Annotated in this window: 54 protein-coding genes and 1 pseudogene (2 of these 55 only partly in view); 40 read left to right on the top strand and 15 right to left on the bottom strand. The window is 39.9% G+C overall.

The genetic code is table 11. The features are described from left to right. Positions 1–356, bottom strand: the 5' portion of a protein-coding gene (locus FHR29_RS06615) for a hypothetical protein (RefSeq protein WP_183913227.1). The gene continues 214 nt to the left of window position 1, outside the view; 356 of the gene's 570 nt are visible here — the first part of the coding sequence; it begins with the start codon at positions 354–356; the stop codon falls past the left edge of the window. A gap of 504 nt (positions 357–860) precedes the next feature. Here FHR29_RS06615 and FHR29_RS06610 point away from each other — a divergent pair. The 15 genes from FHR29_RS06610 (at position 861) to FHR29_RS06540 (ending at position 16,980) form a co-directional block, all read left to right on the top strand. Beyond that, positions 861–1,790: a hypothetical protein gene (locus FHR29_RS06610; protein WP_183913225.1), complete on the top strand. Its 930-nt coding sequence runs from the start codon at positions 861–863 to the stop codon at positions 1,788–1,790. Between the two features lie 30 nt (positions 1,791–1,820). Then, positions 1,821–2,828, top strand: coding sequence for a hypothetical protein (locus tag FHR29_RS06605; RefSeq protein ID WP_183913223.1), 1,008 nt, complete (start codon positions 1,821–1,823; stop codon positions 2,826–2,828). A 4-nt stretch (positions 2,829–2,832) separates the two neighbouring features. After that, positions 2,833–3,546, top strand: a complete 714-nt coding sequence (locus FHR29_RS06600) for a LytTR family DNA-binding domain-containing protein (protein ID WP_183913221.1) — start codon at positions 2,833–2,835, stop codon at positions 3,544–3,546. A gap of 33 nt (positions 3,547–3,579) precedes the next feature. Further along, positions 3,580–3,891, top strand: coding sequence for a MerR family transcriptional regulator (locus FHR29_RS06595; protein ID WP_183913219.1), 312 nt, complete (start codon positions 3,580–3,582; stop codon positions 3,889–3,891). A gap of 471 nt (positions 3,892–4,362) precedes the next feature. After that, on the top strand, positions 4,363–5,007 hold the full coding sequence (locus FHR29_RS06590; RefSeq protein WP_183913217.1) for a DUF6266 family protein: 645 nt from the start codon (positions 4,363–4,365) through the stop codon (positions 5,005–5,007). Positions 5,008–5,065: 58 nt separating this feature from the next. Further along, entirely contained in the window at positions 5,066–5,599 is a 534-nt protein-coding gene (locus tag FHR29_RS06585; protein ID WP_183913215.1) for a DUF6266 family protein, read from the top strand. After that, the gene (locus FHR29_RS06580) at positions 5,596–6,000 is read left to right on the top strand and encodes a DUF5675 family protein (RefSeq protein ID WP_183913213.1); all 405 of its coding nucleotides are present in this window, start codon (positions 5,596–5,598) and stop codon (positions 5,998–6,000) included. Before FHR29_RS06585 ends, FHR29_RS06580 begins: the two co-directional genes overlap by 4 nt. Positions 6,001–6,445: 445 nt before the next feature. Then, positions 6,446–6,667 (top strand): hypothetical protein, encoded by a 222-nt coding sequence (locus tag FHR29_RS06575; RefSeq protein ID WP_183913211.1) that lies wholly within the window; start codon positions 6,446–6,448, stop codon positions 6,665–6,667. Next, a complete protein-coding gene (locus FHR29_RS06570; RefSeq protein ID WP_183913209.1) occupies positions 6,654–6,818 on the top strand; it encodes a hypothetical protein in 165 nt (54 codons plus the stop codon). Before FHR29_RS06575 ends, FHR29_RS06570 begins: the two co-directional genes overlap by 14 nt. Before the next feature lie 219 nt (positions 6,819–7,037). Next, a complete protein-coding gene (locus FHR29_RS06565) occupies positions 7,038–7,757 on the top strand; it encodes a DUF1080 domain-containing protein (RefSeq protein ID WP_221197812.1) in 720 nt (239 codons plus the stop codon). Positions 7,758–8,080: 323 nt separating this feature from the next. Next, positions 8,081–8,941, top strand: coding sequence for a polysaccharide deacetylase family protein (locus tag FHR29_RS06560; protein ID WP_183913207.1), 861 nt, complete (start codon positions 8,081–8,083; stop codon positions 8,939–8,941). Positions 8,942–9,450: 509 nt separating this feature from the next. Further along, positions 9,451–10,029 (top strand): Crp/Fnr family transcriptional regulator, encoded by a 579-nt coding sequence (locus FHR29_RS06555; RefSeq protein WP_183913205.1) that lies wholly within the window; start codon positions 9,451–9,453, stop codon positions 10,027–10,029. Positions 10,030–10,206: 177 nt separating this feature from the next. After that, positions 10,207–10,617 carry a response regulator gene (locus tag FHR29_RS06550; protein WP_183913203.1) on the top strand — a complete coding sequence of 137 codons (411 nt, stop codon included), beginning with the start codon at positions 10,207–10,209 and terminating at the stop codon, positions 10,615–10,617. A gap of 489 nt (positions 10,618–11,106) precedes the next feature. Further along, positions 11,107–14,346: a PAS domain S-box protein gene (locus tag FHR29_RS06545; protein WP_183913201.1), complete on the top strand. Its 3,240-nt coding sequence runs from the start codon at positions 11,107–11,109 to the stop codon at positions 14,344–14,346. Between the two features lie 129 nt (positions 14,347–14,475). Continuing rightward, positions 14,476–16,980 carry a cation-translocating P-type ATPase gene (locus FHR29_RS06540; protein ID WP_183913199.1) on the top strand — a complete coding sequence of 835 codons (2,505 nt, stop codon included), beginning with the start codon at positions 14,476–14,478 and terminating at the stop codon, positions 16,978–16,980. A 370-nt stretch (positions 16,981–17,350) separates the two neighbouring features. Here the strand turns inward: FHR29_RS06540 and FHR29_RS06535 are convergent. The 3 genes and pseudogenes from FHR29_RS06535 to FHR29_RS06525 all read right to left on the bottom strand — a co-directional run. Continuing rightward, positions 17,351–17,626 (bottom strand): annotated as a pseudogene (locus tag FHR29_RS06535) (DUF1003 domain-containing protein); the annotation flags it as partial. A gap of 21 nt (positions 17,627–17,647) precedes the next feature. Beyond that, the gene (locus FHR29_RS06530; RefSeq protein WP_183913197.1) at positions 17,648–17,992 is read right to left on the bottom strand and encodes a cupin domain-containing protein; all 345 of its coding nucleotides are present in this window, start codon (positions 17,990–17,992) and stop codon (positions 17,648–17,650) included. A gap of 188 nt (positions 17,993–18,180) precedes the next feature. Continuing rightward, positions 18,181–18,741, bottom strand: a complete 561-nt coding sequence (locus FHR29_RS06525; RefSeq protein ID WP_183913195.1) for an AraC family transcriptional regulator — start codon at positions 18,739–18,741, stop codon at positions 18,181–18,183. A gap of 374 nt (positions 18,742–19,115) precedes the next feature. Between FHR29_RS06525 and FHR29_RS06520 the strand changes: the two genes are divergently transcribed. Together FHR29_RS06520 and FHR29_RS06515 are read left to right on the top strand one after the other, a co-directional pair. Next, the gene (locus FHR29_RS06520) at positions 19,116–19,781 is read left to right on the top strand and encodes a BON domain-containing protein (RefSeq protein ID WP_183913193.1); all 666 of its coding nucleotides are present in this window, start codon (positions 19,116–19,118) and stop codon (positions 19,779–19,781) included. Positions 19,782–19,969: 188 nt separating this feature from the next. After that, positions 19,970–21,352 (top strand): NAD-dependent succinate-semialdehyde dehydrogenase, encoded by a 1,383-nt coding sequence (locus FHR29_RS06515; RefSeq protein ID WP_183913191.1) that lies wholly within the window; start codon positions 19,970–19,972, stop codon positions 21,350–21,352. A 52-nt stretch (positions 21,353–21,404) separates the two neighbouring features. Here FHR29_RS06515 and FHR29_RS06510 read toward each other — a convergent pair whose 3' ends face one another. Next, positions 21,405–22,301 (bottom strand): AraC family transcriptional regulator, encoded by an 897-nt coding sequence (locus tag FHR29_RS06510; protein ID WP_183913189.1) that lies wholly within the window; start codon positions 22,299–22,301, stop codon positions 21,405–21,407. 239 nt (positions 22,302–22,540) lie between these two features. Here FHR29_RS06510 and FHR29_RS06505 point away from each other — a divergent pair, with 239 nt between their 5' ends. The 3 genes from FHR29_RS06505 to FHR29_RS06495 all read left to right on the top strand — a co-directional run bounded on the left by FHR29_RS06505 (position 22,541) and on the right by FHR29_RS06495 (position 25,372). Continuing rightward, positions 22,541–23,605: a carboxymuconolactone decarboxylase family protein gene (locus tag FHR29_RS06505; protein ID WP_183913186.1), complete on the top strand. Its 1,065-nt coding sequence runs from the start codon at positions 22,541–22,543 to the stop codon at positions 23,603–23,605. A gap of 75 nt (positions 23,606–23,680) precedes the next feature. Continuing rightward, on the top strand, positions 23,681–24,592 hold the full coding sequence (locus FHR29_RS06500) for an MBL fold metallo-hydrolase (protein WP_221197811.1): 912 nt from the start codon (positions 23,681–23,683) through the stop codon (positions 24,590–24,592). A 312-nt stretch (positions 24,593–24,904) separates the two neighbouring features. Further along, positions 24,905–25,372, top strand: a complete 468-nt coding sequence (locus tag FHR29_RS06495) for a PA2169 family four-helix-bundle protein (RefSeq protein WP_183913184.1) — start codon at positions 24,905–24,907, stop codon at positions 25,370–25,372. 130 nt (positions 25,373–25,502) lie between these two features. Here the strand turns inward: FHR29_RS06495 and FHR29_RS06490 are convergent, their stop codons facing one another. Continuing rightward, positions 25,503–25,976 carry an ankyrin repeat domain-containing protein gene (locus FHR29_RS06490; RefSeq protein ID WP_183913182.1) on the bottom strand — a complete coding sequence of 158 codons (474 nt, stop codon included), beginning with the start codon at positions 25,974–25,976 and terminating at the stop codon, positions 25,503–25,505. A gap of 408 nt (positions 25,977–26,384) precedes the next feature. Here FHR29_RS06490 and FHR29_RS06485 point away from each other — a divergent pair, with 408 nt between their 5' ends. Beyond that, complete coding sequence (locus FHR29_RS06485) at positions 26,385–26,852, top strand: PA2169 family four-helix-bundle protein (protein ID WP_132839969.1); 468 nt, start codon at positions 26,385–26,387, stop codon at positions 26,850–26,852. 321 nt (positions 26,853–27,173) lie between these two features. On the opposite strand, the gene FHR29_RS06480 is transcribed toward FHR29_RS06485, so the two are convergent. Both FHR29_RS06480 and FHR29_RS06475 read right to left on the bottom strand, forming a co-directional pair. Beyond that, positions 27,174–28,184: an aldo/keto reductase gene (locus tag FHR29_RS06480; RefSeq protein ID WP_221197810.1), complete on the bottom strand. Its 1,011-nt coding sequence runs from the start codon at positions 28,182–28,184 to the stop codon at positions 27,174–27,176. A 217-nt stretch (positions 28,185–28,401) separates the two neighbouring features. Continuing rightward, on the bottom strand, positions 28,402–28,575 hold the full coding sequence (locus FHR29_RS06475) for an SDR family oxidoreductase (RefSeq protein ID WP_183913178.1): 174 nt from the start codon (positions 28,573–28,575) through the stop codon (positions 28,402–28,404). A gap of 319 nt (positions 28,576–28,894) precedes the next feature. On the opposite strand from FHR29_RS06475, the gene FHR29_RS06470 reads away from it, so the two are divergent. Then, positions 28,895–29,791: an AraC family transcriptional regulator gene (locus FHR29_RS06470; protein WP_183913176.1), complete on the top strand. Its 897-nt coding sequence runs from the start codon at positions 28,895–28,897 to the stop codon at positions 29,789–29,791. A gap of 77 nt (positions 29,792–29,868) precedes the next feature. Here FHR29_RS06470 and FHR29_RS06465 read toward each other — a convergent pair whose 3' ends face one another. Beyond that, a complete protein-coding gene (locus tag FHR29_RS06465) occupies positions 29,869–30,789 on the bottom strand; it encodes a hypothetical protein (protein WP_260291922.1) in 921 nt (306 codons plus the stop codon). Between the two features lie 694 nt (positions 30,790–31,483). Here FHR29_RS06465 and FHR29_RS06460 point away from each other — a divergent pair. Then, on the top strand, positions 31,484–32,341 hold the full coding sequence (locus FHR29_RS06460) for a bestrophin family protein (RefSeq protein ID WP_260291921.1): 858 nt from the start codon (positions 31,484–31,486) through the stop codon (positions 32,339–32,341). A gap of 169 nt (positions 32,342–32,510) precedes the next feature. Here the strand turns inward: FHR29_RS06460 and FHR29_RS06455 are convergent, their stop codons facing one another. Together FHR29_RS06455 and FHR29_RS06450 are read right to left on the bottom strand one after the other, a co-directional pair. Further along, positions 32,511–32,987: a PA2169 family four-helix-bundle protein gene (locus FHR29_RS06455; protein ID WP_021191750.1), complete on the bottom strand. Its 477-nt coding sequence runs from the start codon at positions 32,985–32,987 to the stop codon at positions 32,511–32,513. 109 nt (positions 32,988–33,096) lie between these two features. Further along, on the bottom strand, positions 33,097–33,606 hold the full coding sequence (locus FHR29_RS06450; protein ID WP_183913173.1) for a DinB family protein: 510 nt from the start codon (positions 33,604–33,606) through the stop codon (positions 33,097–33,099). 253 nt (positions 33,607–33,859) lie between these two features. Between FHR29_RS06450 and xth the strand changes: the two genes are divergently transcribed. The 12 genes from xth (at position 33,860) to moaCB (ending at position 46,548) form a co-directional block, all read left to right on the top strand. Beyond that, on the top strand, positions 33,860–34,636 hold the full coding sequence (gene xth / locus FHR29_RS06445) for an exodeoxyribonuclease III (protein WP_221197808.1): 777 nt from the start codon (positions 33,860–33,862) through the stop codon (positions 34,634–34,636). Positions 34,637–35,217: 581 nt separating this feature from the next. After that, positions 35,218–35,811, top strand: coding sequence for a (2Fe-2S)-binding protein (locus tag FHR29_RS06440; protein WP_183913171.1), 594 nt, complete (start codon positions 35,218–35,220; stop codon positions 35,809–35,811). Beyond that, positions 35,808–36,785, top strand: a complete 978-nt coding sequence (locus tag FHR29_RS06435; protein ID WP_183913169.1) for a xanthine dehydrogenase family protein subunit M — start codon at positions 35,808–35,810, stop codon at positions 36,783–36,785. Before FHR29_RS06440 ends, FHR29_RS06435 begins: the two co-directional genes overlap by 4 nt. A gap of 61 nt (positions 36,786–36,846) precedes the next feature. After that, positions 36,847–39,054 (top strand): xanthine dehydrogenase family protein molybdopterin-binding subunit, encoded by a 2,208-nt coding sequence (locus tag FHR29_RS06430; protein ID WP_183913167.1) that lies wholly within the window; start codon positions 36,847–36,849, stop codon positions 39,052–39,054. 78 nt (positions 39,055–39,132) lie between these two features. Then, positions 39,133–40,263, top strand: coding sequence for an XdhC family protein (locus FHR29_RS06425; RefSeq protein WP_183913165.1), 1,131 nt, complete (start codon positions 39,133–39,135; stop codon positions 40,261–40,263). Between the two features lie 8 nt (positions 40,264–40,271). Further along, on the top strand, positions 40,272–41,252 hold the full coding sequence (gene moaA, locus FHR29_RS06420) for a GTP 3',8-cyclase MoaA (RefSeq protein WP_183913163.1): 981 nt from the start codon (positions 40,272–40,274) through the stop codon (positions 41,250–41,252). Further along, complete coding sequence (glp, locus tag FHR29_RS06415) at positions 41,252–43,015, top strand: gephyrin-like molybdotransferase Glp (RefSeq protein WP_183913160.1); 1,764 nt, start codon at positions 41,252–41,254, stop codon at positions 43,013–43,015. Before moaA ends, glp begins: the two co-directional genes overlap by 1 nt. A gap of 6 nt (positions 43,016–43,021) precedes the next feature. Beyond that, positions 43,022–43,756: a sulfite exporter TauE/SafE family protein gene (locus FHR29_RS06410; RefSeq protein WP_021191760.1), complete on the top strand. Its 735-nt coding sequence runs from the start codon at positions 43,022–43,024 to the stop codon at positions 43,754–43,756. A gap of 117 nt (positions 43,757–43,873) precedes the next feature. Next, on the top strand, positions 43,874–44,104 hold the full coding sequence (locus FHR29_RS06405; RefSeq protein ID WP_132768037.1) for a MoaD/ThiS family protein: 231 nt from the start codon (positions 43,874–43,876) through the stop codon (positions 44,102–44,104). A gap of 1 nt (position 44,105) precedes the next feature. After that, a complete protein-coding gene (locus tag FHR29_RS06400) occupies positions 44,106–45,203 on the top strand; it encodes a HesA/MoeB/ThiF family protein (protein WP_183913158.1) in 1,098 nt (365 codons plus the stop codon). Next, complete coding sequence (locus FHR29_RS06395) at positions 45,204–45,632, top strand: molybdenum cofactor biosynthesis protein MoaE (RefSeq protein WP_183913156.1); 429 nt, start codon at positions 45,204–45,206, stop codon at positions 45,630–45,632. Between the two features lies 1 nt (position 45,633). Then, positions 45,634–46,548, top strand: a complete 915-nt coding sequence (moaCB, locus tag FHR29_RS06390) for a bifunctional molybdenum cofactor biosynthesis protein MoaC/MoaB (RefSeq protein WP_260291920.1) — start codon at positions 45,634–45,636, stop codon at positions 46,546–46,548. Positions 46,549–46,556: 8 nt separating this feature from the next. Here the strand turns inward: moaCB and FHR29_RS06385 are convergent, their stop codons facing one another. Continuing rightward, positions 46,557–47,693 carry a cysteine desulfurase family protein gene (locus tag FHR29_RS06385; protein WP_183913155.1) on the bottom strand — a complete coding sequence of 379 codons (1,137 nt, stop codon included), beginning with the start codon at positions 47,691–47,693 and terminating at the stop codon, positions 46,557–46,559. Positions 47,694–47,961: 268 nt separating this feature from the next. Between FHR29_RS06385 and FHR29_RS06380 the strand changes: the two genes are divergently transcribed. The 4 genes from FHR29_RS06380 (at position 47,962) to FHR29_RS06365 (ending at position 51,896) form a co-directional block, all read left to right on the top strand. Continuing rightward, positions 47,962–48,420: a (2Fe-2S)-binding protein gene (locus FHR29_RS06380; protein ID WP_132768046.1), complete on the top strand. Its 459-nt coding sequence runs from the start codon at positions 47,962–47,964 to the stop codon at positions 48,418–48,420. A gap of 40 nt (positions 48,421–48,460) precedes the next feature. Further along, on the top strand, positions 48,461–49,102 hold the full coding sequence (locus FHR29_RS06375) for a hypothetical protein (RefSeq protein WP_132768048.1): 642 nt from the start codon (positions 48,461–48,463) through the stop codon (positions 49,100–49,102). Between the two features lie 31 nt (positions 49,103–49,133). Next, on the top strand, positions 49,134–51,356 hold the full coding sequence (locus tag FHR29_RS06370) for a molybdopterin cofactor-binding domain-containing protein (protein WP_183913153.1): 2,223 nt from the start codon (positions 49,134–49,136) through the stop codon (positions 51,354–51,356). 87 nt (positions 51,357–51,443) lie between these two features. Beyond that, positions 51,444–51,896 carry a nuclear transport factor 2 family protein gene (locus tag FHR29_RS06365; protein WP_132768052.1) on the top strand — a complete coding sequence of 151 codons (453 nt, stop codon included), beginning with the start codon at positions 51,444–51,446 and terminating at the stop codon, positions 51,894–51,896. Positions 51,897–51,996: 100 nt separating this feature from the next. On the opposite strand, the gene FHR29_RS06360 is transcribed toward FHR29_RS06365, so the two are convergent. Continuing rightward, positions 51,997–53,790: a glycoside hydrolase family 15 protein gene (locus FHR29_RS06360; protein ID WP_183913152.1), complete on the bottom strand. Its 1,794-nt coding sequence runs from the start codon at positions 53,788–53,790 to the stop codon at positions 51,997–51,999. Then, on the bottom strand, positions 53,768–56,032 hold the full coding sequence (locus tag FHR29_RS06355) for a bifunctional alpha,alpha-trehalose-phosphate synthase (UDP-forming)/trehalose-phosphatase (protein WP_183913150.1): 2,265 nt from the start codon (positions 56,030–56,032) through the stop codon (positions 53,768–53,770). The genes FHR29_RS06360 and FHR29_RS06355 overlap by 23 nt, the downstream gene beginning before the upstream one ends. A 669-nt stretch (positions 56,033–56,701) precedes the next feature. Between FHR29_RS06355 and FHR29_RS06350 the strand changes: the two genes are divergently transcribed. Further along, positions 56,702–57,205 carry a CinA family protein gene (locus FHR29_RS06350; RefSeq protein ID WP_132839953.1) on the top strand — a complete coding sequence of 168 codons (504 nt, stop codon included), beginning with the start codon at positions 56,702–56,704 and terminating at the stop codon, positions 57,203–57,205. A gap of 8 nt (positions 57,206–57,213) precedes the next feature. Here FHR29_RS06350 and FHR29_RS06345 read toward each other — a convergent pair whose 3' ends face one another. Next, positions 57,214–57,671, bottom strand: the 3' portion of a protein-coding gene (locus FHR29_RS06345; protein WP_183913148.1) for an ATP-binding protein. Its footprint extends 1,723 nt past the window's final position; 458 of the gene's 2,181 nt are visible here — the last part of the coding sequence; the start codon falls outside the window, past its right edge; the stop codon is at positions 57,214–57,216.

The raw sequence follows: 57,671 nt of genomic DNA, 5'->3' as shown, positions 1-57,671 counted from the left end.
GGGTTTTTCGCATTTATCGAATATAACTGTTTCCGTGTGGTCATGAAGGTTCTGCAGTCACTTAGTGCAATAAACTGATAATTGTGCCTATGATTGGGTATCATCAGCGATTCGCCACTAACAGCATACCGTACCGGACATGTCTTTTCATACTTTCCAAATATACCCTCTGCAATGAGGTAGAGCTCTCCCCAGTTGTTGGTTAGGTACTCGCCCTTAACAAAGCGGATCTCTTCAAATGCATCCGTTAGTTCAGGGATAGCAGATACCCACTCTGCATGGATGTCTATTAAAAAACTGGCTAAAATCTCTTCTTTACTTTTCTTCATAATTAAGTATTGGCTGATATTGAGCATAAAATAGACCCACAATTTATCAAACGATGTTTGCAAAATCAATTATTGGGAAATAAAGGCATATGTAGGGATGAACGGCTATGAGGTAGGGACGAAACCTAGCGACTATTGATCAGGTTTGGATGAAATGTCATTTTATCCCTCGATAAAGCAATATTTCCCATTTATCTTTTATTTAAAAAGCAAATTTCATATTTGTTCTGCTGGCCAGCAAAAAGGAGCAATAACTGCTATTAAAGGCAACGGGATTGACCTGACCCGGATGGTTATAGGTCGTAAACGAAATAGACGATTATGGAAGTCGAAATTCAAAAAATCGAGCCGGTAGTCTTTGAAGGAAGTTCAATCTTTGAGCTTTTCACTGAAGATACTCCACTAATTGATTTAGACAGCGACAAGTGCTGGCCTTCTTCATTTTAGTCAGGAGAAATGCTTTCCCGAGCCAGAGAGAAGCTGTCTTCTCTCTGGTTCTTTGAATGATGCTATCCATATGCTATAAACGATATGAAAGTACAAGAAAAACAAAATCTCCACCGGTTGATGTGGCTGGCAAATGTCCAGCAGTTTTTTCAGGACAAACCGGTTTCAATCTTATGGGAGCATTATACCACATGGATCAACAACCGAGATAATTTTGAAACACTATACCGTGAATTCCCTTTAAAAAGGCTGTGTGAATTTAATAAGTCCAGCATTGAACTGGTCGATATCACTGGGATCTTGATCACTTTTCACTATGGTCCATACCGCCTGTTACCCAAATTGCTGGTGCAAATGGGTTATCAGGTCACTTTACTGGTATCCGGGGCTGTATTGGAACGAGAACTCAACCATTACAGATCGGAATTGGAAGATGCTGAACTGTTACAAGACCAATTGGAATGTATTGATGCAAACCAAGCAAACTCACTCCGACATATCCTGCGGGCTATTAAAAATAAACGCTTGGTGTTGATGTTCCTGGATGCCGATGAAGGTGTGGGAAAAGAGGAGGAGGGCATCGGTGAACACAAGCTGGCTGTTCCTTTTGGGAGCCACTTCTTTTACTGGCGGACCAATATTTTTAAACTGGCGTGCCGTTTCGGAATTCCTGTCCACTGCACATATATGAAGCGGGCAAATAACCCTGTCCAATGGAAAATAACACCTTTTATGAATATTATAGATACCACGAACGGATCGTCAGAAGAATTGATGATGCGCGCATTTTCTGCTCTACAGATGGCATTTCACCAGATGATGAATCAAGGCTGGATTTATTGGGAAAACTGGGCTTTTATACATCAGTATAATGGGCAGGCCGCTATTGATAAAAAAGGTATTACGGCAAAGGGAAGCTGGCTGGCACCGTTCGAATATAACCGTAAAAAATATTTATTTGACGTAAAGAACAGACAATTTTTTGAAGTAGCTTCTTGTTTTACCGACAGTTAATTATTATGTTTGAGTTAACCTTTTTATAGAATGAATATTCAATCAAACCTAACATCAATCCAGCATAGTCTTTTGAAGCGTATGGCTATCTGTTTGATAATCTTACTACTGGGACTGACGATTGTCAATTTCGGTAAGCTCCATCTTTTTACACCATTGACTTTTACCGTCTATGTATTGCCTTTTATGCTATTCTTTTGCGGGCTGTATATCTGTTACCGAATGGCACTTAAAAAGGGTCGGCTATGGTTTTTATGGTGCTTGTTGCTTTTGCTGTTCGTGGGGATAACGTATAGGTCTGTCAAGTACTATTATTATGACCTTGTACCGCTGTTTTTCGACGGATTTACCAGCGACTGGAAACCAGAACATCGAACCGAGCTACTTTCGCGCATTAGTAGTGGTCTGCTTTTCTTTGTTGTGATCGTGGCTGCCGATTATTTTGCGTGGGCACATTTCTATACGAACGCTCTTTCCAAAAAAGTACAGGCACAGTTGCACAGCATGTCGGACGTCCAATTGCTGTCGGGTCATTTTATGAGACGGCTGTACAATATTGTCCGCATGCAGCGGAAATCTGTTCAGAGCGAAAGCCTGGATTTCTTTCAGTATGTGACCGATAAAATAGCTAAGCCTACAGTACTGGTTCCTTTGAAAGAGGAATGGCATTACTTAATGCTTTTGGTTTCTTATAGCACGGACCGCAGTTTTATTGTCGAAGGTGATGAATTGCTGGATCGGGCGATGTGGAATAGATCTGTTCCAACGCTGTCATTGATGACCTGGATTGAAAATGCCATTGCTTATAGTCCCTGTGATCCGGTTGAACCAATTGTCATCCGTTGGACAAAGGTACAACAGGGGATGCAGCTCCAGATCAAAAATTGTATCGCCTCGGCAGATCTGCAGCATGGGACAGGTAAAGGATTACAACTTGTTAACAGGCTGTATGAGCAGATGAATAACCAGTTTATTGAACTGGAATATGCTCTTGATGATCAAAAATACTTTGTTATTAAACTAACCTTTAAATCTTAATAGAATGGCCAAATATGATGTCATGATTATCGATGATGATTTATTCGATATTCGAAAAGCTGAAAAAGCATTAAGGGGAATTCCGCAGATGGGAGAAGTTAAGAGCTATACGAAAGCCATTGATGGTTTTAATGCAATAATTGACAATCCTCCTGATGTCTTATTGTTGGACGTTGAAATGCCCGACATGTCTGGACTGGACCTTTATCTTACTTTGCCTGTTGATAAAAGACCGCCAGTTATTCTGTACACCAAAACAGAAAAATATAGTTATAAGGGCATTAAAATAGCTGCTGCAGATTATCTGATCAAACCTGTCAGTTTTCCTGATTTATATATTGCCTTTAAGCGCGCCCTGGAGCAGAAAAATATCACGGTTAAGATTGATTTGGAAATAGAACCGAGTGGACAGTGGTTCAAATTTAAAAACACAGACCGTTTTATTAAATTCAGTGATGTGGTCGCGATTGCATCTATCAAAAATTATGTCATCTTTCATTTACGTCAAGCAGAGGAGGACTTTGAGTACCGCCTTACAATGGAACAGGCAGAACAACTTGTGCCAAAGAGAACCTTTGTAAGGGTACACCGCGGTTTTATTGTCAACACTGATTTTACAACAAAGATAGTTGATAAAACGTTCTTACTGCCGGACCGACCGGATCTGCAACTTAAAGTGAGTGATGTGGGACTAAAACGACTGTACAAAATGAATTGATGGGCTTACTTTTATAAACCTAAATATATAACTATGCGTAAAAATCGCTATTTGAGGGGCTTTCTCATAAGCCCAGGGTATTCCTATGCCCAAAAATTAATTTTGTTGGAGCTCCTGGCGACCAAGCGTAAGCTTGCGGCATATCTTGATCTCCGGGAGCAGATGGAAGAGGACAACGTGCTGCTACGCGATGCGGACTATGTCAAATCTTACGTAGGTATTTCGACAGAAACCCTTTATCGACTTCAACGGGACGGGTATATCTGCGTTGCCAAACGCACCCGAAACAAGCGCTATTACCGCGATGTGGATGTGGAGCGTCTGCGGAATAGTTACCGAGGGTAGTTCCGAAGGATCTCCCGATCTTTTGCTCTACTTAACTACATTTTGCAATTCGTCTCTCTTTTTGGGGGACGAATTTTTTGAAAATTGTACACATCTTTCAGCGTGATTTGATTCTTATTTTCTTATAACCAACTTCTGCTTTTACTTCAGTTTTCTTCGACCTGGCTTCGGGATTTCATCGGCGGGCATGCATGAAATCTCGAAGCGCACCCGAGGCCGAGCCGATAAAATGGTGGAATTGGTTAGGAATTAATTACCTGTTGATGTCTCTGTTTTTAATTGAATTTTGCACTTATTTTAACCTCAAGTTTTGTTCAAGTCGGCAACGTATCGGTCAAAAATCCGATGCTGTTCGGTCACGTGTCGGTCTTTCGTTGTGCATCTATTTGTTATTGTTTTTTAGTGTTTTATGTTTGTTATGTCAATCGATAGTACCGGTATAAAACAAGGTTGATTTTAATTAAAAAAAATATGGGAACAATCGTAAATGGAGCAAATGGAGGTTTTAAAGGTAAAGCCGGCTCAGTAATAGGAAGTAGTTGGAAAAGTATCAACTACATTAAGGGACTTTATAAAAAGAGATCAAAGCCCGCTTCGGAACTGCAGATGATGCAACAGGAAAAATTCAGAACATTGATGCGGTTTCTGCTTCCCATCAATATGTTTTTGAAAATTGGTTTTGGACGTAAAAATACGGAACGTTTAACTCCGATCAATGCGGCTTTTCAGTTTAATCTGAAGCAGGCCATTACGGGTACTTATCCGGCTTATGCGTTGGATTACTCGAAGATAAGTATTTCGGATGGCGGATTATATGGCGGTGGCACGGTGTCCGTAGCGCACGCTGCAGGTGAGCTTACTTTTACCTGGGATCCGACTGCCAACGATACTTTTGAGACTTTTGGTGATGATATGGTCTTCGTGCTGGCATATCATCCGGAAAAAGATGAGTTCATGTCTTCACCGGCTCCGAGTACTCGGGCAAGTGGGGAGATCAGCTTTATCGTTTCAGAACACCTCCAGATAGGTATCGTGCATACCTGGATGTTTTTAACCAATCGGTCTAAAACAAGAGTATCAAAAAGTGTATACCTGGGAGAGGTATTACTTAACTAATTAAAACCCGGGGTCAGACTTGTCCGGTCTGACCCTTTTTTATCAGGTATTTAAAAATATGGCAAAAAGAATCGTTAGTCCTGCGCAGGAGAGCGTAAGGACTGCATTTAAAATGGCTGTTGCTTTTTTGACTCCGCTGAAAGGGGTGATCAAAAAAGGTTTTGCCGAAAAGGCTAGACGTAAGAAATCGGTTGCGTCAGCTTTGGCGCTCGGGCATGTGCTGCATTCCGCAATAAAGATTACGAATGGTAAACCTCAGGTTGATCCGGCAGAGGTCATGTTAAGCGACGGTGCACTGGCACCTATTCGGGTAGAGCAGATCGAACGCTCTTCCGATCGTATCGAAGTGCTGCACAATTGGTTTCCTTCAGATTTTAGTGCTGGAGATGACTGCCTTACGCTTTGTGCTTATCAGCTCGAAAAAGGTTATGCTTTTGTGAATCAGCAGATCTGGCACCGACAGGAAGGAAAGATAATCGTTCAGTTACCAAAAGGTTTTCAAGACGACGGCCTATATCTATATCTCATGGCAAGTGACCGTTCGGGAAGCAAATATTCCCGTTCTCAATATTTAGGTTATTCAACAAAATGAAAACAAAACATATCCTGCTGCTTCAACGGATTTATGGAGCTAAAGGAACAAATGGAACTATTACCTATAGAGGTGAGCTTATCTGTCATACCATTGAACTTCCAGATCGCAATAATATCCCCCGCATAAGCTGTATCCCCATAGGTCAATATAAACTGGAGAAGCGGCGTTACCCAAAACATGGCGAGCAGATCGGTATTCCGCATGTACTGGGTCGTGAGGCGATCTTGATCCATGCGGCAAATGATGCTCTTAAAGAGCTCCTAGGGTGTATTGCTCCGGTCACAACATTGACTGGTGAAGGTAAGGGTGATGCCAGCGGAAAAGCTTTGGCGAAATTAAAGGCTTTAGTCTACGAAATGTGGGGTAAAGGAGATGAGGTGTATTTGGTGATTAAATAGTGACGCAGTAACGTAGTGACCAGTGACGGAGTAACGAAGTGAGTTACTTGTTGTTGTGCCTCTGTCGCCGGCACAGGGCGAATTACTTTTTTCGTTAATGATTTGATTTAACGAGGTACTCAAGAGTCTCTTCAAGAGTTTCCTTGATGAAAAAAGTAATCAAAAGCCGACCGGAGGGAGACCATGGATACCGAAAAAATAAACATTAATCCATAACATCAAGGTTGCATTCCTTAATGCTATTTCACCTTAAATAGGCTAAATGAATTTAAACTCGTTTCACTCAGACAGAAATTCATTTTTAACGCCTCTTTTTCGGTGCAATTACGCAGTCGGAACGCTAGACCTTTTGGTTAAGCCTGTGGCTCTCTGGAGTAACCAGTGACGAAGTTATAATTTACTTACTCACTTACTAACTATTTTCTAACCTTCTAACATTAAACAAATGAAAAAAATAATTCAAAAAATAAGTGCGGCGTTGCAAGTGGTCTTGCTGGCGCCGATTAAATTGCCGGGAAAGGCATTAAATATTATTAAATACATTGCTCTGGGTCTTGGTGTGGTGGAGACTGTGCTAGAGGATAAAGACAGAAAAGCAGCGGAGGAATCACCACCAGATCATACGCCAATTAATGAAGAAAAGGAGGTGCGGGATGAAACTCAATGATATCCGTATCGGCACTTTGGGTGGTACATTATGTTCGATATGGGTAAGCTTTTCTCTTGGTGATATCATGCAAACAGCTCTAATGGCTGTTGTTGGGACAGTTGTGAGTTATTGGACTAGCCGGCTCTTGGGAAGAATGAGAAAGAAATGATGATTACAGGAGCATGCTTGTCTGTTGCTTGCTCCTGTAATTATGTTATGAATGAAAAAAACTTATTAAACTAGTTCAAGGTTATTTCTTAAACTAGTTCAAGGGTAGCATTCGTAAGAACTATTTAATTTTGTGGTAGAATAAGCGCAAGAGCACTTCCTACTTTGCGAAGTTATGGAAGTAGCACATTAAAAAGGGAAAGAAAAAAACGTTTCAAATATGATAAAAAATAGAACACAGCAGATTAAAACTCCTATTGTTGAGCGCATGGTATTTGTGCTTATATTAGTTTTTACAGTATTTTCGATGAATAAAGCTACGGCACAGCAGATTAAGCTAGATGAGGATCGTTTAACTGCTGTACAGACGTCTATGTCGATTACGCAAATTAAGGGCAAAAAAGCTGTCCGGGTAGTGAAGTCTGCCGCAGTCAAAGAAGATGATGAAGCGACTTATGTTAAGATCAATGATTTCAATTTTAAAAATGGCGTGATCGAGGTGGATGTGCTGTCACGTTTACTTCCTGATGCACCAGCACACGCCAGAGGTTTTATAGGTCTTGCTTTTCGTATCAATAAAGATGATTCAAAATTTGAAAGCATTTACGTACGCCCTACCAATAGCACAGCAGACGACCAGCTAAGAAGAAACCGCACCATTCAGTATTTTTCTTATCCTAATTTTAAGTTCACACACTCCAGAGCAACCGCTCCGGGACAATATGAGTCTTATGCGCCCATAGCGCTTGATGAATGGATAAAATTAAAGATTGAGGTAAATGGTGATCAAGCCAAATTATTTATCAATGGCTCCAAGCAACCATACTTAATTGTAAACGATCTAAAAATGGGTGCTGATCAATCCGGATCTTTAGGGCTTTTTGTCGATATAGGCACTGAAGGATTTTTCAGGAATCTAAAGGTGAGCCAAACACCATAAATCCTCGTATTTATTGAGCTGTATTTTTATTGTTATTAGATTAATAATAGCAGCAGATTCTTTAGTGTGATCGGTGTCAATTTAACCCCTCAAAATTTTATCATAAAGATTAGCTCAATCATAAATTTATCCATAGTTTGAGCCATTTTTTACAATGCTAAACGATTAATAGGTATGTTATTGATCTCAATAGATTTTTTTCTTACATTGCTTATGAAAATGAAGTTTTTATATTTAAATGTTCTATCTAATTCTAAAGTGTAGAAACTGATGATGAGCAAAAGCTTCATGAATAAATATTGTTAAACATAGAACTGCGGAACATGAACTTAGCTCAAAAACTGGGATATCCTGAAGACAGTAAATTATTAATGATCCATGCTGATGATGCAGGGCTATGCCATTCCGAAAACAGAGCTACTATTCAGGCACTTCAATATGGAATCGTGAATTCCTACAGTATCATGGTACCCTGTCCATGGTTTTATGAAATGGCCAATTTCGCCAAAGAAAATCCTCAATATGACAATGGAATCCATCTTACACTTACATGTGAGTGGGAAAATTATAGATTTGGACCTGTATTACCGATCGATGAGGTACCGTCATTGGTAGATGAAAATGGCTATTTCTACAAAAACAGAAGCAGTCTATTCAATAAGGCTAAACCGGAAGAAGTAGAAAAAGAACTTCGTGCACAAATCGAGAAAGCACTGCGATTTGGGTTGAAGCCCACGCATATTGACTCACATATGTGCAGTGTTGGCGTATCTGCGCAATTTTTGGAGATTTATATTAATTTAGGAAAACAATATGACCTCCCGGTTTTCTTAAATAAGGAATTTACGGCGTCTGTCTGCTTAACATATGAAAAATATAATTTTGAGGATGTATTATTAGCAGATGTTCTTCATATTGGAAATTATACCGCTTTTGAACAAAATAAACTGAAGAGTTATTATGAAAGTGCTTTAGACAATGTAGTATCAGGCTTCAATGTGCTATTAATCCATCCTGCTTTCGATGATAATGAAATGCAGGGTATTACAATCAATCATCCTAATTTTGGTTCACAGTGGCGACAGATCGATTTCGATTACTTTACAAGTGAAGCATGCCGATTAAAGATAGAGGAAAATAAGATCCAATTAATAACCTGGGATCAAATTAGAAACAGCAGATAGTATTTTTATAAAATCAAATTGATGTATCTTGTTTAGGAAGGCCATAATATGGTAATGTCCATTTATGAACATCATTTTTATTTAAGTGTTCAAAATCGCGTATGTTGTATTAAATAGGGTATTGCTTTAATAGTCAGTATTGTTTAGGAAGCGAAAATTATTTCGGTCTATTAAAATAGTAATTTGCTTTCATAAGTTGCTATAGATAATATTGAAATGCTACTAAATGCTGTATTTTAAATAGTACCTTTGTTTACACAATTCTAAGCCACAGTAGGCACTGATACTGATTTATTATTAATCGTCATTTATTTTTAAGGTTACATCCGTGTTGCGATTATTTAATTATAAGTGATTCTAAAGGAATAGTTTTGTCGAAATTCATCCTTTGCCCACATAATAAGTACAGTGCCTCATCTATTGTGTTTTTTTTCAGAGCAATCTTGGTCTGAGTAAATATTTACCTATTTCAAATTTTCAGAACATATTGTACATACTAATACAAAAAGATGATATATCCTTACATTATTGAGAAATTTGCTCATTTTAATCTGAATGACGAGGAGATCTATGAACTTTCCAAAATTCTAAGCTTTAAAGAAATTCAACGTAAAGAAGTTCTTTTTTCTTTCGGAGAACGTGTAAATACTATTGCTCTTTTAGTTAAAGGGGCTATTTATTCCAGCACGCTGGATATTGATGGATCAACGCGCATAACAGGCTTTCACTATCCATCTTCATTAACTGAAATTGTTTTTAATTATGAAGATTATTTACAAAACACATCCTCAACGAAAATTTTTAAGGCCTATGAAGACTCAACACTTCTTCTTTTAGATATTGCATCTGTAAAACGCCTCTATGAAAAATTTCCAAGATTTTATCAATTGGAGCTTATGATTATGGAGCCAAATTTCTTAATGGCCTTAAAAAATTTACGAATACTACAGGCTAAAACTTCACAGGATAAAATAAAGTTGTTAAAAGATCATTTCCCCAATATTTTTCAGTTATTCCCTTACAATTATATCGCATCATACTTAGGGATACATCGCAATACATTCAATAAAGTCATGGCGACACTGTAGATCAATCCCTGAGAAATTTATATAAACATTTTTGATGTGCAGATAATGATTCCTTGTTAATGTTCCTAAGAAAAATATAAATAAATAGTTATTTTATATTACTTTTTTATATTTTAAGGTATATTTTTTGCACATTTTTGGGCATTTTCTATTTTTTGAAGATGTTAATTTAGTGATATGAAAAGCAGTATATTTATAGATGGACAAATAGGAATAAGAATAGTAGACGATTCGGCGATTTATCGAAGGCTATTATCGCTACTTATAGAAAAAGATGACAGGTTTTTGTTACTTGGCGTATTTAATAGCGGATATGATTTAATCTCCAATATGAAAGATACATGCTTTTCGCCGTCTGTCTGTTTGTTGGATATTTTGATGCCAAAATATAATGGTGTGGAAACGTCGCGTTTGCTGCAGATTAATTATCCTAACATAATAAGTTATGGATTAAGTACTTTACATGATGGATTAATGGTACAGCAGATGTATCAGAATGGTGTTAAACAGGTGTTTCAGAAAGGAAATTATCAATTAGCATATTTTCTGGACGTAATATATGACGACTGTTCTAAAATAATGGACTAAAATATAACATCAAACCTATTAAAAACGTAGACAACGAGGTAGATCAAATTAGTAGACCAATATTAAAAATTTTAAAGAACTTGTCATGTAGGACATTTCCCTCATGAAATTACCTATTGATCCTTGATTTTTATTAAAATAATGCAAAGGATATAACATTTGAATATGATATTTGTTATACTATTAAAGCAAGTCATAGTCATGATAATAACCTTAGAGTTAATCGATTTAAAAAGTTAGGAACTATCCGTAAATATTAGTATTTTCAATTATCTTTTTAGGTATTAGCGTGATTTATTTAAGTGAATTTTTGATTACGAAGTCCACCGTATTTTTTAAGCCGTTCAAATAATAATTTCAGAAATTGTCGTAACTGCTAATTCTAGTAAAGAAAGTAAAAGACTTGTATACAAGTAATTGTGATTTGAAATGCAGTTTTAATAACCGAAAACCTTTAGCACTAGTGTTAATGCCTGATAATTAAAGTTTATGAATAAGCGAACAGTAAATATAAATGAGTCGGAGCGATTAGATGCACTACACAAATACGAAATATTAGATACACAGCCAGAAGAAGATTTTGACCGTATTACCAAGATCGCTTCGCTGGTGTGCGGTGTACCTATATCACTGATTTCATTAATTGATGAGGACAGGCAATGGTTTAAATCCCGCGTTGGCCTAGATGTCGCACAAACTTCCCGAAGCTTGGCATTCTGCCAATATGCAATTAAAGATCGTGATTTTATGGAGGTTCCAGATGCTCAACAAGATGAACGATTCAAAAATAATGAGCTTGTAACCTCGAATCCCTACATCAGGTACTATTTAGGATTTCCTTTAATTGATCCGGATGGTTTTGCACTGGGAACGCTTTGTGTGATTGATACCATACCTAAAGACTTAAGTTCAGACCAAAAACAGGTGCTTTCGTTGCTTCGTGATGAGGTCGTGTCCCTGATTATCAATCGAAAAGAAAAAGAAAGATATAAAGAAAGCGAACGGGAATTAAAAGCATTTTTTGATAATTCCCAAAGCCTTATGTGTACGCATGATCTGGAAGGTAATCTGCTTAAAGTTAATAATGCGAGTGCATCTATCTTAGGTTATACGAGAGCTGAAATTGAAAAACTGTCTCTTTATGATATTATTCCGACCAAAGGGCATAAAAATTTAGATGCATATCTCAACCAGCTTGTTAAAACCGGTACGGCAAAAGGAGAGATGCGCACTAAAACAAAGTCGGGTGAATTACGTATCTGGTTATTCAATAACATTCTGCAACCGAATGGTGATAAAAAACCGTATGTGATCGGTAATGCTGTTGATATCACAGAACAGCATTTTCTTGAGAAAGATTTAAAAAATACTCAGGCGATGTTAACGCGGACAGGAAGGGTGGCCCGAATAGGTGGGTGGGAGTATAATCTGCTTGAAAAGCATCTGACCTGGTCTGATATAACAAAGGAAATTCATGGTGTTCCAGCTAATTATCAACCTGATATCGCTCAAGGATTAGATTTTTATAAAGAGGGTGACAGTCGAACAAAAATAAGCCAAGCTATTGACGAGGCTATTACTAAGGGGATCCCTTGGGACCTGGAGCTGGAGATCGTCACGTTTACAGGTGAAGAACTGTGGGTACGGGCACTTGGAAATGCGGAGTTTGATAATGATCAATGTATTCGTTTATATGGTACTTTTCAAGATATTGACAAACGTAAGCGTATTGAAGCTGAATCTTTAAAATCTAAAAAGTTACTGGAGGATGTTCTGCAAGCGACATCTGCTGTAGGTATTATTGCGACAGATAACCATGGATTGATCACCCTGTTTAATAAAGGTGCAGAAAATCTTCTTGGTTACAGCAGTGAGGAAATTATCGGCAAATTTACACCTGCTCTTTTCCATTTAGAAGAAGAGATGATGGTGCGTGCTCATGAACTTACTATTGAATTGGGGCATCCAATAGCAGGATTTCGCATTTTTGTTGAAAAGCCTGAACTTTACGGGGCAGAGCAGAGAGAGTGGACCTACGTAAGAAAAGATGGACAATTATTATATGTTTCGCTTGCGGTTACTGCCATACATGATGTTGAAGAAAATATTATCGGTTATCTGGGTATAGCGACCGATATCAGCAAGATTATACATCAACGTGAAGAATTGGAAAAAGCAAAAGTTCTTGCTGAACAGGGCAGTATTGCGAAATCTGAATTTTTAGCAAATATGAGCCATGAGATCAGGACACCTCTCAATGGAATTATCGGTTTTACAGACTTGATGACCAGAACCACGCTCGATGATACCCAACGAGAATACCTGTCAATTGTAGATCAGTCCGCTACTTTACTGTTGAGTATCATTAATGATATTCTCGATTTTTCAAAAATTGAAGCCGGGAAGCTGGAGCTGGATATTGATAAATGTGATCTTTACGAAGTGCTCACCCAAGTAACTACTTTTTTGAACATTCAGGGACAGGGTAAAAACGTTGAATTTCATTTAAATATCTCGAAGGACGTACCGCAATATATCTGGGTCGATTCCCTTCGTGTTAAGCAGGTATTAATGAACCTACTGAGCAATGCTAAGAAATTTACGGAGAAAGGTGAAATTGAACTACGTGTTGATTTCTTATCTAAGCAAGATGATCTGACCAGCTTGCGCTTCAGTGTGCGGGATACGGGCATTGGTATAAAAGCAGAAAAACAGGAGAAAATATTCGATGCTTTCTCTCAGGAAGATGCATCGACGACAAAACGATATGGTGGTACGGGTCTGGGACTAACTATTTCCAATAAGCTATTGAAGATGATGGGCAGTGGGTTAAAATTGGAGAGTAAATATCTTGTTGGGAGCCGTTTCTATTTTGATCTCAGTGTGCGTTACGATGATGGTGAAGTACGTGAATGGCTAAATCTGCAAAACATTCGAGAGGTATTGATCGTGATCAATGATTCTACCAACCGAACGCTTTTAGCACAGATGCTAAAATTGCAGAAAATTAAAGTTTCTGAAGTGGCTAATGGATTTGAAGTATTGCAGCTGTTAATGAAGGGCAATCAGTACGATGTTATTATTATTGACAATGACCTCCCTATAATGAGCGGTATTGAAACCATTAAAAAGATCCAGGAAAAATTATTTAGTATCGATAACGATCACGCGATCATACCGATATTTGATGCTAACGAGGGAAATATAGATAACATATGTGCATCCTTTGGTATCCGGCATTGGCTTGAACATCCGGTAAAACTTGATGATCTGTATGCCGTTCTTTCAAAAATAGAAGTACAGGAGGCTCAGAGAGATATTGATCCGGTAATTAATGATCGGCGCAATGGAGAAGGCCTTAAAATTCTTGTGTTCGAAGATAATGAATTTAACATACGCTTAGCAACCATTTTGATCCGAAACATCATGCCGGAAATCGAAATTCTGGAAGCTAAAGATGTACTAAAGGGAATTGAGATTTTTAAAGAAATGCATCCAGATCTGGTTCTGATGGATATTCAGATGCCTATTATGAACGGCTATGAAGTCACGGAAGTCATACGCAGGGAAGAGATAGGAGCTAGAACACCTATTATAGCATTAACAGCAGGAAACGTGCTGGGGGAAAAAGAGAAATGTTTAGCGGCAGGAATGGATGATTTTGTCGTTAAGCCAATAATTGAACAGGCATTACGTTCCGTTTTAAACAAATGGCTTCATTTGGAATAGTTCGTTAAGGATACCATATGCTAAATCAAGATATAAAAAGGAAATTGTTCTTCTCAAAACTATTATTTTTTAATTATGTTTTGTTTGAAATAAATGTGTTAACTTTCTGAATATCTAATTGATACCGCTATGGGTTATCCTATTCCTAAAGATCTGAAAGGGCTTACTGAAAATCAAGTGAAGCAGTCTGTTGAAAAGTACGGCTATAATGATCTAAAAACTAAACGCAACAATGGTACATGGCGCTTACTGATCAATATCGTTAAAGAACCGATGTTGATCTTATTGATCATGATTTCTGTCATTTATTTAGTTGTCGGGAACTATGCCGAAGCCTATTTTATGTTTGCTGCGGTAATTTTTGTATCCGGCATTTCTTTTTATCAGGACTCCCGAAGCCGCAATGCGATGCAGGCTCTTGAAAAGTTAAATGAGCCTTTAAGCAAAGTGATTCGAGATGGTCAGATCGTTGCGATCAAAACTCATGAAATAGCTGTCGGCGACCTTTGTCTTACTGAAGAAGGCCAGATCATCAATGCCGATGGCCGTATTGTGCACAGCAATGATTTTTCTGTTAATGAATCTTCTCTTACCGGTGAAAGCCTATCGGTTTTCAAGGATGTGGGTAGTACAGACAATAAGGTGTATAGCGGAACAATCACGGTGTCGGGGCTGGCTGTTTTTGAAGTACAGGAGATAGGCGAGCAGACGAAGTTGGGAAAGATAGGGCACTCGATTGCTTCTATTACAGAGGAAAAATCACCTTTACAGTTACAGATTGAGCGCTTTGTGAAAAAGATGGCACTTGTTGGACTAGTGGTTTTTTTACTGGTATGCCTGGCCAATTATTTTCAGACCAAAAGTTTTGTTGACAGTCTTTTAAATGGTCTTACATTGGCCATGTCGATTCTTCCCGAAGAGATTCCTGTGGCTTTTACGACTTTTATGGCTCTGGGAGCATGGAGACTCATGCGGGACGGTGTTATTATTAAAAAATCGAGCATTGTTGAAACCCTGGGGAGCACCACAGTTATCTGCACGGATAAAACAGGCACGATAACCGAAAATACGATGCATCTGGTTGCTGTTTACAGCGAGACCGGTCAGCTTACGGCTAATGAGCAGGATTACCATATGCCCGAAATTGCAAGTGTGATACAGACAGCTATGTGGGCCAGCGAACCTGTACCTTTCGATCCTATGGAGAAAGAACTCCATCGCCTTTACGAGGAGACTGAAAAAAATGATCGGCGTGCACTGTTTGAATTATTTCATGAGTATCCTTTGGAAGGAAAACCGCCGATGATGACGCATCTATTTAGAAATAATAAGGGTGAGCGTATTATTGCCGCAAAAGGCGCACCCGAAGCTATTCTCGAAGTGAGCCGGCTTGCGGATGAAAAAAAAGAATCATTGCGGGTATTGGTTGAGCAGTTTGGCCAGAAAGGTTATCGGGTATTGGGAGTTGCATCTGCCACTTATGGAAGCGATGAATTTCCCGAAAAACAGCAGGATTTTCCGTTTGATTTTGTAGGCTTTGTTGTTTTTTACGATCCGCCTAAGAAAGGGATAGAAAAGGTATTCCAGCAAATCTATGAAGCCGGGATCAAAGTTAAAATGATTACCGGAGACAACTCCAATACGGCCGGTTCTATCGCAGCACAGGCTGGTATAAAAAATGCATCTGCCCATATAGAAGGTAAAGAATTGATCGTGCTTTCTGAGGAACAGCTGGACAAAAAGGTACAAGAAGTTACCCTCTTCGCCCGCATGTATCCGGAGGCTAAGCTGGCCGTGGTGAAATCGCTTAAGCGCCAAGGTGAAGTGGTGGCGATGTTAGGCGATGGCGTAAATGATGCGCCGGCATTGAAAGCGGCACATATTGGCGTAGCCATGGGGCATAAAGGAACTGAAATAGCAAAGGCAGCCGCTGCGGTCGTTCTTATTGAAGATGATTTCTCTAAATTGGTGCTTGCAATTGCAGCAGGTAGACGCATCTATGCCAATATTAAGAAAGCGATTCAATACATTATTTCTATTCATATTCCCATTATTCTGACGGTATCACTACCGCTCTTTTTGGGTTGGGTATATCCGCAGATTTTCACGCCCATACATGTTATATTCTTGGAGCTGGTAATGGGGCCTACCTGTTCGATTGTCTACGAAAATGAGCCCATGGAAAAAAATGCCATGCAGCGTAAACCACGTCCTATATCGGAGACTTTTTTAAATTGGAAAGAACTGATGATCAGTGTGGTTCAGGGTCTGGTGATTACTGCAGGTGTTCTTTTTATCTATCAATATACCGTGAGACAGGGAGGAGATGAGAAAACGGTTAGGAGTATGGTCTTTACGACATTGATCTTTGCTAATATCCTACTGAGTTTTATCAACCGTTCTTTTTACTACTATATATACGAGACCATTACGTATAAGAATCGTCTTATCTATTACATTACCGGCATTACTTTACTGTTTATGTTGATGATGCTGTATGTTAAACCTGTTTCCGATTTCTTTAGCATGACGGATCTGGGATTTAAGCAATTGATGTTTTGCTTGTCGATAGCAGCAGTTAGTACGCTCTGGATGGATCTTTACAAATGGTGGAAACGATCAAGAAATGAATAGCCATTCCGGCTATTTTTGAAAAGAATGTTGTTTAGTTATTAACTGATATCTGTTCTATTTTGAAAAATACAAGCATGAATGCAGTTGGTACGATGAGCATTAAAAACATCAAAAGGGCCTAATTTTCATTAGACCCTTTATCTTGGCGTTCAACTGCACAGTAATTTTCTGTTTCTGATTGTTTCCTCTTTTTTGTTTCGTCATCCAAATGTTTTTCGGGCAGTTGGATCTATTACTGTACTACGTCATTTATCGTTTTATATTTTCCTGATGAAAATATGATTGTTATCATTTGGTATAGTAAGAACACCGGTCAGATAAAATAGTTCAAAATATTTATTTTTAAATTCAGTTGAGTATAAATATGATTTTAAGATCGACTTTCTTTTTTCTTTAGTTCTTTCATGAGGTCTTCAAGATAGTCAGTTTGCACTTCCTGAATTTCTAGTAACATCTTATTTTGATGAACCAGTAGATGGTCAATTTTATCACTTAATAATTTTATTTCCAATTCTGCTTTCAAATTGATTTTATAGTCATGCTCACCTCTTAGACGGTCTTTCTGTTCTTGCCTGTTTTGACTCATCATAATAATTGGAGCTTGAATGGCAGCTAGACAGGAGAGTAATAAATTGAGTAAAATAAAGGGAAAATGATCATTAACTCCCTATAGTTCATATCCGCTCTTAATTATTGTGGAGATCATTTTAAATTGTTCTTTCGCTATAATTTTATGTTTAGCATGAGCGGGAATGATAATACTTTCGCCAAGTTTCAGCATGTTTATTTTATCATCAATAGTTACTGTTGCTAAACCATCAATAATCTGTATGTAAATATCAAATGCGCAAGTTTCATCCTTCAGCTCGCTCCCGATATCTAAAGCGGTAGCAGTAATGCTACCCGTTGTTTTATTTAAGATGGTGGTGTTTACGATAGCGTTTTTTGCATAGTTAACCATTTCAACGGTTGAATGTACTGCACCTTTGTCTAATTCGATGTTACGCTTCATTTTAATTTTTTATATATATTATTGGGTAATGAAAAGAGTTAAAGAAAAATCAATCTATTTAGTTTTCATATAATTATAAATAAAAGATAGCGATATAAATCAAGACAAAGCTTCTTTAAATTTTGTATCGAGTTATTATACAATTCATTATTTTTATGGTATAATTAGTAGGTTAAATTCGCCGAAATTTATAAATCTTCTAAATTTCTGCGCTGTCTATTGGGCAGGTTTTTGAAAAAAGTGGGCGTAAGTCCTGTAACTTTTTTAAATTGTTTCGATAGATGGGAAACACTGCAGTAATGCATTTTATAAGAGATTTCAGTTAGATTGAGCTCATTATATATAATCAGTTCTTTTATTTTTTCGACTTTGTGAAGTATGATAAAATGCTCTATCGTTATACCTTTTGTTTTTGAAAAGAGCTCAGCTAGATAGTGGTAGTTGTGTTGGAGTTTTTCACTTATAAAATCAGAGAAATTTACATTTGGCAATTCATCTGCATAGTGAATTGTTTCAATAATAATATTAACTATCTTTTCAATAAGGAGGGCTTTTTTATCATCCATTAGTTCCAGTCCTGATAGATGTAAAGCTTCTTTGAGGCTGTTCTGAAGTGTTTTTGAAATAGGTTTTACTAATTTTACTTCGCCTAGATCTATTTGACTGAATTCAATACCTAATTTCTCCAGTTCAGACTTTACCATCATTTTACATCGAAGGCTTACCATATTTTGAATAAATAATTTCATGCCATTCAGGGTCAGGTTAGGAGTGTTTTTTTGAGAAAAGTAATCGTACAAATATGTAAATGGTTATATTTCGTTAATGATTGTGTTTTAGTTCCTTAACGATGCTTTCCGATTTTGAATTAGTGCAGTCTTAAGTAATATCATACTTTTCATTTCAGCAACTCGGCTATCCACTCTATATACAATACATTTTTCTTCATTTTGTTTTAATTACTTGATTGTATACCAGCGGATAAATAAATCTTGAGAAGAAATAAATCAAATTTAACAACCTACCAATTATACCACAAATATTCTTAAATGTACAACTGATATGGGTTTATAAAATAGAACTTTATGCTGATCAATAAGTGAATTATTTTAAAAAATAGCAGATGAAAACAGATGCAGTATTACAGTCCGATGTCCAAAAAGCAATCCGGTGGGAACCGCTGCTGGACGAGGCGGAAATCGGTGTTACGGTCAAGGATGGTGTGGTTACACTTTCAGGCTATGTGGACAGTTATGTAAAAAAAATGGAAGCTGAAAATGCCACTAAGCGTGTTATTGGGGTCCGTGCATTAGCAGAAAATATAAAAGTAAAATTTGCACGCTCTTTCTCAAAAACTGATGGCGAAATTGCGTCTGAGGTACTTCTTGCATTAAAAAGGAACTGGTCCATTCCCAGTGATAACATTACTGTAAAGGTTGAAGATGGCTGGGTTACATTGGACGGGGAACTAAAGTGGAACTATCAGAAGGAAGCTGCGCAACATGCTGTTCATGATCTTGCAGGAGTAAAGGGTGTCGATAATAACATCAGAATCAAATCTAGCAGGCATGATGCAATTGAGAAAAAAGATATTGAACATGCACTTAAAAGAAGCACCATAGACGATAGCAAGATCAAGGTTTCAGTTTCTGATGATGTGGTTACATTAAGTGGGACAGTTGATTCGTGGTATCAAAAAGGAGAGGCTGGTCGCATTACTTGGAACACACCCGGAGTTTGCCATGTAAAGAACGATTTGGATATCGACTACGAAATGGACTTCAGCTAAACATTTATTAAGTAGTAAAAGGGAGTAAAGATATTAATTCTTGCCTGTGATGACAGTCAATTTATAACGGGCACGACTCAAGTGATCGATGGAGGCATGTGCGCGCAGTAATTTAAAGATCTATCTGGATACGCATCAGGTTTGTAGTCCTGTAAAAATAGTTGTAAGAGTTTTAAAAAATAGAGATCATGTCAATTCAAACCATAAATCCTTCCAATAATAAAGTCATAAAAACCTATTATGAAATGAGCGGGATAGCTGTGGAAAAAGCAGTTGAACAAGCAGCACGTACATTTCATGAATGGAAGAAAACGGATTATAACGTCAGAGCACAACTGCTCCATAACGTTGCTGGTCTGCTCCGTAAAAATAAAAAGAAACTTGCAAAATTGATTACTTTGGAGATGGGTAAATTGCTTATTCATGCAGAAGGAGAAATCAAGCTGAGTGCTGAAATTTTTGATTATTATGCTATAAATTCGGCAAATATGCTGGCTGATAAAGTACTGAATCCTGTTCACGGTAAGGCTTTTATAAGAAATAGCCCTATTGGGGTATTGCTAGGTATTCAGCCCTGGAATTTTCCTTTTTATCAAGTAGCTCGATTTGCCGCACCAAATATCATGCTCGGAAATACGCTATTGATAAAACATGCATCTATTGTACCTCAGTGCGCATTGGCTATTCAAGATATATTTATGCAGGCCGGTGCTCCAGATGGATTGTACACTAATCTTTTGATTTCCAAAGAACGGATAGCGGCGTTGGTTGCAGATATAAGAGTCAAAGGAGTATCGCTCACCGGTAGTGAAAAGGCAGGGGCAAGCGTAGCGGTAGAAGCAGGCAAACACATTAAAAAGTCACTACTTGAATTGGGAGGGAGCGATGCATTTATTGTACTTGAAGATGCTGATATTGAAAAAGCTGTGGAATGGGCTGTTGTAGGAAGGATCAATAATAATGGGCAATGTTGTGTGGCGTCCAAGCGGTTTATTGCTGTAGAAAGTATTGCCGATGAATTTTTAGAAAAATTTAAAATTAAAATGGCCGCATTGGTCGTGGGTGATCCGATGGATGTGGACACAAACTTAGGTCCGCTATGCACAGAGGAAGCTGCCGTAAAACTCGTCGATCAGGTAAATAGAGCGGTTGAAGGTGGCGCAAAAGTTCTGTTGGGAGGAAAAAGACCCAATAGAGAAGGAGCTTATATGGAAGCTACTATTCTCACCGATATAGCACCGGGAAACCCGGCTTTTTACGAAGAATTCTTTGGTCCTGTCGCACTTTTCTTTAAAGTAAAGAATGAAGAAGAAGCCATTGCATTAGCAAATGATTCACCTTTTGGCTTAGGAGGTTCTGTATTTACGCAGGATATTGAAAGAGGGAAACGTGTAGCTGATCAGATTGATACCGGCATGGTCTTTATTAATCATCCCACCTGGACACAGGCAGATCTGCCATTTGGTGGAACTAAAGGTTCGGGATATGGTAGAGAAATGGCAGAATTGGGATTACAGGAGTTTGTAAATAAAAAACTGATCAGAATAAGTGAATTGAGTGACCCGTTTTAATGAGTAGTTATAATCTTTAAAATAAGATTCATGCCTTTCGACAAAGCGTTAATCATTCCGAATTCCTGAATTCATGAGGTGTCACACCGGTTTTCTGCTTGAAAAGACGTGTGAAATGTTGCTGATAATTGAATCCTAGTAGATTGGATACTTCACTGATCTTTTTGTCCTTGTCAAAGAGCATAAGTTTGGCCTCACTGATCACTTTGGATTGGATATGATCTAAAGCTGTTCTACCAGTTTCCTTTTTAATCATATCGCCGAAATAATTGGGCGATAGATGCAATTGATCTGCGCAGTAACTAACGGTCGGAATGCCTAATGTTTGCGGTTTTTCGGATCCAAAATATGCATGCAGTAAATTTTCAAATCTGCTGAGTATATCCTTATTTACGTTGGTACGTGTTATAAACTGGCGGTCATAAAAACGCATACAATAGTTAAGAAATAGCTCGATATTAGAGACAATCAGGGTTTTGCTATGTATGTCAATATTCAAATCAATTTCATAGGCTATTTTATCAAAACAATCGTTAACGATTGCCCTTTCCTTTTTTGAAAGGTGCAGGGCTTCATTCACCTCGTAAGAAAAAAAACTATAATTTTTTATCTTCCTGCCAAGATCAGTGTCTGAAATCAGATCTGGATGGAATACCAATGCTTTGCCCTGTGGTTTGATGATTTTACCCTTACTGTCTATACCGTAAACCTGACCGGGTGATATAAAAACTAATGTGCCGTCTTCATAATCATAAGGCTGATTGCCATACTTCATATCGCCACATTTGATGTATTTTAAAAAAATGGCATACACACCCATATACCTCTTGAAATATTGATATGTCGGCATCGTATCGAAATCAACCACACTGACCAAAGGGTGAAGGGTGTCAACTCCCATCGCATCATTGTATTGCTTTACGGTATCAATTCTTTGTATCTCATCCATAATTTTGAAGATTAATGTAAACAAATCTAATAAATCAATAGATAGGATTAAGATCTGATCATGTGAATCGGTAAAACTGGTAAATAAAACCGTGTTTTATATAAAATAGCCAAACATATAATAGGGAACTTTGTGTAGTATATGAAGCCGGTGCACGTATTTTACTGGTGAAGCGTATCTACCGACATTATAAATAAAAGATAAGGATAAGGATCATACAGCTCATAAAAACTAAAATAATGGACAAAAACAAACTGCTAAAATCGGTACTGGTTTCTGTACTCTTAATAACGATATCTATGGTATATGCACAACAAAGCTCGCCTGCCGACAAGGCGCTATCGAGCCATCAACAAGGTTTAGTAAGCATTGCTGCTTTAACAGCAACAGGAAATGTGGAGCAGCTCAAAATAGAACTCAACAAAGGATTAGAGGCTGGTCTTACCCGAAATGAAATCAAAGAGGCATTAGTACAACTTTATGCCTATACTGGTTTTCCCAGAAGTCTGAATGCGATTCAGGCGTTTATGGCTGTAGTTGATGAAAGAAAAGCGAAAGGAATTGAAGATATAGACGGTAAAGAAATTGTTGTAAACAATATAGCAAAAGATAAATATGAACAGGGACGGAAAGTACTGGAAGAATTGACAAAAACAACACAGGCAAAACCTGCCCCGGGCTTTGGGGAATTTGCCCCAAGAATCGATGCGTTTTTAAAAGAACATTTGTTTGCCGATATTTTCGTAAGTGAGGTATTGACTTATCAGCAAAGAGAGCTGGTAACGATTGCTGCACTAGCATCGATGTCCGGAGTGGAAGGTCAGCTACAGGCTCATATCAACATGGGAAAGAATACGGGTATCAGTGACCATCAGTTGGAACAGCTTGCATCACTGATCGAAATGAACGTTAGCACCACACAGGCAAATACCGTAAGAAAACTAATTGAGATCCCTTTGGTTCCGGTAATAAAGCCAGATATGCTAATCCGTATCTCTGAAATTGAGATACATCCTGAATTTTTGGAAGAGTATAAAGCTATATTAAAAGAAGAGGCTTCTGCTTCTGTTGCCATTGAACCCGGTGTGATTGCTATTTTCCCGATGTACCAGCAGGAAGACCAGACACAGGTTCGCATTATTGAAATCTATGCAGATAAACAGGCATATCAGTCACATCTGAAGACACCTCATTTTGAGCATTACAAAACAAGCACATTGCCTATGGTAAAAACGCTAAAGCTCGTTGATATGACAGATGTTGATCAGGATGCTATGATGAGAATCTTTAAAAAATTGAAATAGGATATATAGGATATAGATGTATGCTATAACTATTGATATATGCTATAACTATTATTGAAATTACGAAAATATAATATGATGAAGACAGGTCGATTTAGTTTAATTATTCTTTTTTTACTGTCAGCTTCTTTAGCAGTAAAGGCACAAGATGTCAGCGATAGTTCAAGGCTGAAAAAAGAGCAGGCAAAAGCTCCGGAGACACAATTTTTTGGTAAGGAAGCATTCGATAAAAACAATAAAACAACATTGCGGTGGTTAGGAATGGCGGGATTTTTTATAAATAGCAGAGGGACGACATTCATGATCGATCCGGTGTTAGAAGGGTTTGATATGCCCGTGTTGATTGATTTCCCTATAAAAGCAAAAGATGTACCTTCTTTAGATGCGGTACTTATAACGCATGCAGATGGAGATCATTTTAGCCTTCCTACCATTAATAAGTTGAAAGATGTTACTCAAATTTTTCACTCTACCATCTACGTTGATTCACTGATGCAAAATGAAGGGTATCCTACTAAGGGTCATAACATCGGAGACAGCTTCACTGTTGGACCTGTAAAAATAAGACTAACTGCTGCTGACCATGCGTATCAAAATGAAACCCCCGGGATGAGTACCAGATGGTTTAAAAATGAAGATGCCTGTGGTTTTTGGATAGAAACACCTGATGGTACTTTATGGGCGCCTGGTGACTCTAGACTATTACCTGAACATTTAGAATATCCTGCTTCAGATGCCATTCTGTTTGACTTTTCCGATAGCGAGTGGCATTTTACAATGGAAGGAGCGCTTAAAATTGCAGAAGCTTACCCTCATACTCCTTTATTGCTCAACCATTGGGGATCGGTAGATGCCCCTGATTTTACACCTTTCAACGGAGATCCCAAAGAATTGAAAAAACGGGTGGTCAATCCGGATCGGGTATTTGTTTTAGCTCCCGGAGAACCGTTTAATTTGTCAAAACTTAAAATTGAGGATATCAAATAATAGCATGTAGTGAATGGTGTAGCTACTAACTTACTGGAATAGGGTGGTAAGATTTAATATTTAATTCCCTGATGGTTAATAATGAAAAATAAATTTGGGTCATAGCAAGATATGCTGTGACCCAAATTTGTTTACTCAAATTAGTCTGCATGTTAAGCATACTTTTACCAGTTTTGATTGATATCGACTATGCTTCGCACTGTGGTTAATACGCAACTCCTGTGTAAATACCCTAAATCAATGCTTTACTGAACTATCGATGCATCGACCTGTTCTTTTTCTATAACTGTTTAATCAACTAAAATATTCATTATGGAAAATAACTTAAACAACCCGGATATCATCAACGACTTAATAAAGATTAATAATGACCGCATAGCAGGCTATAAAAGGGCTTTAGATCTTGCTCATGGTTTAGAGCTTGACACCCTGCGCCAGATATTTGCAAATAACATCTTGCAATCTGAAGGCTTTATTGAAGAATTGACACCCTATGTGCTTAGAGAAGGGGAGCAACCTACAGAGGAAACCATGTTAAGTGGTAAGCTGTTTAGAATGTGGATGAGTATTAAGGGAAATATTGTCGGAAACGATAGGCATAGCCTGCTTGAAAGTTGCGAAAAGGGAGAAGATGCGTTTAAAGAAACGTATCAAAAAACCCTTGAAGAGCATGTTAACGATTTATCAATGGATGTCTGTAATAAATTGTTAGCCCAATTGAATAAACAATCTGAATCGCATAAAGAAATTAAAAGTTTGCGCGATAAGGTCCCATCTTAAATGGTAGTATGATAAAAAACGAAACTACATCTTTCTTTACTACAGCGTAAGAGTTGAATAAGCTATTAGATTGCTGTCAATTAAATACCCGGTCTTGCCGGGTATTGTTGTTTTAAATATAAATGCGCTCTTAATCTTGTAATAGCGCTAATGCGGTCTCATTACCTTGTTGGGCAGCCAGATCTGCCACCGATAAGCCTCTGCTGTCCAGAATACTTTTATTGGCACCTCGCTCTAATAAAAGCTGCAGGATGTCGTTTCTTCCAAACATAGCCGCAAACATGAGCGCAGTACCGCCATTTCCATGTTGCTGATCGAGATTAGCGCCATGACTGATCAACAGTTCTGCAATATCTTTATAGCCTTTAAATGACACACCCATCAGTGCACTGTTGCCTCCGTTATCTTGGGCATTGACATGTGCGCCTGATTTCAGTAATAATTGTGCAGCTTCATATTGGTTATTGTAACAGGCAATGATAAGTGGACTAAATCCTTTGTCATCTCGACTATTCAGATTTGCTTTTTGGCGAATGAGTTCTTCCAGTACTTCGATGTTGCCTGCCCGTGCGGCATGAAAAATAATGTGCGCATCCTGTATCATATGATTTTTATTTAAGTCTGTCTTTTTGTTTGAGTTTTACGTCGTATTTGCTTTGTTCAATATAACCCTGCGTCGAAAATGCTACGTTATAGCTTCTTATGGCTATACGTGTGATTTTTTTATCGCAGGGAATACCTAATCCTGTGCATAGCAATAACAATCTAGATTAGATTTAGTTGTCCCTAAAAATTAAATAACAGCATTCTTAAAAGATAGATCTTCATCCCGATGACCTTCTGATCAGGATAGGTTTTGGCATATGTTTTATAAAAAACAGTAACTATACTTTGTAATTGTGATTTATTACCAATTATTCGTGTTAATACTTGAAATCAAAGTAACGGTGAACTCCTGTTCCGATGGGTTGTTATCCTTGTACAAATATTTTATTAAGTAACTCAATGTATTATGGAAAATCATTTGAACAACCCAGAAATTATCAATGACCTGATAAAAATTAATAATGATCGGGTGGAAGGTTATAAAACAGCATTAGATCTTTCGCATACACTAAGTTTGGATAGCTTACAGCAATTATTTGCAAAATATATCTTACAATCACAGCATTTTATTGAAGAGCTGAAACCTTTTGTCGTTTTGGAAGGTGAACAACCGACCGATGCCACTATGCTGAGCGGTAAACTGTTCAGAATGTGGATGAGTGTGAAAGTAACCATTGCAGGTAATGACAGAAAAAGTTTATTAGAAAGTTGTGAAAAGGGCGAGGATGCGTTTAAGGACACGTACAAAAAAATTCTCCAAGAGGATAATGATCAATTGTCTATCGAAGTGAAAAATATACTTTTAAAGCAGTTGGATAAACAGCTGGAGGCACATGATGCCATTAAGATGTTGCGTGACGAGGTAACGTTGTAAATAATGGATGTTTAATCTCGAAACAGTAATCTCCGCTGAATAAGCGATCAGCATTACGATCATAAAAATACCCGGTCATACCGGGTATTTTTTTTATTTTAACGTTTTTCAGCGAAACCTCTGATGATAGCCCTCCATAGGAAAACATCTCTTGCAGCCAGAGAACTTGACTATGCATCCGTGTTGATTTTTCACAAGTATGTCGGTATAGCGTAACTCTGATCTTGCTATGTATTCGTATCGTGACCATAGCAACTTTAGATTTTTGAAAATATCCAGAGTTATATTTTAAGCATAAACCTTTTTGCAATCCTTATGCTGTTAGTTTTGCACCTGTTTTTGCTCCGAAGCAGGGTAGCGGTCACCAATAATAGTAATGTTTGCTACTGTTGTTTCAAGCTCATTCCATTCTTGCTGAGAAAAAGTGAAGTCCAGCGTTCTGATGTTTTCTTCTAGATGTGAAACCTTGGTCGTTCCGGGGATAGGAACAATATATGGGGCTTTCTGCAGCAACCATCCTAAGGCTACTTGTGTAGCGGTGATTCCTCTTGTATGTCCGAATTTGTTGAGTTCCTCCACAATTTTAAGGTTTGACCTGATCGCTTCGGGTGTAAACCGTGGCAGGATATTACGGTTATCGTTGCCTGAATTGAAAGTTGTGTATTCGTTGATTGCGCCTGTCAGAAAACCACGGTTTAAAGGGCTGTATGGAACAAAACCGATTCCCAATTCTTCGCATATAGGCAAGACTTCTTTCTCAACTTCACGCCACATCAAATGGTATTCACTTTGTATGGCTGTAACTGGCTGAACCGCATGTGCTTTGCGGATCGTATCTGCACTAACTTCGCAAAGACCAAAATGTTTTACCTTTCCTTCAGCGATGAGGTCCTTTACCGTTCCTGCTACATCTTCAATAGGTATGTTAGGGTCTAAACGATGTTGGTATAACAATTCGATCACATCAATTTTCAAACGTTTCAGCGATGCTTCCACCATTTCACGGATGCGTTCGGGTTTACTATTTGGCTGCGCAGGCATCTCGTTTATTTTATTTCCGGCATAGTTGAAACCGAATTTTGTGGTAATGGCAATTTTGTCCTTAAACCCGCTCAATGCTTTGCCCGCTAATTCTTCGTTGAAAAAAGGTCCGTAAGTTTCTGCCGTGTCAAATAGGGTAATGCCGCGCTCCACCACTTGATGAGCCAGTTTTATCATTGCTTTTTCATCGGGATGTGGACCACGGTGGTAATTCATTCCCATAACGCCGAAGCCTAATGCTGAAACTTCCATTGCAGCACTTCCTTTTCCTAAAGTACGGCGCTTGGTCATAACGGGCATTGTATTTTCGTATTGATTCTCGTCTGAACTTGTTGTTTTCTGCTCTTCACCTGCACAGCTTGATACTAATACAGTAGGAACGCAGGCAGCCGCTCCGAAAAGGGCGGCACTCTTTAAGAAATCCCGGCGGTTGGACGGGTTGTTGTTCGCGTCATTCTGAAGTTCTGTTTTGTTACTCATATCTTTATTTTTTGTTGCTTAAATACTTTTATTGAATACTGTAACCCCCGTCCACGACCAACGTATGACCTACTATAAGGCTTGCGGCATCACTGCATAGGAATACCACGGCATTTGCAATCTCTTCGGGACGTCCCAAGCGACCGACAGGTATTGCAGCTAACATCACATCCAGTGCTTCCTGCTGACCGCCTGCCATCATTTTTTTTCCATAGGGTATGAATATCACCGGGACAAATGGAATTGACACATATGCCTTGTGCTGCACCAGTAAGGAGAACAACTTTATCTTGCATTAGTTTCATCATCAATTTTTATTAAACAATACGATTAAAATGCTCTTAGGGTTTACCGCTATTTTCGATTACGCTTTTCCTTGTGCAATACAAAGATCTTACCTTATACCTAAATAATACTTATACAAACCACGGATTGTACTACCATTTTCACTGTTTCACACGAAATTGCATCGATGGAAAGAAATATTGGGTAAATTTGTATTGAGTTTTAAATGCAAAAAAATGGATGAAGTTTTAAGAATTGATACGGTAAGCCAGCACGATGCTTTTTATCATAAGGAGAATTTGCATCCGTTGGTAAGTATCATGGATTTTGATGGCAGAGTGCCGGAAATCTATGCTTCTAAGATGAATTTTGGCTTTTATGCAGTGTACCTGAAAGAAGTAATGTGTGGTGATATTAAATATGGTAAAAATACCTACGATTATCAGGACAAGACATTGGTATTTGTCGCTCCTGGGCAAATCATCAATGTGGATATTAACAAAGATTATAAGCCTCAGGGCTACGCTTTGTTATTTCACCCTGATCTGATAAGGGGAACATCTTTGGGTAGGCATATTGCTGATTATACATTCTTTACTTATCAATCAAACGAAGCCTTACACTTGTCTGAGAGGGAAAGAAAAATTGTTTTGGACTGTTTCGATAAAATCAGTTATGAATTGGAGCGTGGTGTGGATAAGCACAGCAAAATGCTGATTGTTGATAATATTGAACTCTTCTTGAACTATTGCATTCGTTTTTTTGACCGTCAGTTCATATCGCGAAATGAAGTCAATACGGACTTACTAGCTCAGTTTGAAAAGTTATTGCACGATTATTATCAATCGGACAAACCGCATACGATAGGTTTGCCGTCTGTTACCTGGTGTGCGGAGCAATTAAACCTTTCTACCAATTATTTCGGTGATCTGATAAAAAAGGAAACAGGTAAAACTGCTTTGGAATATATCCAATCGAAAATTACGGATTTGGCAAAACAAAGAATATTGGATAATCAAAAAAACATTAACGAGATTGCTTACGAACTGGGGTTTAAATATCCGGCACATTTTACAAGGGCTTTTAAAAAGAATACCGGTTATACTCCTAATGAATATAGAATGCTGCATTGACGCATTACGATCATAAAAATACCCGGTCATGCCGGGTATTTTTTTATTTTAACGTTATTAGCAAAAGCTGAATTAAATTATTTCAGGCTTGTTAATGCTTTGGAATTTCTCAATAAAAAAACATATTGAAAATAATCTGTTGTAAAAGTGTCCTTTTGAGGAACAATATTTTCACCAAAAACTCTCGATTTTATACTGATTAGGTGTTGCGATTTTAGAAAGGGTGAGTTCTCTGAATTTAACTTAAATAGCGTAATTGAATTTGGTTTACTCAATTCTTTTAAATCATTGATTCCCTTTACAAGTTGTAATGGACCATCTGCATTACTCCAATCCACTCGTTCATTTTCTGGCGTGGGAAATTGCGGAATTTTAGGAAGGTACATTTCGCTGTCTATGGTATAGCTAACAAAACTCGTGGTTTTTATACCCGATTTTTTTAGTTCAGAAGCGAATGTTTGTTTTCCATTTTCAGTTGTGTTTTGCAATACATGGAAATAACCAAAAAGACCGTAGAATTTTTCATTTTCAAGTTTTAAATGCTTGATGGAATTCTTAAAATTAATGACCATTGCCGAATCTCTAGCTACTTTTGAATGATCATCAACATTCTTGTCAACTCCTATTACTGTAATTCTTGATGAGTCGGTTAGTTGTTGATTATAATCGTAAATAGCATTCCATTTTTCCAAAAGCTCCTGACTTGATTGTTGCGGAATTCTATTACGGATTGCCAATACAACGTCCTTTAAAGTTTCTTGATTTTTTAAGCTATCTGTCAGGAAATTATTCAGTTTTGCAGCTGTTATGCTATCCATTTCTGCAATGTAATATTTAACACCCACTTTTTTATTTAAGAAAAAAAGCAACTCCCTGTCCAATGTCTGATTGTCAGCGTAGCCATGAATTTCTCCCAAAAGGAAAACCTTTGATTGATAAAAATCATCATCAAATAATTTGTCATTAATTGAATTTGTGATTTCCGTACTATTTTTCATCAGATAGCTTATATTATCCTCATTTTTAGATTCTAAAAATAATTTATTGCTGATAAAAAAATATAAGATAAACAGCACGCAAATACTTAAAATAGTAATCGATGTGAATTTAAGGACTTTTAAAAATTTCTTCATGTGTATTTTGGTGATTTTTTGGTTCAAAAGTATTGTCAATGAAACGAATACTCAAAACGAATTACTGATTGTTGTTTAGTCTATAATTGTGATGTGGTTAAAATTACCGCGAACGGTTTAAGGCTTGGGGTTTGTGTTTATTTGTTTCATTTTAGGTTTAATAATTCTATAATTTCTTGCGCTGACAAATGTATGATTTTTGAATTTTCTTCACACACTTCGAGCTCTAAAAAATTATTATCTGTCCAAGGTTTAGCGCTACAAGTTCCATCTTGATATTTGTCTGCAATAATTTTATAAAGATTTTTAACAATACTGTCAGCATAATTTTTCAATCTATTGTCGATTACGTATGATTTAGTTACTGCCGGTTATCGTATAAGACATTATACACAAATATCTAAAAGTTTTACTAAAATGGGAAATCAAATAGTAATCCATATGTCTGTACGCAGATCGCTACAAAATTCAAAAAAAAGTAACCGTGACGGAAACAGATATAAATAAAGTTTGTTAAGCTATTATGATCTTAAACTCTTCTAAAATTCCCTTTCGTTATATGTTTAACAAAGTTAAAAGGGAAGTGGCTTTAGTGGCCATTTTTGGCTTAATATTTAATGGATTGACTTATATTTTGCACGATAAGCTTCCGGATATGCCCTTGGGGGTTCCTGCATTTTTAGGTACCGCAATATCGGTTTTATTGTCTTTTAAAATGAGTCAATCGTACGAAAGATGGTGGGAAGCACGCAAAGTATGGGGCGCTATTGTCAATGACTCCCGGTCGCTCGTTATCCAGATGCATAGCTATCTCGCTCCTGAATATGCAGGGGTGATAAAGGATATTGCTTATAAGCAGATTGCCTGGTGCTATGCATTAGGGGATTCACTTCGCGACCTCAACCCGTTAGCAAGACCATTGGAATTGACGCAGGATGAACTTGATCTATTGCAACAGCATCGCAATGTGCCCTTGGCAATTACCCAGTTGCAGGCGCTTGCTATCAAGGATCTGTCCGAAAAGCAGGCAATTCCTGATTTTTTCCGTGTTCAGTTGGATCAAACCTTGGTCAGGCTGGTGGATGCGATGGGTCGGGCTGAACGGATCAATAATACGGTATTTCCGGTTACTTACCGCCTTTTCCTTCATGGAGCGATCTATCTCTTTCTGATTACCCTTTCGATCGCGATACAGGATGTCAGTCCGATTTTCGAAATTCCGCTATTGGTGCTGATCGCAGCATTGTTCTTCCTGGCAGATAAGACGGCCTATAATCTACAGGATCCTTTTCGCAATCGACAAAGTGATGTGCCCGTAACCGCGATATCCCGTAATATTGAAATCAATATCAAACAATTGCTTGGAGAAGAGCATATTCCTGAGCCCTTGAAGCCAAAGACATTTTTTATACTGTAGTGGTGGGAATAGGAGTTCGAAGATCAGGAAAACAGTTCCTAGGATACGGAGTTAGGAAGATCAATTAAAGTATTGAAAAAAATAGCTATAAAAGCAAGCATCGGTTGGTGCTTGCTTTTTTTTGTGCATTGCCACCTTTCCAAATCATCTTAAAGAATCAATGCCGTAATTACGGACAATCCGCTAAATTTTTGTCCCGCAGGCTTTTTATATGATCATGAGCCTGAAGCTGTAGTATCGCCTGATGCCGAATAAGATGTTCTGCTTCTAATGTCAGCACTTCTTTTTCTTCTAAAGTGTGATGATACACGCGCTTGTAGATGTCTTCTCTTTTTTCGCAGTCGTTTAAGATGCTCTGGATCGTATTCTCCACAAAACTATTCTTCAGATCCAGCCACATGTTGCGTAATTTACTCGATATAGTTGTGCTTAGCTGTGGAAATTCGCTTGCCTCATAAACAAAGGGTTTGAGGTCTGTAATAAATTGTTCAGACTGATCCCGGTATTGCCTAAGGTACTTATCAATATCGTTGTGCGTATCTTTTGGTAACAGTTCAATATATTTGGTATAACCCGCAATTCGGTCATTATTGGCCTCTACTAAATTATTTAACAGATAGGCCTGTTCCTGCAATAAATTTTCCATAGTATATCCGCTTAATCTTTATCTAATAGACAATCTAAAAGGCTTTTAGTTCATAACTTGCACATCAGTTAAATGCTAAATTGCTCAATTTAGTGCTACATAATCTTTGTTACGCCATCTGATTGATCTCACGCATTTTTAAGAATTTAATCGTTATGCCCATCTGCCCGAGATGGTAGAGGTCATGATTGATAAGACCTGTTACCAAATACTTATGATCATGCGGAAATGCATGACCTGCATAAGGGTAAGGTGCAGCTAGAAATACATCGTCTTTCCCCTCTAAGAAATAGATGACGCTTTGCTGTGATGTATAAAATTCTTTTAGCAGGTTATCCCATCCTTTTTTGGCGAGCTCCGAATTGGTTCGCCAATTTGCCGAATCGGTCATTTCAAGTCCACGGGGATTTCCTTGGAGACGGCTGAGGACTTCCTTTCGCCATTCGATCAAATGCGACATCAATTCGGCGATGCTGTGCATGTCCGGAAGCGGACGCTCGAACGCTGTCATTTCATTTACTTCAGTAAGCTTCTTTTCGAAATTTTCATCGATCCATAGATCAGCACTTTCGATATCTCGCAATTGCTGCATCATATTAGTTATCAGTACTTTTTCCATGATTTTCGTTTTAAGTGGTGAAATACTAACTGTTATTACCCTACCTGCATCGGATCTCGACCCTCTAGCAAATATCAGTATTCATCTTATGTAGGCTCCTTTTAAAGCCTTGATATTAAAGAGTACACTAGATAGTCCACTTTTGTTCTCTAACCGGGATAATAATGTTTTTATTTCAATACCGTTGTCGGTCAAACTTTGGTGAGCGGTGTTTGTTTTAATGTGAAGTGATCATAATGATATATGCTAAGTCATGATTAAAATAGCAACCTATAATATCAATGGTATTAATGGCCGTCTACCTGTATTGCTTCGATGGTTAAAGGAGGAATCTCCTGATGTCGTTTGTCTGCAGGAATTAAAGGCTCCACAGGAGCGTTTTCCTATACAGGCTATTACCGACGCTGGTTACAAGGCAATATGGCATGGTGAAAAAAGCTGGAACGGTGTTGCTGTGCTTTCTAAATACGATATCACAGAAGTCTCACGCGTATTGCCTGGAGATGAAGACGATACCCATAGCCGATACCTAGAGGTTATTGTCAATCAGCTCGTGATCTGCTGCTTGTACCTGCCTAATGGGAATCCCTATCCGGGACCAAAGTTCGACTATAAAATGAACTGGATAAAACGGCTAACCAAGCGTACTAAGACCTTGTTAGCGATGGAGATTCCCGTCATCCTTATTGGAGATTTTAATATCATTCCGACGGAGATGGATACATATAAACCGGAAAAATACATCGATAATGCTTTGTTCAGAATTGAAGTCAGGAAGGCATTTGAGCATCTTATAGCTCAAGGATGGCTGGATACTATCCGGAAATTATTTCCGGATCAGAAGGTATATACCTTCTGGGACTACCTGCGGCATGCTTACAGCCGCAATGCCGGTCTTCGTTTGGATCATATTTTACTTAGTCCCTTATTGGAAGATAGACTTTTAGAAGGCGGAATCGACCGGCATGTAAGAAGCTGGGAGAAAACAAGCGACCACGCACCGGTCTGGATATGTTTAAAAGAAAAATAGGGTGAAAGCTATTCGTATTTCACTGAATGAGCTCATGAAAATAGGTAAACCGCAAGAAAAAGGTGGTGATTATAACGGCGCTTTAAAAAGCGATCGGGCAATAATTGGAAAAGTCAAAATAGTACATCTGCAGCTCTCAGTCATAATTTAGCGAAAGCATTGGGTCTCGTCGATGATAATGGTTTTCCTATTTACGAAGAACCGCAAATAATGCGCTGGCGTAAACGTTTAGCGAATTTGGAACGGAAAATAAAATCAGCAAGTGCTCCTCAAAAAAATGAAAGTTCGCTAAAAAAATTAACCTGGCGACTTCGTATCGATGTTATATGAGATCATAAAAAGTCTTTCGCTTAGGATCAGTAATTTTGGTAGCAGAAACAGTAAAATATATACCTCTTAATTGTGCGGTATTCATGAAATTTGAAATACGTATAACAATGTTTTTTCGTTATGCATAACGTTTTGCCCTTAATAAGGGCATATGAAAACTTTTAACGGCTTTAATTTGTTCTAAAGTTATGCTTTGGCTACATTAATTGGGCTTCACTGTTTAATAGTAAAGTCGAAAAAATATTCCAATTATGAAGAAAAACAGTAATTTCAGCAGAAGATTTTTTTTAAAGACCACGGGCGCCCTCACTTTACTGGCGACCCTTCCGGCTTCTTTAAAAGCGGCCTATATACAAGTGAAGCAGTTTATAGTTCCTGCCAAGCGCACAGCTCCTTTGACATTGCAGGTTAATAAAAAGCCCTATACGCTTGATTCGGATACAAGATCCACTTTGCTGGATCTTTTGCGTGAAAACCTTGGCCTTACCGGTACAAAGAAAGGCTGTGATCACGGTCAATGTGGCGCCTGCACGGTCCATGTGGATGGCGTAAGGGTTTTAAGCTGCTTGACTCTTTCTGCCTCTACGGTCGGAAAAGACGTAACCACGATTGAAGGTATTGCCGATGGTGAGCACCTGCATCCAATGCAGGAGGCTTTTATTGCATGTGATGGTTTTCAATGTGGCTATTGTACTCCGGGGCAAATTATGTCGGCTATTGCCTGTGTAAAAGAGGGACATACACAATCCATCGAGGAAATAAAGGAATTTATGAGTGGCAATCTTTGCCGCTGTGGAGCTTATAACGGTATTGTTGAATCTATTCAAAAAGTAGCGCAATCATGAAACCTTTCGAATTTATAAGAGTAACCAATACCAAAACTGCACTTTCTCATAAAAAAGATCATGTGCAGTATATCGCGGGCGGAACAAATCTGGTCGATTTGATGAAAAAGAACGTGCATCTTCCGGATACTGTTGTAGACATTAATAATGCGCTTATTCGTACAATAGATACACATGACAAAAATATTCATATCGGTGCTATGGTTCGCAATACTGAAATTGCGACCGACGCGAAGGTATTAAAGGATTTTCCGTTGCTTGCAAAAGCTGTTTTGGCTGGAGCTTCTCCGCAGATCCGAAATATGGCTTCTACAGGAGGTAATATCTTGCAACGTACCCGTTGTCCATATTTCTACGATACCACTACTGACTGCAATAAGCGTGAACCGGGTACCGGATGCAGTGCATATGCTGGAGAAAATAGGATGAGCGCCATAATTGGTTATAGTAAAGATTGTGTTGCTGTACATCCATCTGATCTCTGTGTCGCATTTGTTGCATTGGATGCTGAAGTACACGTGATTACAAAAGATCAAAAAGAGACTGTTATACCTTTTCAGGAGTTTCATCGTCTTCCGGGAAATGATCCTCATCTGGACAATAATTTACCGGATCATGCTTTAATTTCATTTATTAAAATTCCAGAAAATCCATTTGCGAAACATTGTGCTTATCTTAAGATCAGAGACCGGGCTTCTTATGCCTTTGCTCTGGTTTCGGTAGCCGCTGCACTGCACTTGGACGGTGACCGTATCGTTGAAGCTCGGCTAGCCTCTGGTGGTGTAGCACATAAACCTTGGCGCTGGCTGGAAGCTGAAGAGTTCTTGATCGGTAAAAATGCCACTGCTGCTGTATTTAGCGAGGCCGCCGCCATGATTGTCGCGGATGCGCATCCCTTGGCACAAAATGGTTTTAAAGTAGGCATGCTGAAAGGTGCTGTGGAATCTGCACTGGCACAATGCCTGCTAGCTTAATCTGTAGCAGGGAATAACGTTTTTTAATAAAAAAGAATGGGTTTTTACAAAATAATGTAAAATGAAAGACTTGAATCAACAAAATATACATATACCTGAAGGACGCGTTGAAGCACGGGATAAAGTGACAGGGAAAGGCAAGTATGCCGCCGAATATGCTGTGGATCATATGTGCTATGCTGTTTTAGTGGGAAGCACGGTTCCCAGTGGCAAAATTAAAAATATTGATCTGTCCAAAGCGAAACAAGTTAAATCTGTGCTTGGTTTTGTATCCCATCTGGAAAAACCTGCAGTTCCTGGGTTTGCGACGGAGGCGTTGATGAAAGAATCGCGTTTTGGTCTTCCTGTATTTCATACAGACACCATTTATTTTAAGGGACAGCCGGTTGTATTGGTTATGGCGGAGACACTTGAGGATGCCACTTATGCGGCATCGCTGGTAGAGGTGCAGTATGAAAAGACAAAATTTAATGTTGATTTTGACTCTACCTACGCACAGATCCCACTGCACGAAGCGGGTAAAGAACGCGGAAATCTCGAGAGCTGGCAAGATGCACCTCATGTGGTGGAGGCCGAATATGAAATTAAAACGGAGGTACATCACCCCATGGAAATGCATGCTACGATCGCTGCATGGACTGGTACCGATCATCTCAAACTTTACGACAAGACACAGGGAGTGAATAATGTACAACAGGTGATCGCACCTTTATTTAATCTGAAAAAGGAACAAGTGGAGGTCATGAGCGAATTTGTCGGCGGTGGTTTTGGATCTGGTCTTCGGGTGTGGCCACATGTACTGGCTACCGTTATGGCAGCCAAACAGGTGGGACGTCCCGTGAAATTAATGCTGACAAGACCGCAGATGTTTATCGGTACCGGTTATCGTCCTGCTTCCTGGCAGAAAATTAAGCTTGGAGCAGATGATCAGGGAAAATTTATGGGTATCCATCATCAGGCCCGTAATGAAACATCGTTATATGAACGGTTTTCAGATCAGATCACACGGATAACGCGTCTGATTTATGATTTTGAACATCTTAAGACTGAGGATGCACTAGTGCCGTTAAATATCAATGCAGCGACCTGGATGCGTGGTCCCGGTGATTGTACGGGAGATTTTGCAGTTGAATGTGCCATCGATGAATTGAGCTATAAATTGAATATGGATCCCGTAGCGATCCGAGCAAAAAATATTGCTGTAACGCATCATCCGGATTCTAAATTACCCTGGTCATCAAATTATTTAGTAGATTGTATGAACTTAGGTGCCCAGCGTATCGGTTGGGAAAAGCGGAATCCACAACCTAATAGCATGCAGGATGGCGACTGGTATATTGGCTACGGGATGTCTGTGGGAATGTGGAATGCCGGACGAAATAAAACGAGTGCCGCCATAAAAATGAAAAAAGATGGAAGTCTGATCATTCAGACTGCAATGACCGATATCGGTACAGGAACAGGGACGGGTATGAAAAATATTGCCCATGAGATAACCGGGATTCCGAAAAATAAAATAACAATCGAACTTGGTCATTCAAATCTCCCTCCAGCGCCCAGCCAAGGTGGAAGTACTGGAATGTCTTCTGTAAGCGGGGCTGTTGTGGAAGCAGTCCGTCTGCTGAAAGAAAAGCTGTTAGCCTATGCCGCTAAACAAGACCAAAGGTTCAAGGATGTACAGGAAGATGTCTTAGTGCTGTCTGAAACTGGTTTATCTTTGAAAAATGATACAACTGCAACTATTCCTTTGGATACCTTGTGGAAGCAAAATAACTTAGATGAATTAGTGGTAGAAGCAACCTCAGGTCCCGGTGAAGAGCGTAAGAAATATGCTTTTTGCTCGTCTGCTGCTCATTTTTGTCAAGTAAGGGTCAATGTGAAAACGGGAAAGGTCATGGTGACAAAAATGGTCTGTGTGGCCGATGGAGGTAAAATTGTAAATGAAAAAGCGGCGGCCAACCAGATGTCAGGTGCAGCTGTAGGTGGTATAGGAATGGCACTTATGGAAGAGCGGCTGCTGGACACGCGGATCGGTGGAGCTATTGCTGATGATCTGGCAGGGTATCATTTTCCTGTTAATGCCGATGCACCGATAATTGATGTCAGTTTTATCGGTAAAGCCGATCCCAACATCAATCCGACAGGGGCAAAAGGTTTAGGTGAGGTGGGAATTATCGGTACTGCCGCTGCAATTGCGAATGCGATTTACAATGCCACGGGCAAAAGATTACGCAGTTTACCCATTACTCCTGATAAAATATTAAGTTAATCATAAACATTAGTTTAATTTATTTATTCTGTTGTAGTATAAGTTTTTATATAATTGTTTTAATTTGAATTTTGTTTGATGAGTGAATTAAAAACCATAATTGCCGCATACGATACCGCTGAAGCGCAGGGTTATAAAACTGTGCTGGCCACAGTGGTTAAGGTAGAGGGTTCATCCTACCGGATGCCAGGTGCACGCATGCTGGTATCCGAATATGGAGAGATGACCGGAGCGATCAGTGGGGGATGTTTGGAAGGTGATGCGCTTCGCAGGGCGATGCTAGCGCTCCAGCAGCAAACTAATAAATTGGTAACTTATGATACCACAAATGAAGCCGATGCAACCCTCGGTATACAATTGGGCTGTAATGGTATTGTACATCTACTATTTGAATATATTGACCCGAGCGATCCTCAAAATCCGATTGCCTTATTAAAAAAAACAACCAATAAACGGGTACCAGCACTTGTGGTCACGATCTGCTCATTGGATCGCTATGCTGAGCAGCCCGGTACATGTGGTATACGACTGGAAAATCAAACCGTTTTAAGAGCCAATCCGCTTATTGCAGGTGAAGATATGCTTGCTTATATGGAGCAGGTATGCAGAAGTAAGGCAACGATGCGAACGGTTTTAGAATATAAAAATGTGGATTATGAGCTATTATTGGAATACCATATTCCGCCAATTCATATGGTCATTGTGGGGGCGGGAAATGATGCACAACCGGTAGCTGCGATGGCGGCTATGCTTGGCTGGGAAGTAAGCATTGTTGATGGTAGGGCCAGTCACACAGCAGTTGATCGTTTTCCTGCAGCAAAACAAGTGATCACTGCAGCTGCCAGTGAGTTTCTGCATCAGATCGATATCGATGCCTATACCGCAGTGGTTTTAATGTCGCACAATTTCAATTATGACAAAGATCTTCTCAAGCATTTACTACAGACATCTGTTTCTTATATTGGCTTATTAGGACCTAAAAAACGGTTTCAACGTTTGCTTAACACATTACAAGAAGATGGTTGCATCATAGAAGAAGCTCAGCTGGCAAAAATGCATGGCCCTGTCGGTCTTGATATCGGAGCTGAAACTTCGGCGGAGATTGCACTCTCGATTATTGCGGAGGTAAAATCTTTTTTCCACAGCCGATCTGCGGCATCTCTTCGTGACCGCGCAGCTAAGATGCACGAGAATATTCCAATCCTTTAATCATTATTATGCTATTCGATAAATTTGGCCGTCAACATACTTATCTCCGTATATCGCTTACGGACAATTGTAATCTGCGCTGCTTTTACTGTATGCCAGAAGAGGAGTATGCTTTCGCCGCGCATGCCAAACTGATGCAACCCGATGAAATTTTATCGATCGCTAAAACTTTTGTATCGCAGGGGATTACAAAAATACGCTTAACAGGTGGGGAACCATTTGTACGGAAAGATGCAGCTCTGATTTTGGCAGGACTGTCCACCTTACCGGTGGAACTGACCTGTACCACCAATGGGGTTAGGGTAGATGCTTTACTGCCTGTAATCAAAGCGGCCAATTTTAGCAGTATCAACATCAGTCTAGATACCTTAAATACCGAAAAATTCCATAAGATAACAGGCAGAAATCTTTTTGACCGTGTTTGGTCAAATATTGGCCTATTGTTAGCGTCCGGAATAACCTGTAAATTGAATGTAGTGGTAATGAAAGGGCTGAACGATAATGAAATCACTGATTTTGTCGCGCTTACTGAAAAATGGCCATTAGAGGTTCGTTTTATTGAATTTATGCCTTTTTCTGGTAATAAATGGACCAATAACCAGGTGTTTACTTTACGGGAAATAAAAGATGTGATCCAAAAAAGTTATACCATCCACGAACAGGTGGGGAGTATACACGATACAGCAAAACATTTTCATATCGCAGGCCACCGCGGATCATTCGCCGTCATCAGTACCATGAGCGAACCTTTTTGTGCAGGCTGCAACCGGATCCGTTTAACGGCAGATGGTAAATTGAAAAATTGTCTCTTTTCTACTCATGAAACGGACTTACTTACCGCCCATCGGCTGGGACAGCCTATATTACCGTTGATTCAAGCGAATATCCAGGCAAAGGCTTTTGCTCTAGGGGGCCAATTAGCCACTGATTTTACGCAAATAGATGCGGATAAATTACAAAATAGAAGTATGATAACCATTGGAGGATAATGCAGGATACAGGTATAATAATATTAGCAGCGGGTAGTTCCTCACGCTTAGGGACTGCAAAACAACTTCTGGATTATCAGCATAAGCCATTAGTTAAACATGCTGTAGAACAAGCGCTGGCGAGCGATCCTGCTTGTGTGATCGTAGTTGTGGGCGCAAATGCTGAAGCTGTGGCCGGAACACTTGTAGACCATGATGTAAAAATCTGTTACAATGATGATTGGTCTACGGGAATGGCCTCGTCTATCCGTAAAGGAATGGAGACGTTGTTAAACGATCATCCATTGCTAACTCGGTGCATCTTTTCAGTATGTGATCAACCGTTTCTCAAAGCCCATCATTTTACACAATTGTTTGAGAGCCAGTTGGAAAGCCATAAGGGTATTATTGCATCGGCCTATGCGGATACTTTGGGTGTGCCGGTACTGTTCAGAAACACCTATTTTCCATTGTTACAGCAGCTGCAGGGAGATCAGGGTGCTAAAAAAATCATAACAGCATATCCTGACGATGTTGTTGCAATTGCTTTTGCTGATGGAGCTGTCGACATTGATGAGCCTGCTGATCTAAAATATTTAATGCAGGAAATGGTTTCAGTATCGGAAGCAAACGCGATTATTAAAAAACATAGCCATTTTGTTCGCACTGGAATAAAAACTTTATCTGAGTCTTTAGGATATACTGTTGCAGAGCAGATTATATCAAAATATGATATTCCTGGTTTTAGGCAGTCTTCGATGGATGGCTATGCATTAAAATTTGAGGACCGCAATAACCGATTGGAAATTGTGGGCGAAATGCGTGCTGGAAAACAGTCGGACGTAACGCTATTGTCCGGACAGGCGATGCGCGTCTTTACGGGTGCACCCATACCAACGGCGGCAGATACCGTGGTCATGCAGGAACGGGTATATCGCGAAGGAGATTGGATCACGGTTGCTGATGAGCAATTAACTCTTGGCATGCATGTCCGTGAAAAAGGTAGCGAAGCTGCAAAAGGAGTATGGGCACTTGCGCAGGGAACTGTACTGACGCCTGCTGCACTGGGTTTTTTAGCAGGTATTGGCTGTGAGAAGCTGCTGATTTTTGAACCGCCAAAAGTAGCAATCATTGTGACAGGTGATGAACTGCAGGAATTGGGTCAGCCACTTTCCTTTGGACAAGTATACGACTCAAACTCGATTCAACTGCGTGCTGCACTTCAAAAGGCAGGTATCGAAACGGTTCAGGTTTTTCACGCTGCAGATGATCCTGCCGCATTGGAAAAGATCTTGGGACAGGCTTTGTTAGCTTCGGATCTGGTGCTGCTGGTGGGAGGCGTGAGTGTGGGTGATTATGATTTTGTGGTGCAAAGTGCTCTGGCGCAGTCGGTGCGGCCTCATTTTCATAAAGTGAAACAGAAACCAGGAAAACCATTGTTTTTTGGAACTAAGGATGAAACAGTGGTTTTCGGATTGCCAGGAAATCCTTCTTCAGCGCTAACCTGTTTCTACCTGTATGTTTTACCGGCTATTGACCGGATGATGCAACGACCTGATTCCGTTTGCTACAGCAAAGCCGTGACTACAGTTGATTATCCAAAAAACAGTGGATTAACACATTTTATAAAAGCTCATTCAATGGAGGGTAAGGTATTGCCCCTGCATGCGCAGGAATCTTATCGTCTACAATCTTATGCCCAGGCCAATTGCCTGCTCGTGATACCGGAAGAATCTACTGGTATTGTGGCAGGTGAAGAAGTCCAAGTAATCGTATTGCCTTAAAAATCTATGGATACCGAAATTTTTTTTATTATTTTATTTATTGTTGCTTTTTTATATGCCTCTGTTGGGCATGGCGGAGCGAGCGGTTACCTGGCTTTAATGGCTCTTTATGGCGTGGCGCCGCAAGAAATGAAACCTACAGCGCTGTTTTTAAATTTATTTGTTTCCTTGACTGCCTTTATTCAGTATTACCGCGGAAATCATTTTAAGAAAGAGATTTTTATACCCATAGCGCTGGCATCTATACCTTTTGCTTTTCTGGGCGGTATGTTATCGATCGATGATCATCTTTATAAAAAAATATTAGGAATTTTACTGTTGCTGCCGATCGTCCGATTTTTCTTTTTTAAGAATGTGGAAGACGATCGGCTGGTACCTCCAGTAAAATGGATTTCGATATTGTTGGGTGCTTTCATAGGGCTTCTGTCCGGAATGATCGGTATAGGTGGAGGCATAATCCTTTCACCTATTTTGATCTTGTTGCTATGGACCAACCAAAAGCAAACGGCGGCAATCAGTGCCGCATTTATTTTTGTCAATTCTTTGGCTGGACTGGGAGGAATGTTGACGCAGGGTATTACGTTGACTTCCAATATGATTTTATATATTGTGGTAGCATTCAGTGGTGGGCTTTTGGGTGCTTATTTAGGTTCTAAAAAGTTTAATCAGGATGTTTTAAAATATGTACTGGCAACAGTGTTACTCGTTGCCGCCTATAAATTGCTCTTTACTTCGGCATAGCTACGCGGTAAGAAAGCAATAGTGATCAGAATTGGATAGATATGTCTTGACTTTTGACGAGCATGATCCCTATGGGATGTCTCATCAGATAAAAAGAATGCTTAATTTGAATAAGAGATGAATAAGATTAAAGTACTTGCATTTGGACCGCTTGTAGAAATTATAGAGAAAGAGTTCTTTATGGAAGCAGTGGATACGGAAAATTTGTTAACAAGTTTGATCCAGCAGTTTCCTTTACTCGAGAACCGTAAAATGGTGCTTGCAGTGAATGGAAAGATTACAAAAGAGGTGGTTCTGTTACAGGAATCAGATACGGTAGCACTTCTGCCACCATTTTCGGGAGGGTAATATGCATTGGGATCCACGATATGAGCGGCATTACAGTTTACCAGGTTTTGGTTATGAGGCGCAGGAAAAGCTTACCGCGGCTCAGGTACTTGTTGTCGGAGCTGGAGGTTTAGGCTGTCCGGTACTGCAGTATCTGACTGCGGCAGGTGTAGGGCGTATCGGTATCGTTGATTTTGATTCGATAGAACTGAGTAATCTGCAACGCCAGACCCTATATAGCACCGCAGATCTTGGGCAGTTAAAGTGCGCAGTTGCTGTGCGGAAGCTAAGCGAAAATAATCCGTCTATCACAATCGTTGGACATCCTGTTTTGCTTGATGATAGCAATGATAATGCTATTGTTTCACAGTATGATATAGTTGTTGACTGTACGGATAATTTTGCGGTACGTTATATTATAAACGATTGTTGTACACGTTTGAAAAAACCGCTTGTTTTTGCGGCGATCTATCAATACGAAGGGCAGATAGCAATCTTTAATGTCGCTGATGATGATGGAACTGTCTGTCATTACCGCGATCTATTTCCACAAGTCCCGAGTGCTGAAGAAGCTCCAAACTGCTCAGAAAATGGTGTATTGGGTGTTTTGCCGGGGATTATCGGACTGATGCAAGCCACCGAAGTGTTGAAGTTAATAACGGGTATAGGAGAGCCCTTGGTCAATAAGTTAATGACTTTTAATGTTTTGACCTATCAGTCCATGATCTTATCGATCACTCCGAATTCTGAAAGGGCTAAAGTTTATGCTACAGAAAAGAGGGTGGCTACTCAGCAGGACCGACACTTGGGACAGGATATCAGTTTGATCTATCCGCATGAAATTGAATTCTATCTGCAGGATAAAAACGTCAGTCTGGTTGATATCCGGGAAACCTATGAGGAACCTCCATTTCCGATCGCGACACAGGAGATCCCTTTGTCTGCACTGTTTGACCGTTTGGATGAATTAAAGACCGCACATATTATTATGGTGTGTCAAAGCGGAAAACGCAGTTTACATGCCGCGGGAAAGCTGAAAGCGCATTTCGGTTCCGCAAAGAGGGTAAGTCACCTGGCGGGTGGCATTATTTCATATTTAAGTATTAATAAAGCAGAATAAATGAAAAATATATTTGTGCAGGGAGCCATTTCTCCAGATCAGATCGCGAAGAGTATTGCAGCACATAGCAGTAAAACAGCTATCGGTGCCCACGAGTTATTCTTGGGACAGATCAGGGCCGATGTGGTAGACGGTAGATCCGTAGCCGCAATTGAATATACAGCTTATGAACAGATGGCTATAGAAAAAATGGATACCATCAGAGAGGCAATGTTTGCCAAGTATAAGCTCATCTGTATGCATGTGTACCATAGTTTAGGGATGGTGCCAACCGGCCAATTGTGCCTTTTTATATTTGTATCTTCTAAACACCGCGCAGATGCGCAACAGGCCTGCCATGAGCTCGTGGAGCACATCAAGAAAGAACTTCCGATCTGGGGAAAAGAGCTATTTGAGGACGATACACATCAGTGGAAAAAAAATAATTAAGATGGTCGATATTACACATAAAACCGCTACGTTGCGTAAAGCGGTAGCAACAGCATCTGTGGTTACTTCTCATGTTCTAACGGTAGATGCCATCAAAAACGGACAGGTTCCGAAGGGAAACGTTTATGAGTTTGCCCGTGCGGCTACGTTGCTTGCCATAAAAAAAACGAGCGATATCATCCCGGACTGCCATCCGTTGCCAATAGAATATGCAGCAATAGATTTTGAGATTGAAGAACTCACAATTAAGATTTCGGTAACCGTGCACACGATCTATAAAACCGGTGTAGAAGTCGAAGCGATGCATGGTGCTTCTGTCGCCGCACTGGTGCTGTACGATATGTTAAAACCGATCGATAAACATGTTGAAATCGGCTCGATTCGGTTATTGCACAAATCGGGAGGTAAAAGTGACCATGCACATCTGTTAGAAAACAGGTCGATAAAAGCTGCAGTTGTGGTTTGTAGCGATTCGGTCTATTCAGGCGAAAAACAAGATCGCTCTGGGTTTGTATTGCAAGAGTTACTGGAAGATTATGGTATTGCCGTCGTACGATCTGAGGTTGTGCCGGATGAAATTGATGCTATTCAACATCAATTGCAGGTTTCCAAAGAATTAGGAATCGATATGTTGATCTATACGGGCGGCACGGGAGTGTCTGACCGGGATGTTACACCTGAGGCTGTGCAACCCTATTTAACCAAACAATTGCCGGGTGTAATGGAAATTGCTAGACAGTATGGCCAGCAATTTGTAAAAACGGCGATGCTTTCCAGAGCGGTCGCGGGTTTTGCTGACCGTATGCTGGTCTTGACATTGCCAGGCTCAACAAATGGGGTGAAAGAAAGTATGAAAGCGCTATTCCCACAGCTCTTGCATGTTTTTCCTGTTCAGGATAATCAGGGACACGGATAGCTTTTTAGCTATCCACGAAGTTTGGTAACAACTTTCTTGATTCTGTCCAGGGTGTAATCGATGTCATGTTCAGTTGTAAACCGACCTAAACTAAACCGGATCGCACTGAGGTTATCTTCATCCTTCAGTCCCATAGCTTGCAATATCGGAGAAGGTCTGTGTGTTACGGATGAACATGCCGAGCCGCTGGAAACAGCAATGTTGCCCAGTGCAAGTATCATTTCTTGGGAGTGTAGACCGCGTAAGCTGATATTTGTTGTATTGAAGATACGTTTGTGCAGGTGGCCGTTGACAAAAGTTTCATCGATTTCTAAGATGGATTTTTCCAGTGTATCGCGTAACGTTAAAATTAGCTTATTTTGATTTGTCATTTCCTGTTTTGCGATAGCTGCGGCAGTTCCAATTCCTATAATACCCGGAACGTTGAGGGTGCCACTTCGCATACCTTGCTGTTGCCGACCTCCATGCAGCAAGGGTTCCAGTGAACCAATAGCAGGATTGGTATATAACGCGCCAATACCTTTAGGACCGTAAAACTTATGTGCTGAAATCGGCATAAAATCGATTTGCATCTGCTTTACATCAATCGGAATCTTGCCGACAGCCTGTGTCGCATCGCACAGGAACCATGCTCCCGCCTGATGGGTTAGGGTGGCAATTGATGGTATATCTTGCATAACACCTGTCTCATTGTTCACAAGCATGACACAAACTAGCGCCGTATCTGTTGTTATGCTATTCTCCAGCGTTTTTAAATCGATGATGCCATCTTTATCTACAGGCAGATAAGTGACAGCATATCCCTTAGTTTCCATGTAACGACAACATTCAAGTACTGCATTGTGTTCTGTGGATGCACAAATGATATGTTTACGGTGACCATAGGTCAGCCCCTTTATCGCCATATTGATCGCTTCTGTGGCTCCTGACGTAAAAGTCAGTTCGCTTGCACGGCAGTTAATTAAATGGGCAAGATCTTGCTGAGCAAAATCAATCTCTTCCTGAGCCTGCAATGCAAAAAGATGGGGACTGCTGGGATTGGCGTACTGCTGCTTGAAAAAGGGGAACATCCGTTCTAATACCCGATCATCAACGGGTGTAGTGGCATTATAGTCGAGGTATACGATTGATGACTGCATAGCCATAAATGTACTGAATTAATTTGAGAGGATGGGTTCAAAAAGCATCGTTTTGCTTGTAATCAACAACCCAATTTACGGATTCTTCTACCAATATTACTGTTTTGTGCTGTGCTCGATAAGGTATAGGTGAAAAACACATATTTTTAAGACTAAGATCATGATGTGATGGCTTTTGAAAGTGGAGAGCCAAAGTATCTGAAAGAAAGAGGATAAGCCCAAAATAAACAAATGATGAATACAGACTGTTATATAACAACTAACATACACAATTATGGAAACCATTCGCATTAACAAAAAGGAATACGAGGTCGTTATTGATAAAGAGATGCCACTGCTGTGGTTTTTACGTGATGTCGTCGGTTTGACTGGAACAAAATACGGCTGTGGAGTAGCACAATGCGGTGCTTGTGTGGTCCATATGGACGGTGAAGCGGTAAGATCCTGTGTTACAAAAATGAAACGCGCAGTTGGCAAAGAGGTGATCACGATTGAGGGTCTTTCTGAAAAAGGTGACCATCCATTGCAAGTTGCCTGGAAAGATGTGGATGTGCCCCAATGTGGTTACTGTCATGCCGGTCAAATCATGTCGGCAGCTGTATTATTACGTGAACGGCCGAATCCAACTGATCAGGATATTGATGATGCCATGACCGGAAACATCTGCCGTTGCGGAACTTATTCTCGAATTCGTCAGGCCATACATCATGCTGCATCATTGCAAAAGAAATAAATGGTTATGTATAGATGTGTAATCTGCTAAAAAATAGCTCATGAAAATATTAAAAAATATAAGAAGCAAAGGTACTTACAAGCTTGCATTGACTTTGGGTGTCATCGGTCTGTTTTTAACGGTTCTGGTTTCTGCTTTTACAAGTGATTCCCGATCTGAAAATACATTAGAACCGAATATCAGGGTCAAGAAAGATAGCATACAGTCTGTTGAAGCGTTTAAAAAAGTATATGCTGTGCTACAGAGTCCCCGATGTGTGAATTGCCATCCAAGCGGTGATATTCCGCTTCAGGGTGATGAGCGCAAGTTGCATGCGATGTTTCCGAAACGCGGGCCTGAAGGAAAAGGAATGCTGACCATGAAATGTAATAACTGCCATCAGGATGAAAATACAACAGGATTGAAAACTCCGCCAGGAAGTCCGAATTGGCATCTTCCACCTGCGGATATGAAAATGGTCTTTGAAGGAAAAAGTGCATATGAATTGGCTAAGCAGTTGGTAGACCGAAAACAAAATGGAAATAAAGATCTAAAAGCATTGATAGCGCATGCGGATGATGGATTGGTAAAATGGGGCTGGGAGCCCGGAGAAGGAAGGACACTGCCTCCGATTAGTCATGCTGCTTTTAAAGAAGCTTGGATTACCTGGTTGACAACAGGTGCTTATGCTCCCACGAAGTAATTATTTTTTCAAAAAATCAAAGAAATAAGCGATGACAACAGATAAAACGACGCTAGGCAGAAGATCTTTTTTAAAAGCCGCGCTTTTAGCAGGTGGCGGAATGATTTTACATTTCAACTGGCCGGGTGCTGGAGCGATGGCAAGTGAGCCAGGACCAGTAGCCGATGCTATAATTGAATTGAACAGCTATATCAAAATTTACCCAAATGGTGATGTACTATTATTTAATCCCAATCCTGAATTTGGACAGAATGTAAAGACATCTCTTCCGATGATCCTCGCAGAGGAACTGGATGTAGCCTGGGAGAAAGTAACGGTGGAGCAGGCTGATTTTTTTCCAGAAAGATATGGACGCCAGTTCACTGGTGGTAGTCAGTCGGTTCGTCAGGCTTGGCCGGTGTTGCGAACAGCGGGAGCTACTGCACGGCAGATGCTCATCATTGCAGCTTCTGAAAAATGGGCGGTACCGCTAAGCGAAATTCATACAGAAGCTGGTGTCATTTTCCACAAAAAAAGTGATCAAAAAATAACTTACGGTGAAATTGCCTCTCAGGCAGCCCAAGTTCCGTTACCAAAAGATGTGAAGTTAAAGGATGTGGCTGATTTTAAAGTAATAGGTTCGTCAAAGCAGAATGTGGAACTGGATAATATTGTAACGGGTAAACCCTTGTTTACCAGTGACTATAAGCAGGAGGGTATGTTAATTGCTATGATTGTACATCCACCAGCCTTTGGGCAGGAGATCACAGCGTTTGATGATACTGCAGTACGTCAAATGCCGGGGATAAAGGATGTTTTTCTGATTGAACCGCTCGCAAAGGACTATACGCGCAATTATTTTGATACGATGAGTTTCGGCAGCTTAGCTGTAGTTGTGGGTACTTCTACCTGGGAAGTGATGCAAGCAAAGAAAAAACTGCAATTGGAACTGCAAACGGCCTCAAAAAGGAAGAATAAAGACACGCTTCAACTGGAGAGTACAGCTGGTCATTATGCAGATATGGATCGATATGCGAAGATTCCAGGGGAAGTTAAACGTAAGGACGGAGATCCGGATGCTGCATTTAAAAATGCTGCCCGCATCATTGAGCGAACGTATACAGCACCATTTTTGGTTCACAATACCATGGAGCCCGTTTCCTGTTTTGCTCATGTAACGGCAGATCTAGCGGAATTATATGCGCCTATCCAGGCACCGGAGGTCATCACAACAACCTTGGTGGCCCGATTAGGGTTGCCTAAAGAAAAGATAAAGATTAAGCTCGCCCGTATGGGTGGCGGTTTTGGACTCAGGGCTTATGGACATCATCTGGTGGAGGCCGCCGTGATCTCTCAGAAATTAAATGCTCCTGTGAAATTGATGTATACCCGTGAAGATGAAGCGACATATGGTATTTATAGACCTACTTACAGTGCAACATATCGGGCTGCTTTAGATAACAATAATCAGTTGATCGGATTTCATGTCAAGGCTGGGGGAATACCGGAATCTCCGCTACATGAAAATAGATTTCCGGCGGGAGCGGTTAATCATTATTTAGCCGAATCTTGGGCGGTTGATTCCGATATTACGATCGGAGCATTTCGTGCACCGCGATCCAATTTTATGGCTAGCGCAGAGCAGTCATTTTTGGATGAACTGGCTGTTGAAATGAAAAAAGATCCGATCGATTTTCGTCTGGAATTAATTAAAAGGGCGAAAGAACGTCCTGTTGGACAACGTAATGATTATGATGCATCACGTTACGCAGGTGTCCTGCAATTGTTGAAGGAGAAAGCCAGTTTACTAAAAAAACCCGATGGTACAGGGAGAGGCATTGCGGCTTATTTTTGCCATAATACCTATGCCGCGGCTTTGGTCGATATAGGCGTTAAGAATAATGAACCCTATGTTGTACAGGCGATTGCAAGCGTCGATTGTGGTATTGTGGTAAATCAGGATGCAGCCGTCAATATGGCGGAAGGTGCGGTGATTGACGGTATTGGAAATGCACTATACGGAGAACAATTGTTCGCAGATGGAGTACCGCAGAAAAGCAACTTCAATACTTATCGGATCATTCGTATGAGTGAGTGTCCAAAACATATCGAAGTTCATTTTGTGCAAAATCAGGAAAACCCCACAGGTATGGGAGAGCCGGTATTTCCGCCGATGTTCGGTGCTGTTGCCAATGCTCTTTTTCACCATACTGGTAAACGATACTATAACCAACCTTTTATGAAACAATACTTAGCTCACGGAACGCAGGGTTAATTCTCTATTAGCCTTTCGTCTAATTGGAGGATTGATCGTATTTATGAAAATTAAAGAACATCAGTTTTAAAATAAAAACAATAAAAAATGAAAAAAGCTATTTTTGGATTACTCTTATTTGTCTTGACAATACAGTTGTCTTTTGCACAAAAAATGAATGCAGTAGAAGAAGTGAAGGAACTGTCGAAATTGAAGTGGCAGTGGATGGCTGATAAGAATGTCGATAAACTCGCAGCATTATTCGATGATAAGTCAAAGTTTGTTCATATGAGCGGAACATGGAAGAAGAATGAAGAACTCGACATTATAAAAACCGGTAGAATCTGGTATAAGAATGCCGCTATTCATGATGTAGCGGTCGAGATCGTAGGCGATGTTGCAATTGTTTGGAATAGAATTACCTTAACAGCTGATGTGCGTGGAAATGATGCAGTAACGGAGTTTACGGTAACGGAGGTTTACAAAAAGCAAAAGAAAGATTGGAAGATGCTGGCCATGACCTTTAGTAGTGTGCGTGATACGCATAAAATTGAACACTAATTGTAACTTGCAATAAGTTGTTTGATAGTATAAATTGGAATAATAGAACTCAAGCATTGTCTCTGTTCTATTATTCCAAATTTATTGACTATCAACGAGATTACAAGAATGCAGGGTGATCCAGTTTAACCGCTATGCGGTTTGCTGCATTGACCAGTCCCACATGACTGTAAGCCTGTGGGAAATTGCCCCATTGACTACCGTCTTGCTCATCGACATCCTCACTGAATAATTTAAGGTGATTGCCGTAACCGATCAACTGCTTGAATACCTGTTGCGCTTCTTCTAATCTACCCACACAGGCCAGTGCTTCCACATACCAGAAGGCGCATACCAAAAATGTTGATTTCGGTTTTCCAAAATCGTCTTTATGCAGATAACGGTAAAACAGCCCATTTTCTCCTTTCAGCTCTTCTTCCAAAGCTTCGAGGTGACGTTTTGCTTTATCACTAGCGGGATCTAGATAGTTCATCATGATCAGCTGTAGGGTAGAAGCATCTAAATTGGGGTTTTTCGTAGCCGTTGTGTACACACCGCGCTCTTCATCGTAGCAGCTTTCAATATGCACACTGGCGCGTTCCCGTAATTCTTGTGCCTTAATTTTGATTTCTTCAAAACCGTACTGTTCGGCAATTTTTAAAGCTGCTGTCGCACCTGCCCACTGAAACAGATTGGAATAGCAGTGTCTGTTTTCAAAATTCCGGAATTCCCAGATCCCCGCATCGAACTCATCGATGGTGCTTTCAATTTTCTTCAGAATATAGTTGGTCCAGGATTTGGCCAAACCGGTATTCTGATGACTAAAGCGGTGGTCGGTAAACATAGGCAACAGGGCAAGCAGTGCCTGTCCGTACACATCATTCTGAATGTGCTCAAAAGCCTGATTACCCAAGCGTACGGGCTTATTTCCTAAGTATCCTTCCAGATGATCCAGTGTGGTTTCTGTCAGCTGATGCTGTCCCATAATGCCGTAGAGCGGTTGCAGGCGTCCGCGATCGGTCTGCGTAATATTGGCAATGTAGGAAGCGTATTTTTCCATCTCTTCAAACTGCCCGATGTGACTCAGGGCAGTCAGTACATAGTAGCTATCCCGCAACCAGCAGTAGCGATAATCCCAGTTACGGCCACTTCCCGGATGTTCGGGAAGACTTGTCGTGCTGGCCGCGATCAAAGCACCTGTATCCTCATACTGATGAAGTTTAAGAACCAGCGCAGAACGAATGACTTCTTTCTGGCAGAATGGGGCGATGGAAGCATTTTTTACCCAGCGGTGCCAATAACTTTTAGTTCTGCTTAAAAAATCTTCTGCGGTTCGTTCTATCGGAGCCTCAAATGGGCTTCCGAATGTCATAACCAAATAAACAGTACTGCTCAGTACATGCGGAATATCATCGAAAAAATGGCTTACAGGCATATTTGTTGCCAAGCGCATTCTGATGTCCTCCTGTTCAAATTGGATATGGTTGCTGCCGCGGTTTTTCGTGAATCCTTGTTTTCCGTATTGATACTTAGGTGTACAGCGAACACGGATCTTTGGTCGTCCCGAAATGGGTTCTACCTTACGGACCAACATCAGTGGTTTGTAATAGCGCTCGTACTGCTCAAAACGTGGGGCAAAATCGGTGATCCGATAACTGCCTTCTTCGGTTGTCAACGTCGTACATAAAATATTGGTGTTTTCAATGTACTGCTGATCGGTATTCGTGATTTCTGAAGTGGGCAGGATCGAAAATTCACCACCATTCTCCTGGTCCAATAAACTTCCAAATACAAATGAATCTTCAAAGGTCGGCCAACATAGCCAGGTAATATTTCCGGTGATATTGACATGGGCAATGTAGGAACAATTGCCGATGATACCACTATTATATTTATGCTTCGCTGTTTTGGTCATAAGTTTCAATTTTTTTAATTTCTGAATCTGATCCGTTGATCTGTTGTTGTTTTACTCTATTGTAAGCAAAGTATTCTATAAGCTGAACGGCTTCTTGCTGTGTATCTACATAAAACTGCGCCGCGGACTTTTTATTGCCCACCTTGATGGTAATCGCATCGGCAGGGAGCTCTAAGAACATATCTTCATCCGTAGCATCATCACCGATTGCAAAGATAAAATCGGGGTTATAGCTGTTGACAATTTCCATTGCTGCTTTACCTTTATTGAGCTCACTATTTTTAACTTCAATCACTTTATCGCCCATTAATAACTGTAAGCCATGCTGTTGTACTAAATAGCGTAAGCTCTCCACTAATTCCAGCGCGCGAAGCTGCCCAAGCCCAGGCTGTGCTTTACGGTAATGCCAAGCTAAGGAATAAGATTTTTCCTCAATCACACAACCAGCTGTATTGTTGGCAAACTTGCTCATGATATGTTTGACCGGGATTTTCCATCGCGTAGATAAGATTGCACCGCTTTGCCATTTGTGCGTCGGATAGTTGCTCCATGCGCCATGTTCTGCGACCAGATAATACTGTCTATCGGAAAACCAGGTGTCGAGTGTCTCATGTGGTCTGCCACTAATAATCACGACTTGACTGGCATCATTTTCTTGCAGCAGATTTAAGGTGTCGTAAAGCGATTCTGTTGGTATTGCAGCTGCGGCATCGTTTTGAAAACCGATCAGGGTTCCATCGTAGTCGAGGAAGAATAACCTTCTGGTTGCACGGTTATATTGATCCAGTATCGCGAGTTTGGTCTGTTCATTGATCCTTCGGGCCATTTCATTCTGCTGAAATAACTTGATTTCACGAAGTCTGCTGAAGAATAAGCGAACCCAGTGTCTAACATTGAATTTCTTGACAATTTCAATGCTGTCATTGAGACGCATACGTTGTTCAGCGACGGGCATCTTTAAAGCTTTATAAATGGCTTCGGTAACCTGATCTGTTGCATTGGGATTAATATGGATGGCCTGTGTCAATTCTTTTGCCGCGCCTGCCAGTTCGCTTAAGATCAGCACACCATCGGTATTCTCCTTACTGGCGATATATTCTTTACACACCAAGTTCATTCCGTCACGTAACGAAGTGATCAGGCAGATATCTGCTGCCACATACAAGGCCGATAATTCCTCCAATGGAAATGAATTGTAGAAATAGGCGATAGGTGTCCATTCGTTACTACCAAATACAGCATTGATATGGCCAACAGTACGGTCAATTTCGTCCAGTAACTGTTTATATTGAGCGACATGATCACGTGAAGGAACGACAATCATGTAGAGCACGACTTGTTCTTTTAATTCCGGGTATTTAACCAAGAGATTTTCATATGCCACTAAACGTTCAATGATGCCTTTGCTGTAATCAAGACGATCGATGCTGAGTATTATTTTCTGATCTTTATAATAATCTTTTATCGCCTGTGCACGGGTCTGGATCGGTTCGCTATTGGATAACTGTGAGAATTTATCAAAATCGATACCCATTGGATAGACTTCGGTAAATATACTGCGCCCATCGGTATGCAGACAATTGTTCTGTACATTGAGACCAAGAATATGGGCACAGGAGTTTAGGAAATGCTGTGTATCATTAAAGGTGTGGAAACCGATAAGATCTGCTCCCAGTAGTCCTTTGAGTAATTCATTTCGCCACGGGATACTTCTAAAAACTTCATCATTTGGAAAAGGAATATGCTGGAAGAAGCCGATTGCAATGGTAGGATGCGATTGGCGAACCAGTTGTGGGAGCAGCATCAGCTGATAATCATGGATCCAGACTTCATCTTTTTCCTGTACATTTTGCTGGTCGACTACTGCTGAAAATTTTGCATTCACTTTTTGGTACATTTCCCAATCGGGCGTACGGTACACCGCATAGGAAGGTCTGTAATGAAAAACCGGCCATAAGACCTCATTCGAAAATCCTTCATAATACCCTTTTAGTTCCTCTTCGGTTAAAAAGACCGGAATAAGGTTGTGTTCAGCCAGTCCCTGGGTTATGATTTCTTCTTCTTGTGTGTTTAAGGGAATAATTCCGGGCCAACCAATCCATATGTTCTCATCGCTTTTGTAAACCGAACCTAAGCCTGTGGCCAGACCGCCCTCGCTCGGGATAAACTGCAGTTCGTTGTTTTTACGTTCAATGCGTATGGGTAATCTATTGGAAACGATAATTGTTCTTTTCTTATACATGTTTTTCTCTAATTTTTGATGGTCTCTTTACAGATGGCCATCTGTTGTTAACGGGCTCGATATTGACTAAGTTTTTGTTCTAAAATGGGTTTTAATTTTCATGTACATAGCCTGGACTACTGCCTACTTTTGCGTTATGCTGTGCGTTTAATGCCCAGTGGTTGTGTTGAAGCAGCCTTGGGCTTGGAAGCGTGTCATCTGTATTTTGCATCGTGATTATAATTGCTGTATTTATAAATTATGATGTGCTGTCGTTTACTGTTACCCGATGCAACTTGAGTCGTGCCGAAAATGGATAGCAGTAAATTACAGCCATATACAAGCGAATTTCCAGCCAAAAAAGCCTCTTGAGGCGGTAAAAAAGAGGTAGTTGTGCCACTAGGTATTTATACCTGGATCATGCGCAATTTTAGTAGAGGGCTTGCTTCACAGTACATTAGCGCTTAGTCTGACGAAAAAATGCTGTTTATAATCGGGGTGAGGACAAAATAGATTTTATCGTTTGGGAAATACATGTGAAAATTGGGTATTTATACCCGTTAAGATCACCATGCTGTCTACTAGTAAATGAATTATTATCCTATGCGGAAATGATAAAAATGAACTTTTAATGATCGGTGGTTGTTTGTAATTAAAGATTTCATGTAGTACCACTAACAATTAAAATATATGATGGAATATATTGATACGACAACATTAGACAAAGTTGGTCAGTTTTTAAAAGATAACCAGCTCAAGGTCTTTATAGGAGAAAGTATGACGGGTGGTTTTCTCGGCAGTGTGCTGAGTATGCAGACGGACTCTGGATCTTATTTCCTAGGAGGAGTGACGAGTTATGCGACAAGTGTGAAAAAGTCGTTGTTGCAGGTGGATGAACATAGCATTTCATACTTTACTCCAGAGTCTTCCGAAGTCACGTTTGAAATGCTGGAGGGGCTTAAAAAATTAGTAGAGGCCGATGTTTATGTGGCGATAACCGGAATGGCTTTTCCGGATTCATCCACTGAACATCAAGCTGAGGTGGGCGATATCTTTATAGCCATATGCTTTAGTGGTATCCATATGCGAAAAACACTGCACTGTGTAGACTGCGATGCCGCCCAGATTTATATCACCGCAGTCAACCATATTATCCATGAACTGTACCGGTTCACCCTTGATCTGGATGATTAACAATTCTTTTACAGATCATCTAAAAGCATACTGGGTGGGAATTCTTCAACAATAGGGAAGTAGAGGTAAACGGTCGTTCCTTTTTCTTCTTCAGAATCTATTTTGATGGTTCCCCCTAATCTTTCCATAATACGCTTCACTAAGGAAAGACCAACACCTGTTCCTTCGATGTGATCCACATTTTTTCCCCTTTTAAAAATCTCAAATATGCTGTGCAGGTTTTCTTTGGGAATACCGATACCCTGATCTTTTATCTTATAACAGACCTGTTCATCTTCAAAATAGCTGTCGATGTGAAGCTTTACGCCGGCGGTGCCAGGACTGTACTTGATCGCATTGCCGATGATGTTACTGAAGATCTGGTATAAGGCACTTTTTTCACCCCATACTGGAAGCAATTTACCGTAATCAACCGTTGCTAAAGCGGGATTATGCAGGATAATACTTTCTTTATAGATCTGATCCA

Origin of the sequence: Sphingobacterium sp. JUb56 (genome assembly GCF_014191365.1) — a bacterium.
GTDB classification, from domain to species: Bacteria; Bacteroidota; Bacteroidia; order Sphingobacteriales; family Sphingobacteriaceae; genus Sphingobacterium; species Sphingobacterium anhuiense.
This window is presented reverse-complemented; position numbering and strand designations above follow the sequence as displayed.

What these genes read in the sequence shown, in the direction of transcription:
- FHR29_RS06450 (WP_183913173.1), bottom strand. Translation starts at nt 33,606, where the DNA reads ATGGAAAAAGTACTGATAACTAATATGATGCAGCAATTGCGAGATATC.
- FHR29_RS06475 (WP_183913178.1), bottom strand. Translation starts at nt 28,575, where the DNA reads ATGATGGCAGGCGGTCAGCAGGAAGCACTGGATGTGATGTTAGCTGCA.
- FHR29_RS06505 (WP_183913186.1), top strand. Translation starts at nt 22,541, where the DNA reads ATGGACAAAAACAAACTGCTAAAATCGGTACTGGTTTCTGTACTCTTA.
- FHR29_RS06495 (WP_183913184.1), top strand. Translation starts at nt 24,905, where the DNA reads ATGGAAAATAACTTAAACAACCCGGATATCATCAACGACTTAATAAAG.
- FHR29_RS06395 (WP_183913156.1), top strand. Translation starts at nt 45,204, where the DNA reads ATGAAAAATATATTTGTGCAGGGAGCCATTTCTCCAGATCAGATCGCG.
- FHR29_RS06515 (WP_183913191.1), top strand. Translation starts at nt 19,970, where the DNA reads ATGTCAATTCAAACCATAAATCCTTCCAATAATAAAGTCATAAAAACC.
- FHR29_RS06605 (WP_183913223.1), top strand. Translation starts at nt 1,821, where the DNA reads ATGAATATTCAATCAAACCTAACATCAATCCAGCATAGTCTTTTGAAG.
- FHR29_RS06575 (WP_183913211.1), top strand. Translation starts at nt 6,446, where the DNA reads ATGAAAAAAATAATTCAAAAAATAAGTGCGGCGTTGCAAGTGGTCTTG.
- FHR29_RS06570 (WP_183913209.1), top strand. Translation starts at nt 6,654, where the DNA reads ATGAAACTCAATGATATCCGTATCGGCACTTTGGGTGGTACATTATGT.
- FHR29_RS06560 (WP_183913207.1), top strand. Translation starts at nt 8,081, where the DNA reads ATGAACTTAGCTCAAAAACTGGGATATCCTGAAGACAGTAAATTATTA.
- FHR29_RS06590 (WP_183913217.1), top strand. Translation starts at nt 4,363, where the DNA reads ATGGGAACAATCGTAAATGGAGCAAATGGAGGTTTTAAAGGTAAAGCC.
- FHR29_RS06375 (WP_132768048.1), top strand. Translation starts at nt 48,461, where the DNA reads ATGAAAATATTAAAAAATATAAGAAGCAAAGGTACTTACAAGCTTGCA.
- FHR29_RS06565 (WP_221197812.1), top strand. Translation starts at nt 7,038, where the DNA reads ATGATAAAAAATAGAACACAGCAGATTAAAACTCCTATTGTTGAGCGC.
- FHR29_RS06595 (WP_183913219.1), top strand. Translation starts at nt 3,580, where the DNA reads ATGCGTAAAAATCGCTATTTGAGGGGCTTTCTCATAAGCCCAGGGTAT.
- FHR29_RS06360 (WP_183913152.1), bottom strand. Translation starts at nt 53,790, where the DNA reads ATGACCAAAACAGCGAAGCATAAATATAATAGTGGTATCATCGGCAAT.
- FHR29_RS06550 (WP_183913203.1), top strand. Translation starts at nt 10,207, where the DNA reads ATGAAAAGCAGTATATTTATAGATGGACAAATAGGAATAAGAATAGTA.
- glp (WP_183913160.1), top strand. Translation starts at nt 41,252, where the DNA reads ATGCAGGATACAGGTATAATAATATTAGCAGCGGGTAGTTCCTCACGC.
- FHR29_RS06370 (WP_183913153.1), top strand. Translation starts at nt 49,134, where the DNA reads ATGACAACAGATAAAACGACGCTAGGCAGAAGATCTTTTTTAAAAGCC.
- FHR29_RS06610 (WP_183913225.1), top strand. Translation starts at nt 861, where the DNA reads ATGAAAGTACAAGAAAAACAAAATCTCCACCGGTTGATGTGGCTGGCA.
- FHR29_RS06480 (WP_221197810.1), bottom strand. Translation starts at nt 28,184, where the DNA reads ATGACCAAGCGCCGTACTTTAGGAAAAGGAAGTGCTGCAATGGAAGTT.
- FHR29_RS06365 (WP_132768052.1), top strand. Translation starts at nt 51,444, where the DNA reads ATGAAAAAAGCTATTTTTGGATTACTCTTATTTGTCTTGACAATACAG.
- FHR29_RS06400 (WP_183913158.1), top strand. Translation starts at nt 44,106, where the DNA reads ATGCATTGGGATCCACGATATGAGCGGCATTACAGTTTACCAGGTTTT.
- moaA (WP_183913163.1), top strand. Translation starts at nt 40,272, where the DNA reads ATGCTATTCGATAAATTTGGCCGTCAACATACTTATCTCCGTATATCG.
- xth (WP_221197808.1), top strand. Translation starts at nt 33,860, where the DNA reads ATGATTAAAATAGCAACCTATAATATCAATGGTATTAATGGCCGTCTA.
- FHR29_RS06500 (WP_221197811.1), top strand. Translation starts at nt 23,681, where the DNA reads ATGATGAAGACAGGTCGATTTAGTTTAATTATTCTTTTTTTACTGTCA.
- FHR29_RS06470 (WP_183913176.1), top strand. Translation starts at nt 28,895, where the DNA reads ATGGATGAAGTTTTAAGAATTGATACGGTAAGCCAGCACGATGCTTTT.
- FHR29_RS06530 (WP_183913197.1), bottom strand. Translation starts at nt 17,992, where the DNA reads ATGAAGCGTAACATCGAATTAGACAAAGGTGCAGTACATTCAACCGTT.
- FHR29_RS06545 (WP_183913201.1), top strand. Translation starts at nt 11,107, where the DNA reads ATGAATAAGCGAACAGTAAATATAAATGAGTCGGAGCGATTAGATGCA.
- FHR29_RS06485 (WP_132839969.1), top strand. Translation starts at nt 26,385, where the DNA reads ATGGAAAATCATTTGAACAACCCAGAAATTATCAATGACCTGATAAAA.
- FHR29_RS06350 (WP_132839953.1), top strand. Translation starts at nt 56,702, where the DNA reads ATGATGGAATATATTGATACGACAACATTAGACAAAGTTGGTCAGTTT.
- FHR29_RS06600 (WP_183913221.1), top strand. Translation starts at nt 2,833, where the DNA reads ATGGCCAAATATGATGTCATGATTATCGATGATGATTTATTCGATATT.
- FHR29_RS06510 (WP_183913189.1), bottom strand. Translation starts at nt 22,301, where the DNA reads ATGGATGAGATACAAAGAATTGATACCGTAAAGCAATACAATGATGCG.
- FHR29_RS06380 (WP_132768046.1), top strand. Translation starts at nt 47,962, where the DNA reads ATGGAAACCATTCGCATTAACAAAAAGGAATACGAGGTCGTTATTGAT.
- FHR29_RS06460 (WP_260291921.1), top strand. Translation starts at nt 31,484, where the DNA reads ATGTTTAACAAAGTTAAAAGGGAAGTGGCTTTAGTGGCCATTTTTGGC.
- FHR29_RS06525 (WP_183913195.1), bottom strand. Translation starts at nt 18,741, where the DNA reads ATGAAATTATTTATTCAAAATATGGTAAGCCTTCGATGTAAAATGATG.
- moaCB (WP_260291920.1), top strand. Translation starts at nt 45,634, where the DNA reads ATGGTCGATATTACACATAAAACCGCTACGTTGCGTAAAGCGGTAGCA.
- FHR29_RS06580 (WP_183913213.1), top strand. Translation starts at nt 5,596, where the DNA reads ATGAAAACAAAACATATCCTGCTGCTTCAACGGATTTATGGAGCTAAA.
- FHR29_RS06465 (WP_260291922.1), bottom strand. Translation starts at nt 30,789, where the DNA reads ATGAAAAATAGTACGGAAATCACAAATTCAATTAATGACAAATTATTT.
- FHR29_RS06410 (WP_021191760.1), top strand. Translation starts at nt 43,022, where the DNA reads ATGGATACCGAAATTTTTTTTATTATTTTATTTATTGTTGCTTTTTTA.
- FHR29_RS06555 (WP_183913205.1), top strand. Translation starts at nt 9,451, where the DNA reads ATGATATATCCTTACATTATTGAGAAATTTGCTCATTTTAATCTGAAT.
- FHR29_RS06355 (WP_183913150.1), bottom strand. Translation starts at nt 56,032, where the DNA reads ATGTATAAGAAAAGAACAATTATCGTTTCCAATAGATTACCCATACGC.
- FHR29_RS06425 (WP_183913165.1), top strand. Translation starts at nt 39,133, where the DNA reads ATGAGTGAATTAAAAACCATAATTGCCGCATACGATACCGCTGAAGCG.
- FHR29_RS06585 (WP_183913215.1), top strand. Translation starts at nt 5,066, where the DNA reads ATGGCAAAAAGAATCGTTAGTCCTGCGCAGGAGAGCGTAAGGACTGCA.
- FHR29_RS06405 (WP_132768037.1), top strand. Translation starts at nt 43,874, where the DNA reads ATGAATAAGATTAAAGTACTTGCATTTGGACCGCTTGTAGAAATTATA.
- FHR29_RS06520 (WP_183913193.1), top strand. Translation starts at nt 19,116, where the DNA reads ATGAAAACAGATGCAGTATTACAGTCCGATGTCCAAAAAGCAATCCGG.
- FHR29_RS06430 (WP_183913167.1), top strand. Translation starts at nt 36,847, where the DNA reads ATGAAAGACTTGAATCAACAAAATATACATATACCTGAAGGACGCGTT.
- FHR29_RS06385 (WP_183913155.1), bottom strand. Translation starts at nt 47,693, where the DNA reads ATGGCTATGCAGTCATCAATCGTATACCTCGACTATAATGCCACTACA.
- FHR29_RS06540 (WP_183913199.1), top strand. Translation starts at nt 14,476, where the DNA reads ATGGGTTATCCTATTCCTAAAGATCTGAAAGGGCTTACTGAAAATCAA.
- FHR29_RS06490 (WP_183913182.1), bottom strand. Translation starts at nt 25,976, where the DNA reads ATGATACAGGATGCGCACATTATTTTTCATGCCGCACGGGCAGGCAAC.
- FHR29_RS06455 (WP_021191750.1), bottom strand. Translation starts at nt 32,987, where the DNA reads ATGGAAAATTTATTGCAGGAACAGGCCTATCTGTTAAATAATTTAGTA.
- FHR29_RS06440 (WP_183913171.1), top strand. Translation starts at nt 35,218, where the DNA reads ATGAAGAAAAACAGTAATTTCAGCAGAAGATTTTTTTTAAAGACCACG.
- FHR29_RS06435 (WP_183913169.1), top strand. Translation starts at nt 35,808, where the DNA reads ATGAAACCTTTCGAATTTATAAGAGTAACCAATACCAAAACTGCACTT.